The 43,230-nt window shown below is 65.1% G+C and carries 42 protein-coding genes and 2 tRNA genes (1 of these 44 cut by a window edge); 27 read left to right on the top strand and 17 right to left on the bottom strand.

The features are described from left to right. Together AC1DT6_RS08575 and AC1DT6_RS08580 are read left to right on the top strand one after the other, a co-directional pair. On the top strand, positions 1-287 hold the 3' end of the coding sequence (locus AC1DT6_RS08575) for a methyl-accepting chemotaxis protein (protein ID WP_441632563.1). The gene continues 1,258 nt to the left of window position 1, outside the view; only the last 287 of its 1,545 coding nucleotides appear in the window; the start codon falls outside the window, past its left edge; the stop codon is at positions 285-287. Between the two features lie 492 nt (positions 288-779). After that, entirely contained in the window at positions 780-2,018 is a 1,239-nt protein-coding gene (locus AC1DT6_RS08580) for a cation:proton antiporter domain-containing protein (protein ID WP_441632565.1), read from the top strand. A gap of 18 nt (positions 2,019-2,036) precedes the next feature. Here AC1DT6_RS08580 and AC1DT6_RS08585 read toward each other — a convergent pair whose 3' ends face one another. Beyond that, complete coding sequence (locus tag AC1DT6_RS08585; RefSeq protein WP_441632567.1) at positions 2,037-2,939, bottom strand: LysR family transcriptional regulator; 903 nt, start codon at positions 2,937-2,939, stop codon at positions 2,037-2,039. 125 nt (positions 2,940-3,064) lie between these two features. On the opposite strand from AC1DT6_RS08585, the gene AC1DT6_RS08590 reads away from it, so the two are divergent. After that, positions 3,065-4,156, top strand: coding sequence for a YeiH family protein (locus tag AC1DT6_RS08590; protein WP_441632569.1), 1,092 nt, complete (start codon positions 3,065-3,067; stop codon positions 4,154-4,156). Positions 4,157-4,212: 56 nt separating this feature from the next. Here the strand turns inward: AC1DT6_RS08590 and AC1DT6_RS08595 are convergent. Continuing rightward, positions 4,213-4,299: transfer RNA gene (locus AC1DT6_RS08595), tRNA-Leu, on the bottom strand. Between the two features lie 218 nt (positions 4,300-4,517). On the opposite strand from AC1DT6_RS08595, the gene AC1DT6_RS08600 reads away from it, so the two are divergent. From AC1DT6_RS08600 to AC1DT6_RS08610, 3 genes are all read left to right on the top strand, one after another. Beyond that, complete coding sequence (locus AC1DT6_RS08600) at positions 4,518-4,862, top strand: hypothetical protein (RefSeq protein WP_441632571.1); 345 nt, start codon at positions 4,518-4,520, stop codon at positions 4,860-4,862. Between the two features lie 280 nt (positions 4,863-5,142). Continuing rightward, positions 5,143-5,400: a hypothetical protein gene (locus tag AC1DT6_RS08605; protein ID WP_276287391.1), complete on the top strand. Its 258-nt coding sequence runs from the start codon at positions 5,143-5,145 to the stop codon at positions 5,398-5,400. A 195-nt stretch (positions 5,401-5,595) separates the two neighbouring features. Continuing rightward, complete coding sequence (locus tag AC1DT6_RS08610) at positions 5,596-6,003, top strand: heme-binding protein (protein ID WP_276287392.1); 408 nt, start codon at positions 5,596-5,598, stop codon at positions 6,001-6,003. Positions 6,004-6,258: 255 nt separating this feature from the next. Here AC1DT6_RS08610 and AC1DT6_RS08615 read toward each other — a convergent pair whose 3' ends face one another. The 4 genes from AC1DT6_RS08615 to AC1DT6_RS08630 all read right to left on the bottom strand — a co-directional run bounded on the left by AC1DT6_RS08615 (position 6,259) and on the right by AC1DT6_RS08630 (position 8,716). Next, entirely contained in the window at positions 6,259-6,591 is a 333-nt protein-coding gene (locus AC1DT6_RS08615) for a hemin uptake protein HemP (protein WP_441632573.1), read from the bottom strand. A 267-nt stretch (positions 6,592-6,858) separates the two neighbouring features. Further along, positions 6,859-7,272: an ExbD/TolR family protein gene (locus AC1DT6_RS08620; protein WP_441632575.1), complete on the bottom strand. Its 414-nt coding sequence runs from the start codon at positions 7,270-7,272 to the stop codon at positions 6,859-6,861. Between the two features lie 29 nt (positions 7,273-7,301). Then, positions 7,302-8,030, bottom strand: a complete 729-nt coding sequence (locus AC1DT6_RS08625) for a MotA/TolQ/ExbB proton channel family protein (protein WP_441632576.1) — start codon at positions 8,028-8,030, stop codon at positions 7,302-7,304. 29 nt (positions 8,031-8,059) lie between these two features. Continuing rightward, a complete protein-coding gene (locus AC1DT6_RS08630) occupies positions 8,060-8,716 on the bottom strand; it encodes an energy transducer TonB (protein ID WP_441632578.1) in 657 nt (218 codons plus the stop codon). Between the two features lie 431 nt (positions 8,717-9,147). Here AC1DT6_RS08630 and AC1DT6_RS08635 point away from each other — a divergent pair, with 431 nt between their 5' ends. Further along, a complete protein-coding gene (locus AC1DT6_RS08635) occupies positions 9,148-11,448 on the top strand; it encodes an AAA family ATPase (RefSeq protein ID WP_441632580.1) in 2,301 nt (766 codons plus the stop codon). 21 nt (positions 11,449-11,469) lie between these two features. Here AC1DT6_RS08635 and murI read toward each other — a convergent pair whose 3' ends face one another. The 3 genes from murI to AC1DT6_RS08650 form a co-directional block, all read right to left on the bottom strand. Further along, positions 11,470-12,282 (bottom strand): glutamate racemase, encoded by an 813-nt coding sequence (gene murI / locus AC1DT6_RS08640; RefSeq protein WP_477114632.1) that lies wholly within the window; start codon positions 12,280-12,282, stop codon positions 11,470-11,472. Positions 12,283-12,402: 120 nt separating this feature from the next. Further along, positions 12,403-13,926, bottom strand: a complete 1,524-nt coding sequence (locus tag AC1DT6_RS08645; protein WP_276287777.1) for a fumarate hydratase — start codon at positions 13,924-13,926, stop codon at positions 12,403-12,405. A 151-nt stretch (positions 13,927-14,077) separates the two neighbouring features. Beyond that, a complete protein-coding gene (locus tag AC1DT6_RS08650; RefSeq protein ID WP_441632585.1) occupies positions 14,078-15,004 on the bottom strand; it encodes a DMT family transporter in 927 nt (308 codons plus the stop codon). A 393-nt stretch (positions 15,005-15,397) separates the two neighbouring features. Between AC1DT6_RS08650 and acs the strand changes: the two genes are divergently transcribed. The 4 genes from acs to AC1DT6_RS08670 all read left to right on the top strand — a co-directional run bounded on the left by acs (position 15,398) and on the right by AC1DT6_RS08670 (position 20,638). Beyond that, positions 15,398-17,380: an acetate--CoA ligase gene (gene acs / locus AC1DT6_RS08655; RefSeq protein WP_045235550.1), complete on the top strand. Its 1,983-nt coding sequence runs from the start codon at positions 15,398-15,400 to the stop codon at positions 17,378-17,380. 87 nt (positions 17,381-17,467) lie between these two features. Next, complete coding sequence (locus AC1DT6_RS08660) at positions 17,468-19,519, top strand: sodium:solute symporter family protein (RefSeq protein ID WP_441632589.1); 2,052 nt, start codon at positions 17,468-17,470, stop codon at positions 19,517-19,519. Between the two features lie 62 nt (positions 19,520-19,581). Further along, positions 19,582-19,672 (top strand) — tRNA-Ser (locus AC1DT6_RS08665). Positions 19,673-20,257: 585 nt separating this feature from the next. Beyond that, positions 20,258-20,638 (top strand): DUF5594 family protein, encoded by a 381-nt coding sequence (locus tag AC1DT6_RS08670; protein ID WP_441632591.1) that lies wholly within the window; start codon positions 20,258-20,260, stop codon positions 20,636-20,638. Between the two features lie 36 nt (positions 20,639-20,674). Here AC1DT6_RS08670 and AC1DT6_RS08675 read toward each other — a convergent pair whose 3' ends face one another. Next, positions 20,675-21,487, bottom strand: a complete 813-nt coding sequence (locus tag AC1DT6_RS08675; protein WP_441632593.1) for an IclR family transcriptional regulator — start codon at positions 21,485-21,487, stop codon at positions 20,675-20,677. Continuing rightward, entirely contained in the window at positions 21,487-22,269 is a 783-nt protein-coding gene (locus AC1DT6_RS08680) for an IclR family transcriptional regulator (protein WP_441632595.1), read from the bottom strand. Before AC1DT6_RS08680 ends, AC1DT6_RS08675 begins: the two co-directional genes overlap by 1 nt. 199 nt (positions 22,270-22,468) lie before the next feature. On the opposite strand from AC1DT6_RS08680, the gene AC1DT6_RS08685 reads away from it, so the two are divergent. From AC1DT6_RS08685 to AC1DT6_RS08710, 6 genes are all read left to right on the top strand, one after another. Continuing rightward, positions 22,469-23,635, top strand: coding sequence for an acyl-CoA dehydrogenase family protein (locus AC1DT6_RS08685; protein WP_441632597.1), 1,167 nt, complete (start codon positions 22,469-22,471; stop codon positions 23,633-23,635). Between the two features lie 73 nt (positions 23,636-23,708). Beyond that, entirely contained in the window at positions 23,709-24,686 is a 978-nt protein-coding gene (locus tag AC1DT6_RS08690; RefSeq protein ID WP_441632599.1) for a Bug family tripartite tricarboxylate transporter substrate binding protein, read from the top strand. A 161-nt stretch (positions 24,687-24,847) separates the two neighbouring features. Continuing rightward, on the top strand, positions 24,848-26,089 hold the full coding sequence (locus tag AC1DT6_RS08695) for a CaiB/BaiF CoA transferase family protein (protein ID WP_441632601.1): 1,242 nt from the start codon (positions 24,848-24,850) through the stop codon (positions 26,087-26,089). 101 nt (positions 26,090-26,190) lie between these two features. Further along, complete coding sequence (locus AC1DT6_RS08700) at positions 26,191-26,394, top strand: hypothetical protein (protein WP_276289354.1); 204 nt, start codon at positions 26,191-26,193, stop codon at positions 26,392-26,394. A gap of 87 nt (positions 26,395-26,481) precedes the next feature. Next, entirely contained in the window at positions 26,482-26,697 is a 216-nt protein-coding gene (locus AC1DT6_RS08705) for a hypothetical protein (RefSeq protein WP_276289355.1), read from the top strand. A 124-nt stretch (positions 26,698-26,821) separates the two neighbouring features. Continuing rightward, on the top strand, positions 26,822-27,106 hold the full coding sequence (locus tag AC1DT6_RS08710; protein WP_045235542.1) for a hypothetical protein: 285 nt from the start codon (positions 26,822-26,824) through the stop codon (positions 27,104-27,106). Between the two features lie 102 nt (positions 27,107-27,208). Here the strand turns inward: AC1DT6_RS08710 and AC1DT6_RS08715 are convergent, their stop codons facing one another. Further along, a complete protein-coding gene (locus AC1DT6_RS08715) occupies positions 27,209-28,480 on the bottom strand; it encodes a serine hydrolase domain-containing protein (RefSeq protein WP_441632604.1) in 1,272 nt (423 codons plus the stop codon). A gap of 181 nt (positions 28,481-28,661) precedes the next feature. On the opposite strand from AC1DT6_RS08715, the gene AC1DT6_RS08720 reads away from it, so the two are divergent. Further along, positions 28,662-28,889 (top strand): hypothetical protein, encoded by a 228-nt coding sequence (locus tag AC1DT6_RS08720; protein ID WP_276289358.1) that lies wholly within the window; start codon positions 28,662-28,664, stop codon positions 28,887-28,889. Positions 28,890-29,027: 138 nt separating this feature from the next. Then, positions 29,028-29,312, top strand: a complete 285-nt coding sequence (locus AC1DT6_RS08725; protein WP_045235539.1) for a hypothetical protein — start codon at positions 29,028-29,030, stop codon at positions 29,310-29,312. A gap of 535 nt (positions 29,313-29,847) precedes the next feature. On the opposite strand, the gene AC1DT6_RS08730 is transcribed toward AC1DT6_RS08725, so the two are convergent. The 4 genes from AC1DT6_RS08730 to glpK all read right to left on the bottom strand — a co-directional run bounded on the left by AC1DT6_RS08730 (position 29,848) and on the right by glpK (position 34,025). Continuing rightward, complete coding sequence (locus AC1DT6_RS08730; protein WP_477114633.1) at positions 29,848-30,234, bottom strand: hypothetical protein; 387 nt, start codon at positions 30,232-30,234, stop codon at positions 29,848-29,850. Positions 30,235-30,308: 74 nt separating this feature from the next. Then, positions 30,309-30,683: an MliC family protein gene (locus tag AC1DT6_RS08735; protein ID WP_441632609.1), complete on the bottom strand. Its 375-nt coding sequence runs from the start codon at positions 30,681-30,683 to the stop codon at positions 30,309-30,311. Positions 30,684-30,761: 78 nt separating this feature from the next. Further along, on the bottom strand, positions 30,762-32,366 hold the full coding sequence (locus tag AC1DT6_RS08740; RefSeq protein ID WP_441632611.1) for a glycerol-3-phosphate dehydrogenase/oxidase: 1,605 nt from the start codon (positions 32,364-32,366) through the stop codon (positions 30,762-30,764). Positions 32,367-32,462: 96 nt separating this feature from the next. Then, positions 32,463-34,025 (bottom strand): glycerol kinase GlpK, encoded by a 1,563-nt coding sequence (gene glpK / locus AC1DT6_RS08745; RefSeq protein ID WP_441632613.1) that lies wholly within the window; start codon positions 34,023-34,025, stop codon positions 32,463-32,465. 57 nt (positions 34,026-34,082) lie between these two features. Here glpK and AC1DT6_RS08750 point away from each other — a divergent pair, with 57 nt between their 5' ends. Next, positions 34,083-34,958: an NUDIX hydrolase gene (locus AC1DT6_RS08750; RefSeq protein WP_441632615.1), complete on the top strand. Its 876-nt coding sequence runs from the start codon at positions 34,083-34,085 to the stop codon at positions 34,956-34,958. A gap of 29 nt (positions 34,959-34,987) precedes the next feature. Further along, a complete protein-coding gene (gene purU, locus AC1DT6_RS08755) occupies positions 34,988-35,854 on the top strand; it encodes a formyltetrahydrofolate deformylase (RefSeq protein WP_045235622.1) in 867 nt (288 codons plus the stop codon). 73 nt (positions 35,855-35,927) lie between these two features. Here the strand turns inward: purU and AC1DT6_RS08760 are convergent, their stop codons facing one another. Next, a complete protein-coding gene (locus tag AC1DT6_RS08760) occupies positions 35,928-36,695 on the bottom strand; it encodes a DeoR/GlpR family DNA-binding transcription regulator (RefSeq protein WP_441632617.1) in 768 nt (255 codons plus the stop codon). A 158-nt stretch (positions 36,696-36,853) separates the two neighbouring features. Between AC1DT6_RS08760 and AC1DT6_RS08765 the strand changes: the two genes are divergently transcribed. The 6 genes from AC1DT6_RS08765 to AC1DT6_RS08790 all read left to right on the top strand — a co-directional run bounded on the left by AC1DT6_RS08765 (position 36,854) and on the right by AC1DT6_RS08790 (position 42,968). Next, a complete protein-coding gene (locus AC1DT6_RS08765) occupies positions 36,854-37,954 on the top strand; it encodes an ABC transporter ATP-binding protein (RefSeq protein ID WP_441632619.1) in 1,101 nt (366 codons plus the stop codon). A 1-nt stretch (position 37,955) separates the two neighbouring features. Next, positions 37,956-39,062: an ABC transporter ATP-binding protein gene (locus tag AC1DT6_RS08770; protein ID WP_441632621.1), complete on the top strand. Its 1,107-nt coding sequence runs from the start codon at positions 37,956-37,958 to the stop codon at positions 39,060-39,062. Between the two features lie 5 nt (positions 39,063-39,067). Beyond that, positions 39,068-39,952: a carbohydrate ABC transporter permease gene (locus AC1DT6_RS08775; protein WP_156176916.1), complete on the top strand. Its 885-nt coding sequence runs from the start codon at positions 39,068-39,070 to the stop codon at positions 39,950-39,952. After that, the gene (locus AC1DT6_RS08780; protein WP_276289910.1) at positions 39,945-40,766 is read left to right on the top strand and encodes a carbohydrate ABC transporter permease; all 822 of its coding nucleotides are present in this window, start codon (positions 39,945-39,947) and stop codon (positions 40,764-40,766) included. The genes AC1DT6_RS08775 and AC1DT6_RS08780 overlap by 8 nt, the downstream gene beginning before the upstream one ends. A gap of 12 nt (positions 40,767-40,778) precedes the next feature. Then, a complete protein-coding gene (locus AC1DT6_RS08785) occupies positions 40,779-41,087 on the top strand; it encodes a DUF2160 domain-containing protein (protein ID WP_045235528.1) in 309 nt (102 codons plus the stop codon). 150 nt (positions 41,088-41,237) lie between these two features. Further along, positions 41,238-42,968, top strand: a complete 1,731-nt coding sequence (locus tag AC1DT6_RS08790; RefSeq protein ID WP_045235621.1) for an ABC transporter substrate-binding protein — start codon at positions 41,238-41,240, stop codon at positions 42,966-42,968. Positions 42,969-43,230 lie beyond the last annotated feature (262 nt).

The raw sequence follows: 43,230 nt of genomic DNA on the forward strand, positions 1-43,230 counted from the left end.
ACACGGTAAGCACCGGCTCGGCGCAGGCGGAAGATGCCGGGCGAACCATGAATGAGATCCGCGTGGCCGTGAAAAGAGTGTCGGACATCATCGGCGAGATTGCCGCGGCTTCCAGCGAACAGAGCACCGGGATCGAGCAGGTCAACCAGGCTGTCGGGCAGATGGACCAGGTGACGCAGCAGAACGCCGCCCTGGTGGAGCAGGCGGCCGCGGCTGCGCAGTCGCTGGATGAGCAGGCCCACAAGCTGCGCGATACGGTGGCGACGTTCCGGCTGGCTGCTAACTAGCAAAGGGAGGGCCAGGCCCGGTGGTGCCGGACGCCATGTCCGGCCGGTTTCCGGGCCTGGCACGCGGTCCCGCTGACTTCCTTCCGGGTGGTGACCACAGCGGACCGCACCTTCGACACGAGTCCATTCGGTGCCGTGTTCATAAGCCGGAACATTAAAGGGCCACATCCGGCCCGATTCCCCGCTTTGCCGCAGTGATGATCGTGTTACATTCCATATCGTAGTCTTCGCGGGGCGTTCGGGGGATATCTGGCCTGAACTGTGCGCCATTGTCCGGATGGACCACTGCCACGCGATTGCCCCCGGGCCCTGTAAGACTCCCGTTCCCGTTTTCCCTCAATCAGCGCGGTACCTCCTGGCCACTGCGCGGCGCTCGACGCCGCAAGGAAGGCAAGGGGTTGCTTTGTGGTCCCCGCCGGGCTCTTGCCGGGGAGGGCGGGCGAGGTCATCCAGTCAACGCCGTCATGGCCACCTACGAGGAACCCAGAACGCATGCATCACGCTACCCCGCTCATCAGCACCATCGTCGGCGGCCTCGTCCTGGCGTTTATTCTTGGCGCGCTGGCCAACCGGCTCAAGCTGCCACCGCTGATCGGCTACCTGTGCGCGGGGATCGTGGTTGGACCGCATACACCGGGCTATACCGCTGACCAGGCGCTGGCTCCCCAGCTGGCGGAGCTAGGGGTGATCCTGCTGATGTTCGGCGTTGGGCTGCATTTTTCCCTCAAGGACCTGATGGCGGTGAAGAAGATCGCCATTCCTGGCGCTGTGGTGCAGATCGCCATCGCCACCATGCTTGGCATGTGCGCGGCCTGGGGCTTTGGGTGGGAGTGGGGGCCTGGCCTGGTCTTTGGGCTGGCGCTTTCAGTGGCGAGCACCGTGGTGCTGCTCAAGGCGCTGCAGGAGCGCGAACTGGTTGAGTCGCCGCAGGGCCGGATTGCGGTCGGGTGGCTGATCGTGGAAGACCTGGCCATGGTGCTGACGCTGGTTCTGCTGCCGGCACTCGCAGGATTGCTGATGCCGTCTGGCGATGTGGCGGGCCAGGATGCCGCCGTGCCAGGCTCGGGCGAGATCTTGTTCACCGTGCTTGCCACCCTGGGCAAGGTGGCCGCCTTCGTCGCCGTCATGCTGGTGATCGGCCGACGCTTTATTCCGTGGATGCTGGAACGCATCGTCTGGACCGGCAGCCGTGAACTGTTCCGGCTCGCGGTGCTGGCTACCGCGCTTGGCGTGGCCTTCGGCGCCTATTCACTGTTTGGCGTGTCGTTCGCGCTTGGCGCGTTCTTTGCCGGCATGGTGCTGGCGGAGTCCGAGTTCAGCCATCGCGCGGCCGAGGAGTCGCTGCCGCTGCGCGATGCGTTCTCGGTGCTGTTCTTCGTTTCGGTCGGCATGTTGTTCAACCCCATGGTGCTGATCACCGATCCCTGGGGCGTACTGGCCACGCTGTTTATCATCGTGGTGGGTAAATCGCTCGCCGCGCTTTGCATCGTGCGGGTGTTCGGGCATTCCACCCGCACCGGCATGACCATCGCGGTCAGCCTGGCTCAGATCGGCGAGTTCTCCTTTATCCTTGCCGGCCTTGGCGTCTACCTGAAGATCCTGCCCGAGCGCGGGCAGGCGCTCATCCTGGCTGGCGCGCTGCTGTCCATCGTGCTCAATCCATTGTTGTTCCACCTGCTCGACCGCTACAACGCCAGGCAAGCGGGCGAGGGTGATCCGCAGGCGGCCTGAGCGCGGGAGCGCGGCCGTTCAGTGGCCGCCGGCAGCGTCGCAGCGGAGATACTCGGTGAAGGCCAGCAGGCCCTGCGTCGGGTATTTGTCCTGGTGGACCACCAGATGCAACGGTCTCACTACCTCGGGCAAGCCTTCGCGCAGCGCTACCAGGGTACCCCGCTGCAATTCGTCCTCCACGACTTGCAGTGACAGGCAGCTCACACCATAGCCGCTCATCACGGCGCGTTTGATGGCCTCGGAATTGCCCAGTTCCAGGGCAAAACGCAGTTCGCCCAAGAGCGGGGCCAGGCGTTGCTCGATGATCTCRCGTGTCCCCGAGCCGGGTTCGCGCACAATCCAGTCCGCATCGCGCAAGGCTTCAAGGTCGCCCTGCCGGCTTGCCAGCGGGTGTGCGGGACTGACCACTACCACCATCACATCGTCGCGCCAATGGGCGCTGCGCAAGTCTCGCTCGTGGCAGGTGCCTTCGATCAGCCCGATATCCGCTTCGAACTGGAGCAGCGCCTGCAGCACTTCGCGGGTGTTGCCGATGCGCATGTCGAGCGCGCAAGGCCCRCTCTGCGCGTGCCGAAAGCCCGCGAGCAAGCCGGGCAGGATATAGCTGCCGATGGTATTGCTGGCGGCAATGCGCAGTTGTACGCCGGGCTGGACGGTGAAGCGCTCGAGTTCATGGGCCTGATCCAGCAGCGAAAGCGCACGTGGGAAAAACAGGCGGCCGGTCTCATTGATGCTGAGGCGGCGCGCAACCCGGTCAAACAATGCGCCGCCCAGCGCGCTCTCCAGATCTGCCAGTGCCGCGCTCACGGCGGATTGAGACATCGCCAGCGCGTCGGCCGCCGCGACAGTGCTGCCGTGCTGCGCAACCGCGACAAAGACGGAGAGCTGGCGCAGGGTCAGGCGGAGAGGGCGCTGGTTCATATCTGAAATTCAGGTAACGTATAGCGATATTACCTGTTTTACAGGTTTTCGCCAGCTAAGTAGGCTTGGGACATGCTTAATTCGCGCCCCGAAGCCCTCCGGCTGCAGGGGTAAGGGATCCCGCCATGTCCACCACCTCTTCGACCGCAGTTGCCAGTCTTGGCGCCCAGCCGCCATCATGGCCGACAAGGATCCTGACCCTGGTGCCGTTGGGTTTCATCGCCTGGCTGGCCATGGTCTTCTCGGCCCACCCGGCCTTCTCGCACCTCGGCTTGAGCGCGCTGACGCTAGCCATGTTTGCCGGCATGGTGGCCGGAAATACCTTGCCGCAACGCTGGCTGACCCCGCTGGGGCCCGGCATGCAACTGGCGCGACAGCAGTTGCTGCGGCTCGGCGTGGCGCTGTACGGCCTGCGGCTGACCTTCGGCGCCATCGCCGACCTTGGCCTTGCCGGCGTGCTGGTACCTTTGGCCATGCTGGTGTCGACCATGCTGTTGGGCGTCTGGATCGGTTCCGCGCTGCTTGGACTGACCCGCCGGGAAGCGATCCTAGTCAGCGCGGGCAGCGCGGTCTGTGGAGCCGCTGCGGCCATCGCGGTCGCGTCGGTCGTGCGCACCGACGACCGTCAGACGGCTGTCGCCGTGGCCACCGTGGTGTTGTTTGGCACGGCGGGCATGCTGCTGTATCCCTATCTGTTTGAACTGGCCACGCAGCACTGGCACCTGGCAATCAGTGAGCGCACGTTCGGTATCTATACTGGCGCCACCCTGCACGAGGTGGCTCAGGTAATCGCGTCGGGCAAGATGGTCAGCGATGCCACCGCGGACGCCGCGGTAGTCACGAAGATGGTGCGCGTACTGGCGCTGGGGCCGTTGCTGCTGGTGCTCGCGCTGTGGCCGAAGGGTGCCCCCGGGGCCGAGGGTGAAAGGGCAACCGGCGCGCGGCCTTGGGGCGCGATCCTGAAGGCCGTGCCATGGTTCGCCGTGGGCTTCGTGGCGGTCATGGCGGTGCATTCCGCCGGCCTTGTGCCCGAGGACTGGAAGCCCACCCTGCTGGCGTTCGATAACTGGCTGCTCGCTTGCGCGATGCTGGCGATTGGCCTGCACACCCGCATCGGCACCTTGCTGCGCGCCGGACGCAAGCCACTTGTGCTGGCTGGCCTGCTGTTTGTATTTCTGGTGGTGGGAGGGGCGCTGCTGTGCGCGGTGGTGGCCTGATCGGGCCAATGGCGTCGCGGGTTGGATGCGTTGGGCTGGCCTGGCGAGGTGGATGCTGGTGCGGCCGACGGGGGTCGAACCCGTAAGCCCGTAAAGGCGGCAGATTTTAAGTCTGCTGAGTCTACCAATTTCTCCACGGCCGCACGGCAAGCCCGATATTGTGGTCGGTTGGGCGCGGTGATGCAAGCTCCGCGCGGGTGTCTGCCGGGATTGGTGCCAAGTGCAGGGGCGGAACGCGGCTAAGTGTCCTAAGTGTCTATTGTTACGCCTGGTAACAATGTAGCGTCCTCGGTTTCACCTGGAAATTTCCAGGATCCTACAATACGCCTTATCGAATAACGACTTGCAAGAGGCAAGGATCATGAAACGTTGGTTGCTCGCAGGACTCGCTTTGCTTGGAGCGCTGGCATCGGGTGCGGCAATGGCTCACGTGAGCGTTGGCGTGGCGATCGGTGTGCCCGGCGTGGTCGTGGGTGGCCCGGCTTATTATCCGCCGCCTGCCTATGTCGCCGGGCCGCCCGTGGTCATGGCACCGGCGCCGGTCTACTACGGACCGCCCCCGGTCGTGGTGCGTCCGGCCCCCGTCTATTACGGCCCTGGCCCTGCCTACTACGGTCCGCGCTACTATGGCCGAGGCTATTACGGACGAGGCTACTATGGCCCACCGGGGCATGGGCATGGGCATGACCACCGCCACTGGCGATAAGCATGAATGACCTGCGCCACGCAGGTTGTTAAAAGGGGCCCTCCGGGGCCCTTTTGTATTTCGGGTGCAGCTTGGAAAGGCAAACTGGGCGCGGCTAGACGGCTAAGGTTCCATAGTCGGGAGTGGGGTCAAAAAATTTGAAGAGTCAGATCAAACCGTTGCTCATATCTTTATTAGGGTTTCCACCTATACTGCTGCTGTGACACCGTGATGAAAAGATTCCGCAAGCTATCGCATCCGGTGCCCTTCCAGCCAGCACGATTCCCAAGAGGACCCGCCCATGAAAATCAAGAACACCCTGGTGGCGATTGCAGCACTGACCGCCCTCACCGCACTCTCCGCATCCGCTTTTGCCGCAGGCGTCAACAAGCGTGACCCGTACACCGATGGCGCCAAGATTGGCAAGGTCGATGCCTACACCGATGGCGCCAAGATGGGCAAGGTCGATCCTTTCACCGACGGCGCTCGCAAGGTGGATCCGTTCACCGACGGCGCCAAGGTAGGCGATCGCCGCGACCAGTTCAGCGACGGAGCCTGAGTTCGTGGGACGCAAGTCCGTGGCGCCTGAGGGCCACGGCAGTCCGCACACGGCAACCGTAGTAATGCAAAAGACCCGCCAGGCGCGGGTCTTTTGCTTTTTACGGGCTTGGCGCGGACCGCCGGGCCCATGGTCATGCCAAGGGCCGTGGCGCTATACTTCCGGCTCATTGAAACGATTTTCGAGGAGAGTGGTATGCAGCAAAAAACCGTGCTGACGGCAGATGATGTGAAGAAGGTGCTGGCCGCAGCCGAGCTCGAGGCCAAGAATCACCACTGGGCGGTGTCGATCGCCATCGTGGACGACGGCGGCCACCTGCTGGCGCTGCAACGCCTGGATGGCGCTGCGCCGATCTCGAGCTATATCGCTACCGAGAAGGCACGTACGTCGTCGCTGGGCCGTCGCGAGTCGAAGGTCTACGAAGACATGATCAACAACGGCCGCCACTCGTTCATGACCGCGCCTGTGATGCAAGGCATGCTGGAGGGTGGTGTGCCTATCGTGGTTAATGACCAGGTCGTGGGTGCGGTTGGCGTGTCGGGCGTGAAGTCGACCGAAGACGCGCAGATCGCGCGCGCGGGTATCGCCGCCCTGGGCGTCTGAGACTCGTCTGCGAGCCAGAGCAGAGTGTAGTGCCGACAGTGAGCCAGGCTCACTGTCGCGGCATCCGCCTCTCGTTGCGGACGAAAGTCCTTGTCTTTCCCGATGCTGAAGCCTGTCGACGGGTTTCGCTGCCAGGCGCCGGTTCCGGTAGCCAGACTCCCCTCATCGCATCATTCCATCGTCGCATCGTCTACCTGCTGCATGGCCGTTGCCAGGGCGGCTGGGAACGCTTGCGCAGGGCGCGTCGCCGTGCGACTACTTGGTCAGAATCAGCTTGCCGTAACGGGTGATGCGCAGCGTGTAGACCTCGCCGTTATGCAGGATGGGCAGCAGGTTGTTACCGCGCATCAGCGTCTCCAGTGGCACCGCATCGCCCGCCGGCGCCGCGGAGAGGCTATCGCGCACCAGGGCTTCGAGCCGGGCGGGCAGGCCGGCTACGGCAGATTTCATCGATTCGATCGCCGCGCTGGCCGGGTTCTCGCGGCGCGCTTGTGCAGGCTTGCTGGGGGTGACTTCAACCCGGCGCAGGGAAAGGCGGCGGCGGGTGACTTCATGCGGTTGCGACAGCGGCAGGGTCAGGGTGCTCATCGGTGGGCTCCGGTCCGGTGGTCCGTGGTGTCAACGCGGGACTGCGTATTGCCACGACCGGGTTCAAGGTCGCTCAATCTTAAATGAGAATTGTTATCATTACAATAGAGATTTTTGATTGCGGATGGCCTCGGCCGAACCTGCATTCCGGCGCCGCTATAAGTGGCATAAGGCGCATTTTCCAGGCAAACAAAAAGGGCACTTCATGGAGTGCCCTTTTTGTGCCTGTTGCGCTGCCGCTCCAGCGGATGCGGCGCGTTCAAGCCGTCAGTGCTTGGGTTCGGTGATGAACCCGATCTTGCCGAGTCCGCCGTGCTGCGCGGCGGCCATGACTTCCGCCACGCGCTCGTAGCGCACATCGCGATCGGCGCGCAGGTGCAGCTCCGGCTGCGGCTGCTGCTGCGCGGCCTGGGCGATGTTGGCCTCAAGCGTCGGCTCGTCTACTTCCGCCTGGTTCCAGAAGACCTTGCCGTTGGCATCGATTGACAGGTTGATGTTCTGCGGCTTGGGATCGTTGGGCGTGTTGGTCGCCCGCGGGAGGTCGATCTTGACCGCGTGGTTGATCACGGGAATGGTGATGATGAAGATGATCAGCAGCACCAGCATGACGTCGACCAGCGGCGTCATGTTGATTTCGCTCATTACTTCGTCATCGTCCGAATCGAGGGTGCCGAATGCCATGATGACTTCCTTGTTGCCTTGCTACGGCCTTACTGGTTCTTGACTGCGAGGCGCACGCTATTGTCGTCGGGGCGGGCGCTGGTCGGACGCACACGGGCACCGGTGACGAAATAGGCGTGCAGGTCGTGGGCGAAGCGATTGAGCTTCGAGATCACGCCCTTGTTGCCGCGGGTCAGTGCGTTGTAGCCGAGCACGGCGGGGATCGCAACGGCCAGGCCGAAGGCGGTCATGATCAGTGCCTCGCCCACCGGGCCCGCCACCTTGTCGATGGTCGGCACGCCGGAGGCGCCGATGTTGATCAGCGCGTGATAGATGCCCCACACGGTGCCGAACAGGCCAACGAACGGGGCCGTGGAACCGACCGAAGCCAGCACAGCCAGGCCCGATTGCATGCGCGCGACGGCGTCGTCGATGGCGCTCTTGAGCGAGCGGGTGATCCAGTCCGAGATGTCCATCACATCGTGCAACTGGGGCTGGCTGGCGCGGTGGTGCTGCGCGGCCTCCTTGCCGGTCATGGCGAGCGAACGGAATGGGTTGGCGTCGCTGCTGCCGAGCGTTTCGAGGGCGTGATCGAAATCGTCGGAGTGCCAGAATTGCTTTTCGGCGCCGTGCGCCATTTTCTTCAGCCGGAAGAGATCCCACGCCTTCGTGAGAATCACGATCCACGAAGCCAGCGACATGATGAGCAGAATGATGGCGGTGGCACGCATGACGAAATCGCCTTGCGTCCAGAGGTGGGAGAGTCCGAGGTCCTGCATGTTGGTTCCTGGTGAGGTCGGTATTGAAATCAGTTGAGTTCGAACCCGATCGGCTGCTGGGCGGTAACCGCCACGGCACGACCGTTGTCCAGATATGGCTTGCAGCGCATGCGTTGCACCGCGTCCACGGCAGCCTGGTCCAGGCGGGAAGATCCGCTTGAGCTCACGACAGCAGTCTTGACCACCTTGCCGGTCTCGTCCGTGGTCAGACGAACCACGGCCTTGCCGGTTTCACCCATGCGGCGCGATTGCGACGGATAGGTGGGTTGCGGCGGGCTGCACTGGATTTCGCCGATGCCAACCGCGCGTGGCGCCGCCGACACCGGAGCGGGAGGCTCGGGGGCGGGCGCCGGAGGGGCCGGGGGGGCAGGTGGCGCGGGCGGCGCTTCCACGGCATTGGGTGTCGGCGGCAGCGAAGCCACCGGCGTCGGCGTGGGGCGCGGTTGCGGCGGAGTGGGCTTGGGCGTGGTGACCTTCACTTGCTTGGGTGGGGTCTCCGGCTTGGGCTTGGGTGTTTCGACGGCAGGTTTCTGAGGCGGCTCGAGCGGGATGATGCGGGCGACGATTTCCGGAGAGATCACGGCCTCCGTGATTTTACGGCCCAGCCCGCTCTGGATCAGGTAAAGCAGTCCGGCGTGGAACAGCAGGACGGCGAGCGTGATCTTGAAAAAACGTTGATCGAACATGAGAAAACAGCAGATGTCGGCGAATTGGCGCGGCGCCGGCTTTATTAGCGATAGGGCCTATTTGCGATAGAACAGGATCAGCGAGATGCCACAACCGACCAGCAAGCTAAGCAGCAATTCCATGATAAACGCTCCTTCAACAGTGATGCCGGTGGGAGCGCCGCTCTTGAGGCAGCGTGTCAGGCGATGAGTATAAACGATAATGATTCTTATTTGTTGGCGTTTTTGTGCATCGCATTCTTGCGCTGCCGCGCAGCCGTCTTTATACGCCGATTTGGCCGTGCACTACCGGCGCCGCGACAAAATGCGTGTTCTCGTACGGCACAGGGTTGCCGGCAATGCCCGATCTGCCACAAAGCGCGCTAGCATAGGAAAAGAAGAGCAATTCGCCGCGCCGGTGACGGCGCTCCCCCGTGCGAGAGGACCAGGCCATGGACTTCACCCGTTTCGCCGAAGACGACCGCTCGACACTCCTGCGCGCCGCTGCCGGCGCGCCGTGTACTTCCGCGCTTGACTGGATGTGTGCCCAGTTCGCCTTGCGTGTCGTGTGCTCGCTGGGACCAAGATTCAACCTGCGCAGCAATATCAACGACATCCTGACTGTCAGCGCCCAGGAGATGGTGTGGCCTTATGGCGTGGTGCTGCGCGTGCAGCGTTTCCTCGCCGCGCGCTGCGCCGACATGCCTGCCTGGAAGGGCGCTGCGCGCCTGACGCCGGAAGAGTTCCTGGAGCGGCACGGACAATGGAACAGCGCCTTTGATGAAAGCGCGCTGTTTTATTACCTGGACGAGTACGTCAAGCACCACGCCAAGGATATGTTTGCCGTTTTCGACGCGTCGGCGGCGGCGCTGGCCGCGCGGCTGGACGGCGAGCGCGTGCTGCTGGTACGCAATATCGACATGCTCAGCCATGTGCTGGATTTGCCCGAGCACGAGCGCAAGCTGCTGCTCTACGCGGCGCTGGCCAAATACAAGCGCGATCTGCGCGCCGTGATGGTGGATTGCAAGGTGGCGCACAGCCAGGAGGCTTTCCAGATCCTGGCGGGACTGACCGGTGCCAGCCCTGCCGCGGTGGCCGCTTCGCTGCGGCCTGGTTCGCGCCTGGAGACGCTCAACCTGATYGAGCAGCCACTGCCCGAGAACAGTGTGACCGATCTCGGCGACCTCATGCGTTTGTCGGATCGCTTGTTGCACGTGCTGCTCGGCAATTACGCCAATGAAGCCGAGATGATGGCGGTGTTCACGCGTCCGGCGGCCGCGCCCACGCTCGGCACCGGCGACTATCCGCACGTCGAGACCGATGCGCGCTACCTCTCCGCCTTGCTCGCGAACGCCACGCGGCAGCACGCCTGCGGCGTGAACGTGCTGATCTACGGCCCGCCGGGCACCGGCAAGACCGAGTTCGCGCGGCTGCTCGCGCGCGAGGCAGGGTGTGAGCTGTATGAAGTGGACTGCCTGGACCGTGACGGCAACAGCCTGTCGGGCAAGGACCGTTACCGCTCGCTGCAGGTGTCGCAGGCATTCCTGCGTGGCCGTCCGCGCACGGCACTGCTGTTCGACGAAGTCGAGGATGTGTTCCCGGGCAGCGCGCGCGAGCTGACCAGCCTGTTCGGCCAGGAGGACACGCGTGGCTCCGTGAACGGCAAGGCGTGGGTCAACCAGACCCTGGAGCAAAATCCGGTGCCGGTGATCTGGATCTCCAACTCGATTCGCCAGATCGATCCGGCTTACCTGCGCCGCTTCCAGTTTCATCTGGAGCTGAAGATCCCGCCGCCGCTGGTGCGCGAGAACATTATCCGCAAGCACCTCGGCACGCTGGACGTGAGCGATGCCTTTATCGCTTCGCTGGCGGCGCGCAAGACCCTGACGCCGGCACAGGTGCAGTCGGCGGCGCGCTTCGTGCAACTGGCGGGGCCCGGCGTTGCCGAACCGGTGGAGGCGCTGATACTGCGGCAACTGGACCACGCCGACCGCGCCATGGGTTTGCGCCCGGAAGTGGAAGGGCGCCCGGTGGTGACGCACTATCGCCTGGATTACCTCAACCTGGAGACGCGCTACGAAGTCGGCAAGATCGTGCAGGCGCTCAAGGCCAGGCAGCGCGGCACGTTGTGCTTCTACGGACCGCCGGGCACGGGCAAGACCGCGCTTGCGGAGCATATCGCGGCCGCGCTTGAACAGCCGCTGATGATCCGGCGCGCCTCCGACCTGATGAGTAAATACGTGGGGGAAACCGAGCAGCAGATCGCCGCGATGTTCGCTCGTGCCGAGGAGGACGGCGCGGTGCTGCTGCTGGATGAGGCCGACAGCTTCATGCAAAGCCGGCAAAACGCGGTGCGCAACTACGAGGTGTCGGAGGTCAACGAGATGCTGCAGGGCATGGAACGCTTCAACGGCATCTTCGTCTGCACGACCAACCTGTTCGAGCGCATCGACGAGGCGGCGCTGCGGCGTTTCTCGTTCAAGATCCGCTTCCTGCCGCTCAAGGCGGACCAGCGTACCGCGATGTTCATCGAGGAGGCGCTCGATACCGATGCCGGCCGCCTGGACCCGGCCATGCGCGCGGAGCTCGCGAAGATGGATTGCCTGACGCCGGGCGACTTCGCCACGGTAAAGCGTCAGTGCGTGTTGCTCGGGGAAACGTTGACCCCCGATGAATTCCTGGCGCAGTTGCGCCAGGAACATGCGGTCAAGCCCGATGTGCGGCAGCGCCGGCCGCTGGGCTTCCTGCAGTAGCCGGATGGGACGGCGCGGGCCTCAGTCGACTGCGGGCGCGGGCTCGATCACCAGCGTTTCCGCCAGCGTGTCCACATGCAGCAGCGCCGCTGCCATGGCGCGCAGGTGGGCGGCGTCCTTGGTGGAGGTATAGCGGTCGACGGGCACGGCACCGGCATCGGCGGTCATGCCGTGCTCGGCCAACTTGCGGCGCAGTTGCCGTGCGATGGCGTCGCCGGTATCGACCAGCGTCAGGCGGTCTCCCACCAGTTCGCGCACGGTGTCGGACAGGAAGGGGTAGTGGGTACAGCCGAGCACCAGCGTATCGGCGCCGGCCTCGAGCATCGGCGACAGGTAGGCGGTCAGTTTCTCGCGCACGGCCGGCCCGTCCACATTGCCTTGCTCGATCAGCGGCACCAGCCCGACACCGGCCTCGCAGAGGAACCGGCTCTCGCCTTCCAGTGAGGCGAGCAGGCGGCCGAACTTCGCGCTTTTCAAGGTGTTGCCCGTGGCCAGCACGCCAACGACTTTGCTGCGGCTCGCGGCGRCAGCCGGTTTCAGGCCGGGTTCGACGCCGATGATGGGCAGCGTCAGCCGTTCGCGCAGCGTGTGGATCGCGTGCATGGTGGCGGTGTTGCAGGCGATCACCAGCGCTTTGCAGCCCTGCGACACCAGCCATTCGCAAACCTGCAGCGTGCGCGCTTCGACAAAACGCTCGGGCTTTTCGCCATAGGGCGCGTACTTCGAGTCGGCCACGTAGATCAGCGATTCATGCGGCAGCAGGGCGCGGATCTCGCGCAATACCGACAGGCCGCCGAGGCCGGAATCGAAAATGCCGATGGGTGCGTTGTTCACGGGAAGGGAAGAAGGCAAATCAGGCAATCAAGAAGTCAGGTAGCAAAAAGCCGGGTCGGATGACCCGGCTTTCGCTGACAGCATGGCTATCACGGCGAGGCTTGAATGACAACGCCGGATTTACAGCGCCGCCACCGGGATCTTGCCGATCTTGGCCTGCCATTCGGCGGGGCCGGTCTTGTGCACCGAAGTGCCTGCGCTGTCCACGGCCACCGTCACGGGCATGTCCTTGACGTCGAACTCGTAGATGGCTTCCATGCCGAGGTCTTCGAAGCCGACCACCTTGGCCTCCTTGATGGCCTTTGCCACCAGGTAGGCTGCGCCGCCGACCGCCATCAGGTAGGCCGACTTGTGCTTCTTGATGGCCTCGATCGCCACCGGGCCGCGCTCGGCCTTGCCGATCATCGAGATCAGGCCGGTTTCGGCCAGCATCATCTCGGTGAACTTGTCCATGCGGGTAGCGGTGGTGGGGCCTGCCGGGCCAACGGCTTCGTCGCGCACCGGGTCGACCGGACCCACGTAGTAGATCACGCGGTTCTTGAAGTCCACCGGCAGCTTTTCGCCCTTGGCCAGCATGTCGGCGATGCGCTTGTGGGCAGCGTCGCGGCCAGTCAGCATCTTGCCGTTGAGCAGCAGGGTCTGGCCCGGCTTCCACGAAGCGACTTCTTCCGGCGTCAGCGTGTTCAGGTCCACGCGCTTGGAAGTCTCGGTGTTCGGTGCCCACTCGACCTTCGGCCAGGCCGACAGGTCAGGCGCTTCGAGCTTGGCCGGGCCGCTGCCGTCCAGCGTGAAGTGCACGTGGCGGGTAGCCGCGCAGTTCGGGATCATCGCCACCGGCTTGGAAGCCGCGTGGGTCGGATAGCCCATGATCTTGACGTCCAGCACGGTGGCCAGGCCGCCCAGGCCTTGTGCGCCGATGCCCAGCGCATTGACCTTCTCGTACAGTTCGACGCGCAGTTCCTCGATCCAGTCCTGCGGGCCGCGGGCGATCACGTCCTGGATGTCGATCGGGTCCATCAGCGATTCCTTGGCCATGACCATGGCCTTCTCGGCGGTGCCACCGATGCCGATGCCCAGCATGCCCGGCGGGCACCAGCCGGCGCCCATGGTCGGCACGGTCTTGAGCACCCAGTCGACGATGGAGTCGGACGGGTTGAGCATGACGAACTTCGACTTGTTCTCCGAGCCGCCGCCCTTGGCCGCCACCTGGATGTCCACCGTGTTGCCCGGCACCACTTCATAGTGGATCACGGCGGGGGTGTTGTCCTTGGTGTTCTTGCGGCCGCCTTCGGGCGGGTTCACGATGGATGCGCGCAGCACGTTGTCCGGGTTGGTGTAGCCGCGGCGCACGCCTTCATTGATCATGTCCGACAGCCCCATGGTGGCGCCGTCCCAGCGCACGTCCATGCCCACCTTGACGAAGATCGTCACGATGCCGGTGTCCTGGCAGATCGGGCGCTTGCCTTCGGCGCACATGCGGCTGTTGGTCAGGATCTGCGCGATCGCATCCTTGGCCGCGGGACTCTGCTCCAGCTCATAGGCGCGGCCCAGGCTGGTGATGTAGTCCATCGGGTGGTAGTAGCTGATGTATTGCAGGGAGTCGGCGACGCTCTGGATGAGGTCTTCTTGTCTGATGACAGTCATTTTATGGGGAGGACAATCGAGGGGAAATTCAACCCGGAATCATACACCGAGGAGGGGGGGCCGCGCCGGGGCTGCATGCGCGTGTCGACATTGTCTCGGGTGATGCCGGGTGCACGCCGCGCGGCGAAAGCGGCACCCTGCGAGGCTGGTCTCAGTGCCGCGCCTCGTCCCGGTCCGCACGCCAGGCCCGGCGGGCCAGCGGCCCGGGCCAGCTTGCCAGCGCGATGCCGGCCAGCACGCAGCCAAGCGCCACGCCGTGCGGCCAGCCCGGCTTTTCCCCGAGGAAGACGATGCCGTACGTGGCGGCCGCGATCGGCAGCACCGCGGTGAACACGCCGGCCAGTTGCGCAGGCACGTGGCGCACGCCTTTCATCCACAGCCAGAACGAGAAGATGCTGGCCGACAGTGCGTACCACAGCAACATCAGCCAGATGGTCGTCGGGGCCGAGGCCATATCGAAACTCAGCAGCGGCACCAGCCCCAGCGGCAGCATCAGCAGCCCGCCGATCAGGTGCGTATAGGCGCAGATCTCGATGGCGGCCAGGGTTTGCGCGAGGCGCCGCGAGAGGATCACGTAGATCGACTCGCAGATCACCGCGCCCATGATCATCAGGTTGCCGACCAGGGCGTTCTCGCCGCCGCTGCCGCCACCGTGATCCGTGCCCCGCGCCACGTTCAATACCGCGATGCCGGCCACCGCAAGCAGCACAGAGAACACCGTGCGCCGCGACAGCCGCTCGCGCAGGATCAGCCAGGAGAGCAGGGCCACCGTGGCCGGGATGGTACTGGTGATCACGCCGGCGGCCATGGCGCTGGTCAGGCGCACGCCGCCCAGCATCAGCAGCGTGAACAGAAACGTCCCGAAGAAGGCTTGCAGGAAGAGATTGAGCCACTCGCCGCGCGACACTGCGCGCATGCGCGACGGACGGTACCAGGGCGCCAGGCAGACAATGGCGATGGCGAAGCGCAGCAGCGCGAACAGCAGGATCGGCACGTAAGCCACGATGGCCTTGCCCAATCCGACATTGCTGCCGACAAGGGCCATGGCGGCAATCAGGAAGAGGGCGTGGATGGGCACGAGGTTTGGGGTGGAACTGCGCTTCTACGGTGATTTGGGGTGCGCCCCCCGATGGATCGCGATGGCGCGCATGGGAGAGGGCGATCCGGTAGCCGTGCACATGGCGTGCAAGGCGCATCCCTGCAAGCGGAGTCCGCAATGCCGCAGCGCCATGTTCGGAATAGGACTCGCGGCATTATAGCTGTGCTAGCCTAATGGAGAGGGCTGCACTTCCTTGCCCGCAGGTCTTGTCACGTACCGCGCCGGAATACCCGGCGGCGATCCATGTTGCGATGCAGCAGGCGGCACATCGGTGCGGACAGGCGCGCGGGCCGCTTTTGCAGCGTCAGGTTTAAGTAAGCCGTCGAGCGTAACTTGCAGCCAGGCTGCCACGCTATATCAGGAGACAAACAAATGTCCGCCATCGAGTCGGTGATGCAGGAGCATCGCATTTTCAATCCCCCCGAATCCTTCGCCAAGCAAGCCGCGATCCCCAGCATGGAGGCTTACCAGGCGCTATGCGATGAAGCCGACCGCGACTACGAGGGGTTCTGGGCGCGCCACGCCCGCGAGCAACTGCATTGGACCAAACCCTTCACCAAGGTGCTCGACGAGAGCAATGCACCGTTCTACAAGTGGTTCGAGGACGGCGAGCTCAATGCCTCCTATAACTGCCTGGACCGCAATCTGGATAACGGCAATGCGGAGAAGGCGGCCATCGTCTTCGAGGCCGACGACGGCACCGTCAGCAAGGTGACGTACCGCGAGCTGCATGCCAAGGTCTGCCAGTTCGCCAACGGTCTGAAAGCGCTCGGCGTCAGGAAAGGCGACCGCGTCGTCATCTACATACCTATGTCCATCGAGGGCGTGGTGGCGATGCAGGCCTGCGCCCGCCTTGGGGCGACCCATTCCGTGGTGTTCGGCGGCTTCTCCGCCAAGTCGCTGCAGGAGCGGCTGGTCGACGTGGGCGCGGTGGCACTGATTACCGCCGACGAGCAGATGCGCGGCGGCAAGGCGCTGCCGCTCAAGGCCATCGCTGACGAAGCACTGGCGCTGGGCGGCTGCGAAGCCGTGAAGAATGTGATCGTGTACCGCCGCACAGGTGGCAAGGTCAACTGGAACGAAGGCCGCGACCGCTGGATGGACGAAGTCGCAGCCGGCCAGCCGGAGACCTGCGAAGCGGAACCCGTCAGCGCCGAGCATCCGCTGTTCGTGCTCTATACGTCTGGCTCCACCGGCAAGCCCAAGGGCGTGCAGCACAGCACCGGCGGCTACCTGCTGTGGGCGCTGATGACGATGAAGTGGAGCTTCGACATCAAGCCCGACGACATGTTCTGGTGTACCGCCGATATCGGCTGGGTCACCGGGCACACCTATATCGCCTACGGTCCGTTGGCCGCCGGCGCTACCCAGGTGGTGTTCGAAGGCGTGCCCACCTATCCCAACGCCGGCCGCTTCTGGGAGATGATCGCGCGCCACAAGGTCAGCATCTTCTACACCGCGCCGACCGCGATCCGCTCGCTGATCAAGGCCGCCGAGGCCGACGAGAAGATCCATCCCAGGCAATACGATCTGTCCAGCCTGCGCCTGCTGGGCACGGTGGGCGAACCCATCAACCCCGAAGCCTGGATGTGGTACTACCGCAATATCGGCGGCGAGCGCTGCCCGATCGTCGATACCTTCTGGCAGACCGAGACCGGTGGCCACATGATCACGCCGCTGCCGGGCGCCACGCCGCTGGTGCCGGGTTCCTGCACCTTGCCGCTGCCAGGCATCATCGCGGCAATCGTCGATGAAACCGGGCAGGACGTACCCAATGGCAGTGGCGGCATCCTGGTGGTCAAGCGCCCGTGGCCTTCGATGATCCGTACCATCTGGGGCGACCCGGAACGCTTCAAGAAGAGCTACTTCCCGGAAGAACTCGGTGGCAAGCTTTATCTCGCCGGCGACGGTTCGATCCGCGACAAGGATACCGGCTACTTCACCATCATGGGCCGCATCGACGACGTGCTCAATGTCTCGGGTCACCGCATGGGCACGATGGAGATCGAGTCCGCGCTGGTGTCCAACCCGATCGTGGCCGAAGCCGCGGTGGTTGGCCGTCCGGACGACATGACCGGCGAGGCCATCTGCGCCTTCGTGGTGCTCAAGCGTTCCCGTCCGAACGAGGAAGAGGCCAAGCAGATCGCCGCCGAGTTGCGCAACTGGGTGGGCAAGGAGATCGGCCCGATCGCCAAGCCCAAGGACATCCGCTTCGGCGATAACCTGCCCAAGACGCGCTCCGGCAAGATCATGCGGCGCCTGTTGCGCTCGCTCGCGAAGAACGAAGAAATCACCCAGGACACGTCCACCCTGGAAAACCCCGCCATCCTGGACCAGCTCAAGCAGGCACAATAACGGGGTTCCCGGCCAACCTGCCGGCGCGCCATGCGCGTGCCGGCAGGTTTCCTCCGCATCCACCCCGCCTGTTTAACCACTGCTCTCATGCCCGACGAACAGTCGCGCTTTCGCCGACGGCTGCTGCTGTACTACGGCTTGTTCACGATCGGCCTGTTTGTCTTTATCGGCATGATGGGCCTGCTGGAGCGCTCCAGCGGCGATGCACTCTGGCTCGGTTACGTCTTCCTGTTCGTCACCATCGCCATCTATGCGTGCATCGGGCTGATCTGCCGTACCTCTGACCTCAATGAATACTATGTAGCCGGACGGCGCGTCCCCGCGCTGTTCAACGGCATGGCGATCGCCGCCGACTGGATGAGCGCGGCGTCCTTCATCGGCCTGGCCGGCATCCTGTTCGCGTCGGGCTACGAAGGCCTGGCCTATGTGATGGGCTGGACCGGCGGCTATTGCCTGGTTGCCTTCCTGCTTGCGCCCTATCTGCGCAAGTATGGCGGCTACACCATCCCCGACTTCCTGGCCGCGCGCTATGGCAACGGCAAGCCCGGCGGCAACATGCCGGTGCGCGCGATCGCCGTGATGGCGGCGTCGCTGTGTTCCTTCGTCTACCTGGTAGCGCAGATCCAGGGGGTAGGGCTGATCGTCACCCGCTTTATCGGCGTGGAGTTTGCCGTCGGTGTGTTCTTCGGCCTGGCGGGGATACTGGTCTGCTCATTCCTCGGCGGCATGCGCGCGGTGACGTGGACCCAGGTCGCGCAATACATCATGCTGATCGTGGCCTTCCTGGTGACGGTCTCGATGATTGCCTGGAAGCATCATCACGAAGTGCTGCCGCAATTGAGCTACGGCACGCTGCTGCAGCAGATCGACACACGCGAGCGCAGCATAGAGCGCGACCCGGCCGAGCAGGCCGTGCGCGAACACTATCGCCAGCAGGCCATCCAGATGCAGGAGCGCATCGCCAGGTTGCCGCAATCGTTCGACGACGAACGCAACGCGTTGTCCGCGCGCCTGCAGGAACTGCGCTTGCGCAACGCGCCGCTGCGCGAGATCAAGACGGTCGAGCGCGAACGGATCGAATTTCCGCGCGATGTCGCCACAGCCCATCAGCAATGGAACCAGCAGCGCGAGGAGGCCCTGGCGCGCAGCCAACCCTCCATTCCGTCGACCGAACCGTACCCGTCGCCCTCGGAGGAAGAGCGCAAGACCAAGCGGCTGAATTTCGTGTTGCTGGTGTTCTGCCTGATGCTTGGCACGGCCAGCCTGCCGCATATCCTGACCCGGCTCTACACCACGCCTTCAGTGAAGGAGTCTCGCAACTCGGTGGCCTGGGCAGTGTTTTTCATCGCGCTGCTGTACGTCTCCGCGCCGGCGCTCGCGGCGCTGGTCAAGTACGAATTCTTCCAGCACCTGGTTGGCACGCCGTACGCGGAGTTGCCGCAGTGGGTGGTGCAGTGGCGCAAGGTCGACCCGCCCGTCTTCGGTATTCGCGATGTCAATGGCGACGGCATCGTGCAGTGGGCGGAGATCCTGATCCAGCCGGACATGATCGTGCTGGCCGCGCCGGAGATCGCCGGCTTGCCCTATGTGGTCTCGGGGCTGGTTGCCGCCGGTGCGCTGGCGGCGGCGTTGTCCACCGCGGACGGCCTGCTGCTCACCATCGCCAATGCGCTCTCGCACGACGTTTTCTATCACATGATCGACCGCACCGCGAGCCACCAGCGCCGCGTCACCACCGCCAAGATCGTGCTGCTCGGGGTGGCGCTGTTTGCCTCCTACGTCACGTCGCTGCGGCCCGGCAATATCCTTTTCCTGGTCGGCGCGGCATTCTCGCTGGCGGCCTCCAGTTTCTTCCCGGTGCTGGTGCTGGCGATCTTCTGGCGCCGCACCACAGCCGCGGGGGCGGTCGCCGGGATGGTGGCGGGGCTGAGCGTGTCGATCTACTATATTTTCGTCAACTATCCGTTCTTTACCCGGATGACGGGCATCTTCGGCAACCGCTGGTTCGGCGTGGACCCGATCGCCTCCGGCGCATTCGGCGTGCCAGCCGGGTTTGCCGTGGCGATCCTGGTCAGCCTCCTGACACCACGCAACGCCCCGGTGATCGACCGGCTGGTGACGTACCTGCGGCGTGGTTAGGCCGGCGGAGCAGGAAACACTAGATTTTCCGGATAACCCTCTGATATACTCGTGGACTTGCTGGAGAGATGGATGAGCGGTTTAAGTCGCACGCCTGGAAAGCGTGTATAGGTTAATAGCCTATCCGGGGTTCGAATCCCCGTCTCTCCGCCACTTATACTGTAAGGCTTTGCGGGTTAGCGCTTCTTAACCCGTGGGTCATGGATCAAGGGCTGGGTCATTGGAAACGATGGCCCAGCCCTTTTTCTTTGTCTGTCTGCGGCGTTGCAATGCGTTCGGGTTTGCGCCGGTAGCTCCGCTTCGTTGTGCTCCGCCGGCCAGCGAAAGCGGGGCCTGGGTCTGCAGTCCGTTCCCAAGGTTCGCTCCGGGCAATAAAAAAGCACCTCGTGGAGGTGCTTGTTGTTTCCCGCAACTGCGGGGGGATCCGAACCGGGTCGGCAAACTCACTGGGATCCGGTTCGGACTTGCATGCCTATCTGGCACGCTTGATCTCACTGCCATATTGGCCAGGGGGATCATTCTGCCGCTTACCTTCGCATTGCTACTGCGTGTCTCAGCCGGCAGGTTTTCAGTATAGGTCAGCAAATGGCGGGGTCAACCTGCTTTTGCGCGATAGCATCCCGGGCGCTTGTGCTCCCTGGCGCACGCGGCGATCGTCTGGAAATCGACTCGCAATCCCGGCGCCGCCGGGGCGAACGCCCCGTGCTACGATCCTCAAAAACCGGGAAGAGACATTCAGTGAGCCATGACATCGCACCGCGTTTCAACGCGGAGTTTGCCCCGCGAATCGCCGAGACGATAGCGAATCTGTTCAAGCAGCGTATCCGCGTGGAGGTCATACCAGACGAGACGTCCGACTGCCCCGCGCGGGTCCATCTCTGCGGCGAACCGTTCGATGAACCGCGGCGGTTCGCGCACCAGTTGAACGTCTACCTGTCGTGGGACAGTCTCGAGGTCGAGGCGTTGTTCGCTGCCGGCGGCGCGGAGAAGTTCGAGCACTATCTCGCGGCCCTGGCGGGCAAGATGCGCGCGTGGCAGACGCCGCGGCAGATCGATTTCGGGACGCGTTCGCAAGCGGATCCCACGGTGCTGCTTGGTGGGCTCGATTTCGAGCATTGAGTCCGGTGTCCGGCATCCTGTATCGAACCCGCGCACTCACCGCATCCCCAGCAAGTCCTCCACGCTACGCACCAGGGTCAGCAGCCCCGGTGCGACTTCGCGTTCGCGCATGGCAAACGACCCTGCCTGTGCCGACACGCCACAGTTGAAGACCAGCCATTGGGAATCCACCGGCCTGAATAACGGCACCGCAAAGGCATACACATCGCCGCGCCATTCACCGCGATTCACGCAGTAGCCCTTGGCTTCGAAGTCCTGGCGCAAGTTCGCTAGCTGTGGATGGAATCGAATGAAGGCTTCCGGGTCTTGCAGGCGCAGGCGGTTGAGCACGCTGTCGCGCTCCGCCGCGGGCGCCTTGCACAACCAGGCTTTGCCGATGGCCGTGGTGAGCATTGGCAGCGCTGCGCCAATGTCCGGCGTGACGACAAGACTGTCGGTGGAGCGGGCGGTTTCGACATAGATCATCTGCGTGCGGTCACGCATGCCGAGCGAGACCGCGCCGCCAATGCGATCAGCGAGTTCCTTCATCAGCGGCCGCGCGAGCTGGCGGATATGCATGCTGGCCAGCAGCGGATAGCCGAGCGAGAGCACCGGCGCGCCCAGCCGGTACTTGGCCTGGGTGGCGTCACGGCGCAGGTAGCCGAGCACGGTCAGCGTGTGCGTGAGCCTGGCCACGGCCGATCGCGACTGGCCGGTGCGTTGCGCGAAATCCTTGTTGCCGAGCAGGGACTCGCCGGCACGGTAGGACAGCAGGATATCGATGCCGTGCGCTAGCGTGGTGGCGAACTGGCGGTCGGCGGCATTGTCCTGGTCCGCTGCGGGTGCAATCTGGGAAGGCGTCGCTGCCATCACGATGTCCCCAGTTCCTTTTCCACGCGCCGGACCAGCCGCAGCAGGCGCGGCCCCATCTCGCGTTCGAGCTTGCGCGGTGTCATCCTGGCGCCGGGCACGCCGCAATTGAAGACCAGCGTCTCGCCATCGATTTCGGCGCGCATCGGCACGGCCACTGCATGCACGTCGCGCTGCCATTCCCCGCGCGAGAGGCAGAATCCGAGCGTGGCAAGATCATGCGCCGCGGCGTCCAGCGCGGGCGCGTGAGCCTGCCATTGCCCTGCATCGGCCACGCGTAGTGCCGCCAGCACCGGCTCCCGTTCCACCGGGGACGCCTGGCACAGCCATGCCCGCCCCATGGCGGTGGCGAGCATGGGCAGGGATGCGCCGATATCGGGCCGGAAGGCGATGGCGTCGTGGCCGCGGCTGGTTTCCACATAGACCATCTGCAGCCGGTCGCGCAGGCCCAGCGAGACCGAGCCGCCGACCTGGTCGGCGAGTGCCTTCATCAGCGGCCGCGCGAGCTGCCTGACCTTGAGGCTGGCCAGCAGCGGGTAGCCCAGCGAGAGCGCGGTGGAACCCAGCCGGTAGCGGCGCAGCTCCGTGTCGTAGAGCAGCAACCCGCGTGCCGCCAGCGTGTAGGTCAGGCGGCTGATCGTGGCCTTGGACAGCCCGGTGCGTTCCACCAGTTGCTTGTTGCTCATGACCGGCTCGCCCACTCGGAAGCACTCCAGCAGCGCCAGRCCGTGGGCCAGCGTGGTGGCGAAGGCGGGGTCGGGGTGATGGGGACGGGGCGGCATGATTTGGGGGGGCGGAAACGGCGGAGGGCGCGGGCAGGCCGCATGGGCGTGGCATGCATCCATCATAGCCATTGATGCGCCCGGCGCGCATGGCCTGCGTTCAAGATAGCAAAACATCGATCCGCTTTCCAGGCACGGATTGCTACGCTGGTTTGCATGCGGCCGATCCCGGCGGCAATGACCGGATGGAGCAAGACAGATGATCAGGGAACCGGATGCCTTCCAAGCCTTCCTGGCCGAATTGCGGCGTTTCGTGCGCGAGCGGCTGGTGCCGCGTGAGGCCGAAGTCGCCAGGCTGGACGATGTGCCCGAGCCGCTGGTGCGGGAAATGGCCGGGATGGGCCTGTTCGGATTTTCGATTCCCGAGGAGTACGGCGGCGCCGGCATGACGACCGAGGAGCTGGTGCTGGCGGCGCTGGAGCTGTCGCAATGCTCGGTGGCCTTCCGTGCGCGGGTGGGCACCAATACCGGCATTGGCTCCGAGGCGCTGGTGGCGGACGGCACGGCGGCGCAGAAGCGCCGCTACCTGCCTTTGCTGGCCAGCGGGGAGCTGACCGGCTCCTTCGCGCTGACCGAGCCGGAGGCCGGCTCGGACGCCACGGCGCTGACGACTTCCGCGCGGCGCGAAGGCGATCATTACGTGATCAACGGCACCAAGTGTTTCATCACCAATGCGCCCATCGCCGGCTTGTTCACGGTCATGGCGCGCACCGATCCCGCGCGCGCCGGCGCGGCCGGCATCTCGGCGTTCATCGTCGAACGCGGCACGCCGGGACTGAGTACCGGGCAGCCCTACCGCAAGATGGGGCAGGAGGGCTCGCCGGTGTCCGAAGTGCATTTCAGCGACTGCCGCGTGCCGGCCTCCAACCTCATCGGCGGCGAGGAAGGGCAGGGCTTTCGCACCGCGATGAAGGTGCTCAACAAGCAGCGCATCCACCTGGCCGCGCTGTGCACCGGGCCGGCCATCCGCATGCTCGACGAGGCGATCCGGTTCGTTGCCGGGCGCCAGCAGTTCGGCCAGCCGCTGGCGGAATTCCAGCTGGTGCAGGCGATGATTGCCGACTGCCAGACCGAGATCCACGCGGCGCGCGCGCTGATCATGGAAACGGCGCGTCAGCGCGATCGCGGCGAGGACGTCACCATGCAGGCTTCGATCTGCAAGTACTTCGCTTCCGAGATGTGCGGGCGCGTGGCCGACCGCTGCGTGCAGATGTTTGGCGGCTACGGTTATATCGCCGATTTCGGCATCGAACGCTTCTATCGCGACGTGCGCCTGTTCCGGCTGTACGAAGGCACCAGCCAGATCCACCAACTCAATATCGCCAAACGCACGCTCGCGCTGGCTGCTGCCGCGAGCGCGTCGTAATCGTTCGGTTTCGTCAAGAAAGAGCAGCCGCCGGCGGTCGCGCCAGGTGGCGTCATACCGTCAAGGAGACACCATGTTGAAAACCATGCTTGCGGCAGGCGCTGTCCTGCTGGCCACGCTTGGACTCGTGCAACCCGCGCTGGCCGAGGCGGCTTATCCCGCTAAGGTGATCCGGCTGGTCGTGCCGTTCCCGCCGGGCGGCTCCACCGATACGCTCGCGCGCTTGCTGGCCGAACAGTTGAAGGAGGAACTCGGGCAGTCCGTGGTCGTGGAGAACAAGGCCGGCGCGGGCGGCAATATCGGCGGCGATGCGGTGGCCAAGGCAGCGCCCGACGGCTACACGCTGCTGCTCGCTGCGGCGGGGGCCACCGTCATCAACCCCAGCCTTTACCCTCGCATGTCCTATGACCCGGTGCGCGATCTGGCGCCAGTCACGATGCTCGCGCGCGAACACAACCTGATGGTGGTCAACCCTTCGATTCCGGCGCTCAATCTCAAGGAGTTCATCGCCTACGCCAAGACCAGGCCCGGAACGCTCAGCTTTGGCTCGCCCGGAAACGGCTCGCCGGCGCAGCTTGCGGGCGAGTTGCTGAACCAGTCCGCGGGCATCAAGCTGCAGCACGTGCCGTACAAGGGCAGCGGCCCTGCGGTGGCCGACCTGATCGCCGGGCACATTACGATGATGATCGACAACATGCCCGCGCTGTTGCCGTATGTCCAGTCGGGCCGCCTGCGTGCCCTGGCGGTGGCGAGCGACAAACGCGCCAGTGCGCTCCCCGATGTGCCGACGATGGAGGAGGCCGGCCTGAAGGGCTACGTGGTGACGGCATGGAAGGGGCTGATGGCTCCGGCCGGCACGCCGCGCCCGATCATTGCCAGGCTGCATGACGCGACCGCAAAGATCCTGGCCAGGCCGCAGATGCGCAAGCGCCTGGTGGACCTGGGCGCGGAACCGGTCGGCAATACGCCCGAACAGTTCGCCGCGCAGATCCGTAGCGATACGGCATGGTGGGCTGCGCTGGTGAAGTCGACCGGCACCACGCTCGACTAAGCAGATATGCAGCAGGTATGCATAGCCAAGTTCAGGGTCCGGCCATGGCGGCCATGACGAAAACGCCCAGCGTTACGCCGCGCAATGCGATAGGTCCGGGCAGCGCTTGTGCGAGCTCCTGCTATTGCCCACCACACAAGACTCGTTCCCCCGACTCCATCATGAACCACACAGATCAAGACGCGGCTGCCGCGCATCAAGGCGGGCCGCTGGCCGGCGTGCGCATCCTCGACATGGCCACGGTTGTGGCCGCCCCGTTTGCCAGCACGCTGTGCGCCGACATGGGCGCGGAAGTCGTCAAGCTCGAGTTGCCCGACGGCACCGATCCGCTGCGTGGGCTGGCGCCGGTCAAGGATAAGCTGCCGCTTTACTGGAAGGTCACCAATCGCGGCAAGCGCGGCATCACGCTCGACGTGCGCAAACCGGAGGGCCGCGCACTGTTTCTCAAGATGCTGCCGCAGTTCGACGTGCTGGTGGAGAACTTCCGTACCGGCACGCTGGATCGCTGGGGCCTGGATGCCGGGACGCTGCACGCCGCCAACCCGCGCTTGACGATCCTGCGCCTGACCGGCTTCGGGCAGACCGGGCCGTATGCTGGTCGCGCGGGTTTTGCGCGCGTGTTCGAAGCGATGAGCGGCTTCACCAACCTGGTGGGCGATCCCTGCGGCCCGCCGTTGCACATGAACTATCCGATGGGCGATATGGTGGCGGGGCTGTTCGGTGCGTTTTCGATTGCGGCCGCCGTGGCCGACAGCCGGCGCGCGCAGGATCGTGGCAATGGCGTGCACGGCCGCGAGATCGACCTGTCGGCGACTGAGGCATTGTTCCGTTTGCTGGAGCCGCTCGCCGTGGAGTACGAGCAACTGGGGCAGGTGCGCCAGCGCGCCGGCAATCGTGCCACCTACACCGCGCCGTCCAATATGTACGCCACGGCGGATGGCCACTGGGTTTCGCTGGTAGCCTCGTCGGACCCGATCTTCCGCCGCCTTTGCCATGCCATCGGCGAGGCCGGCATGGCGGACGACCCGCGCTATGCCAGCAACCCGGAGCGCGTGCGCCATCTGGATGCGCTCGATGCCGTCATCAAGACATGGTTCGCCACGCATGACTACGCGGCAGTGGCGCAGGCGCTCGGCGCGCGCGAGATCCCGTTCAGCAAGATATTCACCATCGCCGATATCATGCGGGATCCGCATTTCCAGGCACGCGGCGCGATCGTCCGCTTGCCCGATCCCGATCTCGGCTCGATTCCCGCGCCTTGCATGGTGCCGCGGTTTTCCGGCCACCAGCCGCCGGCGCCCCGCAGCGGCCCGGCGGTGGGCGAGCACAACGACGCCTTCTACGGCGAACTGGGCCTGACGGCGGCCGATCTGGAGACGCTGCGCGGACAGCAAGTGGTCTGAGCGCGCCGTGAGCGTCGCGTGTCCCGGCCGAGGAGGCGTTGCAGCCGCCTCATGCGCAACTCGTGCTAAAGTGCCCTGATGCGATCCTCCGGAGGAGCATCATGGCTAAGGATTCCACGCCGCACCTGCAGGCTATTGTCCAGACAGCCCCCCAGGCGGGGCGCTATGTATGGGTAATCACCCTGGTCGATTTCTCTGCGCAGTTGCTCAAGCGCACCATTGTTTCGGACGATACCTTCACCACATCGGATGCTGCGCGCGTAGCCGGCGACGCGCAGCTCAAGGCGATGGCGGCGGATAGATAGCCGCACGGTATTGGCGATGCGGTTCCTCGCACTGGCGGTGCGAGGCCGGCACGCGGGGACGAAGTGCACGCGCAAGGCGCGGGAGCGATGATGAGCATGTGCGAGGCCTGTGCGCAGATCCAGCCTGGCTCGATCGGCGGCACGGGGCATCCCCGGCTGCTATTGACGGACACGCAGCGCATCAAGCCGCGCGGCCAGCCCGCGATCACCTTTGCCACCTACACCTGTGCCGATTGCGGTTGCCGCTGGCGGCACGAGAGCGACAAGAACGGCAAGGGGCCTGGCTGGTCGATACAGACCTGAAGGCAACCTGAAGGCAGCATGAAGGTATTGTCGCCATCGCCCGGGAACAGGGCGAGGCGAATCCGCTGCGGTGCGGCGCCGGCAGGCCGCATTCGCCATTCAACCATCACTAGGGGAGCGCAAGTTGGACACTGGACCATTTACCCGCTACAAGGGTTTCGATCTCTATCCGCTGATCTATCGCCACCAGGCTGAGCGCACCTGGCCAGAGCGCCGGCCGGATCGCAGTTTCAATGCTTCCGTGGTTATCTGCCGCGAAGGACATGAGCCGGGCACCGAGCGTTCGCGCGTGTTCCGGCTTGCCGCGGCGCCCTGGGACAATATCGGCACCGCGCGCCGCGGCGCGGTGAAGTTCGGCGAGGACATCATCAACGGCCTGGTGCCGGGCGAGTCCGTCAGCGCGCTGTAGGGGGGGAGGCCGGCTGGCGCCGGCGCTCCAATGCGGCGGCAGGCGGCCGCGTCGCCATGCCATCGCTACCGGCGCGTGCGCGCCGGTCCTGTCATCCGCGCATCACGGCGTCATGGCGCTATACACCTTGTTCCGGAACCAGGCGCGGTAGTACTCACGCTGCCCGGGCGCCTGCATCATCCAGATCGCCACGGTCTTCTCCTTCGGGTCGACCCAGAAGTAGGTGCCCCCGACTCCGCCCCAGTAGTAGTCGCCAACCGACCCCGGCGTGGCTGCCTCGCCAGTGCCCGTGCGCGTGCCGAAACCGAGGCCGAAGCCATAGCCCGGACCCGGCAGGTAGGCCGGGCCGCGCGCCAGCGAAGGCCCGGCAATCGTGCCGAGGTGGTCGGCAGTCATATAGGCGACCGTCTTCGGCGAGAGCAGGCGCACGCCGTCGATTTCGCCGCCGTTGAGCAGCATCTGGGCAAAGCGGAAGTAATCCGCCGCGGTCGACACCAGCCCGCCGCCACCCGATTCGAGTTTCGGCGCGTGGCGCACATCGATCAGCCCGACCGGTACCTTGCTGTCGGGGTCGATGGCAAAGGGCTCGGCGATGCGGGCCTGCTGGGCCTGCGGAACCCAGAAGCCAGTGTCCTTCATCTGCAAGGGCGTGAAGATGCGCTGCTGCAGATGCGCCGCCAGGGTCTGGCCCGACACGCGTTCCAGCAAGGCGCCCAGCACATCGGTGGAGCGGCTGTACTCCCAGGTGGTGCCCGGCTGAAACTGCAGCGGCACCTTGGCGAGACGGCTAATGAATTCCGTATTGCTTTGCTCTGTGGCATCCACGTCCAGGCGCTTGTATTCCTCCTTGACCAGCGACTTGCCGAACACGCCATAGGTCAGCCCCGACGTATGGCGCATCAGGTCCTGCACTGTCATCTCGCGCTGGGCTGGCACCAGTTCCAGCACGGGCTTGCCGGCGGCGTCGGTCTTCTCCACGCCGACCCGCAGGCCCTTGAGTTCGGGCAGGTACCTGGAGACCGGATCGGCAAGCTGCAGGCGTCCGTCCTCGACCATCATCATCACGGCCACCGAGACGATTGGCTTGCTCATCGAATAGATGCGGAAGATCGAGTCGGACCGCATCGGTACCTTGCCGGCCGCATCCTGCCAGCCGATGGACTGCGTATCGACGATTTTGCCGTTGCGTGCGAGCAGGTACACGGCGCCGGGAATACGGCCCTGCGCGACATCGGCACGCACGCGTGTGCTCATGGCGTCCAGTTGCGCGGTGGAAAAACGGGTCGTGAGCGGGGCGGCGCTCTGCGTCGACTCCGGGGCCGCGCAAGCGGCCAGCAACGCGACCGCAAGCACTGGCAATGTGCTACGTATCATTTGTCTCATCCTTTGTCTTATCGTTGTTTTGGCAATGTCTTATCGATGTTGCATCGATAGCGGCTCGATTCCGGCAAAAGCCACGCGATCATCGCATGCATGATCGTGCGCGTGTATCGAGGCTCACCCGGATCAGGCCTCGCGCCATGCTACGATCCCGACAAATTATTCGGAGGTGAAGATGTCCAAGCACGTGTTCACTCGCGGCCAGTATCTGGCAATCCTCAATGAAAGCCTGAAGAACGATCCGAGGTGGCAGCCCGGCATGGCGTTTGTCTTTCATCCGCCCGGCGCTGACGAAGCCAGTGCGACCGGCGTCGGCTGTACCGGCCCGGACGAGGCGCTTCCCGTCTACGCGGAGATCGAGCGTGTGGCGGCGGAGTTGATCGAGGTGAGGGAGGCGGAATAGGCGCGGTCCGAGGTAGTCTCGGGACGTGGGGCGCGGGTGCCGGGCGTGCGCGCGCTGTGCAGCGCGCGCAATACAAAGCGGGACCTGCCGCCGACCTGCGTACAATACCGCCCCAGACAGACTCTAGCGGAACATGCCGTGAAAAAGACCGACCTCGAAAAGAACAAAGCACTGAAGCTGGCCAACAGCCTGAAGCTGTCCGCCGCCCTCCGCGCCGGGCGCGATACCGGCCCGGCCAAGGTCGATCGCCGCGAACAGCGCCGGCTCGACCAGGAACAAGGCCTGGTGCCGTTTGCCTGCAAGCTCGACGCTGAACTGGTCAAGCGCCTGCAGGCGCTGGCTCCGGCGCATGCCGGTGGCATGAGCGGCCTGCTCAAGGAAGCGCTGGAACGCGGCCTGCCCGCGCAGGACGCGGCAGGCTGATATCCGCGTGGACGCGGTCTGGGATGAAACGCTGAAACATGTGCGCCTTCATTCACAGGGTGGCGCGAAACGCTGAATGGTAAAAACAAAACGCCCGCTGGCATATCAGCGGGCGTTTTGCTATCCGGGGTCCGGGTTATGCGCCGGATCGGCAAGCTCGCAACTTAATGCACGAACAGCCAGATCAGCAGCAGCACGAAGGCCGGGACACCGAGCAACCAGGCGAGGATGTAGGGCATGATTTCCTTCCTTTCTTCCGTGTTTTCCATGGTTCCACTATAAGCAGGGCGGATCTGGCGCGGTGTCCGGCGGCTTCCCCTTGCGTTGTAGGATGCGGCTGACGAATGTAGGAACTCTGCGCATGCCAGGGGCAGCGGGTTTGCCGCGCAAGGGACGGCTCAGCCGGGAGCGGCGGGAAGGACGGGGGAGGGGAGTCGGGGGAATTCGGCTGCCCGGCGGAGACGCCAGGCGGGGCCTGGGGATAACGACCTGCCGGCCGTTATCCCTCGGTGTGGGCAAAGGGGTAAAGGGACGCTCAGTCCTCTTCGCCTTCCTCCGAATCGAGGAAATCGCGCCGTAACATCCAGTTTTCGATGGCTTCGTCGCAGATCTTCTTGAGTTTCTGCTTCTCCGGCACTTTGTCGAACAACTCAAAGTTCACCAGGGCGATGCCGGCGTCGGAGATGTAGAACAGGCGGCCCGGCTCGTCGTARTGCACGAKGCGSCCGTCGATGCCGGTTTCCTCGCTGTCGACCGGCATGTCTTCCAGTTCGACCACCCGGCACGTGAAGCGCGGCGCGCGGGTATGGGTCAGATATTCAAATTCGTCATGCATGACCTCGCCGCCCTTGGGCGTGAAGATCGCGAAGCCCCAGATAAAGCGGGGCATCGGCAGATCGGACAGATCATCAATCTCGTCCATGGTGTTCTCCCTGATTYGATAACCCGCATTATCGCTCGACCGGGGCGTCAGCACCAAAATGTTCTGGAGATGGTCTACTTGACCGCACGGCAGTTGGCGTAGACCGGCGGTGCGTTTTCGCCCTTGGTCAGGTCCTCCAGCATGCCTTCGTCGCCCTTGGTGATCCACAGGTGGGCACCATGCGCATAGCGGGCGCCAGAGCCGGTGAGCACGCTGACGAAGAGCAGCGGCTTGCCGTCCAGCCGCAGGATGGCGATCTGGTTGTCTGCGCTGTTGAAGTAGCGCGCCGTGAGCTGTTTGCCTTCGTCGCACTGGTAGCGCACGGTGCGGGCCGGGTCGAAGCGCACGCCGTCGATGCCGGGCCTGGCGAAGGCGGGGGCCGCGGCCAGGCAGATGGCGCCGGCGAGAGCGCAGTTGGCGGCGCGGCGCAGGAGCGAACGAAGGGACATGTGGTTTCCTTGTTGATCAGGTGCCGATGAAACAGGCCAGGGTGTGACGGCCGCGTTTCCCGTGGGGCGGCGTCGCCTTCAGGCCAGCATATAGCTGCTTGCGAGACCTCGGAAACTGTCCACCTCGGCGGATTGCCAGGCGGCGTCGTGACCAAGCTCCTCGGCCAGGATCTCGGCTACCCGGGGCGCTGCCGCGCTGGCGGCGCTGGCTTCCAGGAATAGTGCGCGATTGCGGCGCGCCAGCACGTCTTCGACCCGCCGCGCCAGCTCGAAGCGCGCGGCAAAGCGCACATGGGCGGCAGTGAGCCCGGAGCCGGGCACCAGCAATTCGTCGTTGCCCGGCAGCGCGCGCAGCATGCCGAGTTCGTTGCCGTAGTAGCGGTCGGGCGAACCGCTGCCGGACGGGGGCAGGTCGGCTGGCAAGCCTTGCGAGCCATGCAGCGGCAGTTCCGCGGTCACGCATGGCGCGGCCGGCAGCATCTGGCGCTGGATTGCCGTGCCCACCACGTCCTCGGCCATCTTGCGGTAGGTGGTCCATTTGCCGCCGGTGACGGTGATCAGGCCGGCCTTGGAGACCAGGATGGTGTGCTCGCGCGAGAGCGAGGCGGTGGAGGCTTCGCCGGTGGCCTTGACCAGCGGGCGCAGGCCGGCCCAGACGCTGGTCACGTCGGCGCGGGTGGGCGTGCGCGACAGGTAGCGCGCGGCGGTCTCCAGGATGAAGTCGACATCGTCGGCGCCGGCATGGGGCTCCAGCGGCAGGTCCTGGCGCGGGGTATCGGTGGTGCCGACGATGGTGTGGCCGTTCCAGGGCACCACGAACAGCACGCGGCCGTCGTCGGTCTTGGGGATCAGGATGGCGCGGTCGCCGGGCAGGAAGCTGCGCGGCAGCGTCAGATGCACGCCCTGGCTGGGCGCCACCATGCTGCGCGCGTTGCCGTCTTCCATCTGGCGGATGGCATCGACCCAGACGCCGGTGGCGTTGATCACACAGGGCGCCTTGAGGTCGAAGCTGGCGCCGCCCAGCACGTCCTGCACGGTGACGCCGTCAATCACGCCATTGCGCTGTGACAATCCGCTCACGCGCAGGTAGTTGATGGCCGTGCCGCCCACATCGAACAGCGTGCGCATCAGCGCGATGGCCAGGCGGGCGTCGTCGAACTGCCCGTCGAAGTACAGATTGCCGCCGCGCAGGGGCCGGCCCCCCACGTGCTCGGCCAGGGTCGGTGCCGCCGCCAGCGTCTCGCGGTGGTTCAGCCAGCGGCTGCCGGACAGGTTGAGTCCGCCGGCCAGCATGTCATAGAGCTTCAGGCCGATGCCGTAGAAGGGCTGGTCGAACAACTGGTAGGCAGGTACCACGAAGCCGAGCGGCCATACCAGATGGGGCGCGTTGCGGGCCAGCAGGCCGCGCTCGTGGAGCGCCTCGCGCACCAGGCTGATATTGCCCTGCGCGAGGTAGCGCACGCCGCCATGGACCAGCTTGGTGGCCTTGCTGGACGTGCCCTTGGCGAAGTCGGCGGCTTCCACCAGCAGCGTGCGGTAGCCGCGCGAGGCGGCATCCACCGCCGTGCCCAGGCCGGTGGCGCCGCCGCCGATGACGATCACATCCCACTTCGGCTCGCGCTCGAGGGTGGCGAGCAGGGCGGCGCGGTCTGGCGGCAGGATGGGAGTAGACAGTTTCTGCATGATTCCTTGTTTGATGCGAATGYTGATGGCGGGCGCTGATTGCGTTGCGCGGTTCCGCCGGTTATGCCGGTTGCGCGGGATGTGGCCCGCCCGCGCTCAGTTTGCCGATCGGGGCGGCGCGCTGTCCTCGCGGGCCCAGTCGCGCGCGCGTTCTACCGCGCGATGCCAGCGCCACAGCCGGTAAGCGCGCGCATCCGCGGACAGGTTGGGCTCGAAGCGGTGCTCCACCTGCCACTGGCTGGCGATCTCTTCCTCGCCGCTCCAGTAGCCGGTGGCCAGCCCCGCCAGGTAGGCGGCGCCGAGCGCCGTGGTCTCGGTCACGCGCGGGCGCACCACGGCCGTGCCGAGCAGGTCGGCCTGCATCTGCATCAGCAGATCGCTGCGCGAAGCGCCGCCGTCCACGCGCAGTTCGGCCAGCGAGATGCCGGCGTCCTTCTGCATGGCGTCCAGCACGTCCACGCTTTGCAGCGCGATCGATTCCAGCGCGGCGCGGGCGATGTGAGGGCGTCCGCTGCCGCGCGTGAGGCCCACCAGCGTGCCGCGCGCGAACGGGTCCCAGTGCGGCGCGCCCAGGCCGGCGAAGGCTGGCACCAGCACCACGCCGTCGGTGTCGTCGCACTGGCGCGCCAGCGGTTCGACTTCGGGTGCGCTGTTGATGATCTGCAAGCCGTCGCGCAGCCACTGGATGGTGGCGCCGCCCATGAATACGCCGCCCTCCAGGCAATATTGCGTGCGGCTGGCGGCCGGCGCCGTTCCGCCCAGTTGCCAGCCGATGGTGGTCAGCAACCGGTTGTGCGAAGTCACCGGCTGCGACCCCGTGTTCATCAGCAGGAAGCAGCCGGTGCCGTAGGTGTTCTTGGCCATGCCGGGCGCGTGGCAGGCCTGGCCGTAGGTGGCGGCCTGCTGGTCGCCGGCGATGCCGGCGATCGGGATCTCCGCGCCGAACAGCCTCAGTGCGGTGCGTGCCACCTCGCCGCTGGAAGGCACTACCTCGGGCAGCAGGCTGCGCGGGATATCAAGCAGGCCGAGCAGGGCGTCGTCCCACTGGAAGGTGTGGATGTTGAACAGCAGCGTGCGCGAGGCGTTGGATACATCGGTGACGTGGCGCTTGCCGTCCGTGAGCTGCCAGATCAGCCAGCTGTCGACCGTGCCGAAGGCCAGCTCACCGCGCTCGGCGCGTTCGCGCGCGCCTTCGGTGTTGTCCAGCATCCAGCGCAGCTTGGTGCCGGAAAAATAGGCGTCGAGGATCAGGCCGGTCTTGTCGCGGAACAGGTCGCCGTGGCCCTCGGCCTGCAGCGTCTCGCACATCGGCGCCGTGCGGCGATCCTGCCAGACCAGCGCGCGGCCGATCGGCTCGCCGGTCTGGCGGTCCCACAGCACGGTGGTCTCGCGCTGGTTGGTAATGCCGATGGCGCGAATCTGGCTGGCCGAGACGCCGGCATCGTTGAGCACCTCGTGCGCCACCGCCAGCTGCGATTGCCAGATCTCGTAGGGATCGTGCTCGACATGGCCAGGGTGCGGGTAATATTGCCGGAATTCGCGCTGCGCGACCCGCGCCACATTGCCGGCGTGATCGAACAGGATGGCGCGCGAGCTGCTGGTGCCCTGGTCGAGCGCCAGTATGAATTGCGGCAGGCCCGGCGGCTGAATTTGCGTCATGCGTTTTGTCCTGGAAATACTTTTACGGGCGTGCCTTGCCGGCCGCCGAGATCATTCATGTCCGATACCTTGCCCGACAGCCAAGTCCGCGATACCGGCGTTTCCGCCATTTCCCGCATTAGCGGATCGCTCGCCGCGCGCAGCCCCTTCGATGCCGAAGCCCATCTGCGGCTGACGGTGGCAGGGCGCCAGGTTGGCTGGCTGCCGCGCGCGCATGCCGGCATCCTGCGCGCGCAGGAGGCAGTGCCGGGCGTGCTGGGCGATTCGCAAGACGGCAGCGTGGCGCTGCTGCCGTCTTGCGGCGACTTTGCGGCGCGCAGCGCCACGCTGGCGGTGCTGGCGCGCTGGCTGGCGGATACCGGCCATGTGCGTGGCTGGCGCGACGAACTGTTCGCCGTCACGCCCGCGCTGGAGGCGCTGGCTTTTGCCACCATCGAACGCGCGGCGGCGCGTTTTCTCGGGCTGCTGACCTTCGCCTCGCACATGAATGGCGTGATTGCCGGCGAACGCGCCTTGTGGATTTCACGCCGCAGCGCGGCCAAGGCGGTCGATCCGGGGATGTGGGACAACCTGGTCGCAGGCGGCATGCCGCACGGCAGCGATCCGCTCGCCACGCTGGTGCGCGAGTGCGACGAGGAATCCGGCATCCCGCCGGCGCTGGCGCGGCGTGCCGAGTCGCACGGAGTGATCGAAGTCCTGCGCGAAATTCCCGAAGGCGTGCAGTGGGAAGCCGTATATGTGTACGACTTGCCGCTGCCGCCGGATTTCGTGCCGCATAACCGCGACGGCGAGGTGGCCGAGCACCGCCGTATCGAGCCGGAGGCATTGCTTGCTATCATGGCGGATGGCGCCATGACGGTCGATGCGACCCTGGTGACGCTGGATGCGCTCAACCGCCGCGGCTGGAGCGTGCCCGGCACCCCCCGCCCATGATCGGCGCGCACACGACAGAACAACACACGATGAGCAATACCGGATTCATTCTCACCATCTCCTGCCCGGACCAGCCGGGCATCGTCCATGCCGTCTCGGGCCTGCTGTTCCAGCACGGCTGCAATATCGTCGATTCCGACCAGTTCGGCGATGAGTTCACCGGCCGCTTCTTCATGCGGGTGCACTTCACGCCGGCCGCCGGCGGCCCCGACCTGCCCACGCTGAAGGCCGCCTTCGCGCCGGTCGGCGACCAGTTCGCCATGCAGTGGGACCTGTTCGACGCCAGCGTCAAGCCGCGCGTGATGATCATGGTGTCGAAGATCGGCCATTGCCTGAACGACCTGCTGTTCCGCGCCAAGGCCAGCGGCCTGCCGGTGGAGATCGCCGCCATCGTGTCGAACCACCGCGATTTCTACCAGCTGGCGGCGTCGTACGATATTCCGTTCTTCCACCTGCCGATGATGAACGCCTCGGCCGAGCAGAAGGCCGCGCAGGAAAACAAGGTGTTCGAGATCGTGCAGGAGCAGAACATCGACCTGGTGGTGCTGGCGCGCTACATGCAGGTGCTGTCCGACGACCTGTGCCGCAAGCTGGCCGGCCGCGCCATCAATATCCACCACTCTTTCCTGCCCAGCTTCAAGGGCGCCAAGCCTTACTACCAGGCGCACGACCGCGGCGTGAAGCTGATCGGCGCCACCGCCCACTACGTGACGGCCGCGCTGGACGAAGGCCCGATCATCGAGCAGGAAATCGAGCGCGTGGACCACAGCATGGATCCCGAGCAGCTCACGGCGGTGGGCCGCGACGTGGAATGCGTGGCCCTGGCGCGCGCCGTCAAATGGCATGCCGAGCACCGCATCCTGCTCAACGGCCACAAGACCGTCGTCTTCAAGTAAGCCCATCACCAGGTGCCCGGCGCCAGCCGCGCCGGCACCGCCTCGCCAGCCTGGACGCTGCCGGTCGGCGCGCTCACGCCTGCGCGACCACACAGCTCACTCCGCTTTCTTCCAGCATGCTCTCGAACGGCGGCTTCAGCGGCTGATCGGTGAAGAGCCGGTCGATCTCCGAGAGATGCGCCAGTTCCACCATGGCTTGCCGGTTGAACTTGCTGGCATCCGCCGCCAGCCAGACTTCGCGCGAATGCTCGATGATGGTCCGCGCCACCTTCACTTCGCGAAAATCGTAGTCGCGCAGCGTGCCATCGGCCTCGATGCCCGAAATGCCGATCAGGCCGATATCCACCTTGAACTGGCTGATGAACTCCACCGTGGCCTCGCCCACGATGCCGCGGTCGCGCGAGCGCAGCACCCCGCCGGCGACGATGACCTCGCAATCGGGGTTGTCGGCCAGGATGCTGGCCACGTTCAGGTTGTTGGTGATCACGCGCAGCCCGCGGTGATGCATCAGCTCGCGTGCGATTTCTTCCACCGTGGTGCCGATATTGAGGATCAGCGAGCAACCCTCGGGCACCGCGCTGGCCACGGTGCGCGCAATGCGCGCCTTGCCTTCGGCATTGAGCACCTGGCGCTGGCGATAGGCGATGTTCTCCACCGTCGAGCCCTCGACCCGCACGCCACCGTGAAAGCGCGCCAGCATGCCGCTTTCGGCCAGCATGTTGACGTCGCGGCGAACTGTCTGCAGGGTCACGCCGAACTTGCGCGCAAGTTCGTCGATGGAAGCGAAGCCCTGGTTGCGAACCTCTTCAAGCAGGGCGGTCTGGCGTGGATTTAGCGTCATGCCGGCATTCTAGTTCAAACACAAACGAAAACAAATGATGCAGTGCATGATTGTTTTATGTTCGTTTTTGAACTAAAACGAGCGGAAGCAAAGATTTGTGCGTCTGCGTCGATGCAGGTCCGGCGGCGCGGAACAGCATGTCGAACCCCGGAGACCCGATGCAGCTCAGATTGGAAGGCATCGCCCAGCAGGCAGGCTCGCAGGCGTATCTGTATCCCATGTCTTTGTCGCCCGTGCCGGGCGCGGTAACTATTCTGCTCGGTGCCACGCAGGCCGGCAAGACTTCATTGATGCGGGTCATGGCGGGGCTGGACCGGCCCAGCGCCGGCCGGGTAGAGGTGGACGGCGTGGACGTGACCGGCATGCCCGTACGGGAGCGCAATGTCTCCATGGTCTACCAGCAGTTCATCAACTACCCCTCGCTGAGCGTTTTCGACAATATCGCCTCGCCGCTCAAGCTGCGCCGCGCCAAGGACATCGATGGGCAGGTACGCGCGCTTGCCGCCCGGCTGCATATCGAGCACCTGCTCGACCGCCTTCCCGCGGAGCTCTCCGGCGGGCAGCAGCAACGCGTGGCGCTGGCGCGCGCGCTGGCCAAGGGCGCGCCGCTGATGCTGCTGGACGAGCCCCTGGTCAACCTGGACTACAAGCTGCGCGAAGAACTGCGCGAGGAGCTGACGCAGCTCTTCGCCCATGGCAATGCCACGGTGATCTACGCCACGACGGAGCCGTCGGAGGCATTGCTGCTGGGCGGCCACACCGCGGTGCTGGACGCGGGCGAACTGCTGCAGTACGGGCCGACGCCGGAAGTCTTCCACTATCCCGCCTCGCTGCGCGTGGCGCGCGCCTTCAGCGATCCTCCGATGAACCTGATGGCGGGCGAGATGCAGGCAGGCGCGCTCGCGCTGGCGGGCGGCATTACCCTCCCGCTGCCCGAAGCGGCGACCCACGCCGGCGCGGTGACGGTTGGCGTGCGGGCCGGTGCATTGCGGCTGGATGCCGTGCCCGGCTCCGTGCCGGTGGCCGGCCGCGTGGCGCTGGCGGAGCTGTCCGGATCGGATACCTTCGTGCATATGGACTCGCCGGTGGGCAACCTGGTGGCGCAGTTTCCCGGCGTGGTAGATCTGGAACTCGGGGCGCCGCTCACGCTGCATCTCGATCCCGCGCAGCTCTACCTGTTCGATGCCGGTGGCACGCGCATCCACGCGCCCAGGCGGCCGGGCAGGGTGGCGCCGGCGGCTGCCGAGCTGGGAGCCTGAGATGGCGCGCATCGACCTCGACCTGTCCCATTCCTACCGGCCCGAACCGCAATCGGACGAAGACTATGCGCTGCTGCCGTTGAAGTTCACCTTCAACGACGGCGGCGCCTACGCCTTGCTCGGGCCTTCCGGCTGCGGCAAGACCACCCTGCTCAATTGCATTTCCGGCCTGCAGCGGCCCTCGCACGGCACCGTCTCCTTCGATGGCCGCGAAGTGACCGCGGCCACCCCGCAGGCGCGCAATATCGCCCAGGTGTTCCAGTTCCCGGTGATCTACGACACCATGACGGTAGGCGAAAACCTGGCTTTTCCGCTGCGCAACCGCGGCGTGGCACCGGCGCAGGTGAAGGAGCGCGTTGGCCGCGTGGCCGAGATGCTCGACTTGTCCGCTGCGCTGGACCGCCGCGCGAGCGGCCTGGCGGCCGATGCCAAGCAGAAGATCTCGCTCGGGCGCGGGCTGGTGCGCCAGGACGTATCGGCCATCCTGTTCGACGAGCCGCTCACGGTGATCGATCCCCACCTCAAATGGCAGTTGCGCCGCAAGCTCAAGGAAATCCATCACGAGTTCCGGCTGACCCTGATCTACGTCACGCATGACCAGACCGAGGCGCTTACCTTTGCCGAGCAAGTGCTGGTGATGTCGCGGGGCAAGGCGGTGCAGGTGGGATCGGCCGAAGCCTTGTTCGAGCGGCCGGCGCATACCTTTGTCGGCAATTTCATCGGCTCGCCGGGCATGAATTTCCTGGCGGGCCAATGGCGCGACGGTGCCATCGAGATCGCCGGGCGGCGCTATTTCCCCGAACTGGTGCCGGCCACGGCCGCGGCACTGCAGGCGGCCGGCACGTTCCAGGTGGGCGTGCGCCCCGAGTACCTGCGGCTGGCCGCCAGCACCGATCCGCAGGCCGTGCCGGCGCGGGTGGAGCGCGCGCAGGACATCGGCACCTACTGGCTGGTCACCGCCAGCGTGCGGGATGCCTCCGGCCACGCTGCCACGGTGCGCGGGCGGCTCGGCAACGAAGCCGTGGCGCTGCAGGCGGGCGAGACCGTGTGGCTGTCCGTGTTCAACCGTCATACCTGTTACTACGTCAACGAGGAGCTGGTTGCATGAGCACGCTGAAGCCCGTCAACCAGAAGGCCTGGCTGCTGGTGATCCCGGTGGTGCTGTGCGTGGCGTTCTCCGCCATCCTGCCGCTGATGACCATTGTCAATTACTCGGTGCAGGACATCATCTCGCCCGAACGCCGCGTGTTCGTCGGCACCGAATGGTTCCGCACGGTGCTGCGCGACGGCGAGCTGCACGATGCGCTGCTGCGCCAGCTCGGCTTCTCGCTGGCGGTGCTGGTGGTGGAGATCCCGCTGGGCATCCTGCTGGCGCTGTCGATGCCGGCCAAAGGGGTGAAGGCATCGGCGGTGCTGGTGGTGATCGCGCTGTCGCTGCTGATCCCGTGGAATGTGGTTGGCACGATCTGGCAGATCTTCGGACGTACCGACATCGGCTTGCTGGGCGCTGCGCTCGCCGGGATGGGGTTCGACTACAACTACACCGGCAGCGCGGTGGACGCCTGGTTCACGGTGCTGGTGATGGATGTCTGGCACTGGACGCCGCTGGTGGCGCTGCTGTGCTATGCYGGCCTGCGCGCGATTCCCGATGCCTACTACCAGGCCGCGCAGATCGACGGCGCCTCGCGCCTGGCGGTGTTCCGCTACATCCAGCTGCCCAAGCTGCGCGGCGTGCTGATGATCGCGGTGCTGCTGCGTTTCATGGACAGCTTCATGATCTACACCGAGCCCTTCGTGCTGACCGGGGGCGGCCCCGGCAACGCCACCACCTTCCTGTCGCAATTCCTGACGCAGAAGGCCGTGGGCCAGTTCGATCTCGGGCCGGCCGCGGCGTTCTCCATCATCTACTTCCTGATCATCCTGCTCACGTGTTTCATCCTCTATAACTGGATGCAGCGCGCGGGCACCGCCGGCAGCGAGGACATGCCTCATGCGTGAAGCCAATCGGAACGCCACCTACTGGCGCGCGGTATTCCTGCTGGGGTACCTGGTGTTCGCCATCCTGCCGATCTACTGGATGCTGAACATGTCGTTCAAGTCCAACGAAGAGATCGTCTCCACGCTGTCGCTGTGGCCAAACGATTTCACGCTGGAGCACTACAAGACCATCTTCACCGACGCGTCCTGGTACTCGGGCTATATCAACTCGATGATCTACGTGGCGATGAACACGGTGATCTCGATCACCGTGGCGCTGCCCGCTGCCTATGCGTTTTCGCGATACCAGTTCATCGGCGACAAGCATGTGTTCTTCTGGCTGCTGACCAACCGCATGACGCCGCCGGCGGTGTTCCTCCTGCCGTTCTTCCAGCTCTATACGACGATCGGGCTGATGGATACGCACCTGGGCGTGGCGCTGGCCCACCTGGTGTTCAACGTGCCGCTGGCGGTGTGGATCCTGGAGGGCTTCATGTCGGGCGTGCCGCGCGAGATCGACGAGACCGCCTATGTGGATGGCTACTCCTTTCCGCGCTTCTTCATGACCATCTTCCTGCCGCTGATCAAGGCGGGCGTGGGCGTGGCCGCATTCTTCTGCTTCATGTTCAGCTGGGTGGAACTGCTGCTGGCGCGCACGCTGACATCGGTCAACGCCAAGCCCATCGTCGCCACCATGACGCGCACGGTGTCGGCCTCCGGCATGGACTGGGGCGTGCTGGCCGCGGCCGGGGTGCTGACCATCGTGCCCGGCGGCATCGTGATCTGGTTTGTGCGGCACTACATCGCGAAGGGCTTCGCGATGGGCCGCGTGTAAGGAGGAGAACGCATGTTCAGCTGGATGGTATGGACCACCCCGGTGGCCGTGTTCTTCGTCTGCATCGCGCTGATGCTGGTGGGCATGACGGTGTGGGAGACGCGCGCGCCCACCATGGAGCGCAAGGGCTTCCTGCCCATCGCTACCACCAGGGGCGACCGGTTGTTCATCGGACTGATGTGCGCCGCCTGGATCAACCTGGCCTGGGTGGGCCTGGGCGAGAAGATGATGGCGTGGTTTTCGCTGGCGGAGGAGCCTTCGATCTGGATCAGCCTGGTGATTTCGATGCTTGCGCTGGCATTGGTGATGCGCAAGGGCTGAGGCTCGCATGGTTCGCCGGCAACCCGGGCCGGCAAGAATAAAGCGACGGATTTTTCGTCAATGGGCATGGCGGCCTGCACCTTCCCCGGACCGCGTCCCAGACAAAGAGCAGGGAGGGGGATTCTCGAGGAGACGTTCATGAAGGTGCACGTGAAGTTGGGCATGACGGCGCTGGCCTGCGCGGCGGCGCTAGCCTGCGGCCACGCCGCGTGGGCGGGCGAGGCCGAGGCCAGGAAGTGGGTCGACAGCGAGTTCCAGCCGTCGACGCTCTCCAAGGACAAGCAGCTCGCCGAGATGAAGTGGTTCATGGACGCGGCCGCCAAGCTCAAGGCCAAGGGCGTCACGCAGATCAGCGTGGTTTCCGAGACCATCACCACCCACGAGTACGAATCCAAGACGCTGGCCAAGGCCTTCGAGGAAATCACCGGCATCCAGGTCAAGCACGACATCATCCAGGAAGGCGACGTGGTGGAGAAGCTGCAGACCTCCATGCAGTCGGGCAAGTCCATCTACGACGGCTGGATTTCCGACTCCGACCTGATCGGCACCCACTACCGCTATGGCGCCATCCTGCCGCTGACCGACTATATGGCCGGCGCCGGCAAGGAGTGGACCAATCCGGGGCTGGACGTGAAGGACTTCATCGGCACCAAGTTCACCACGGCGCCGGACGGCAAGCTCTACCAGTTGCCCGACCAGCAGTTCGCCAACCTGTACTGGTTCCGTGCCGACTGGTTCGCGCGCAAGGACCTGCAGGACAAGTTCAAGGCCAAGTACGGCTATGACCTGGGTGTGCCCACCAACTGGTCCGCGTACGAGGACATCGCCAATTTCTTCTCCAACGATGTCAAGGAACTCGACGGCAAGAAGGTCTTCGGCCATATGGATTACGGCAAGAAGGATCCGTCGCTCGGCTGGCGTTTCACCGACGCCTGGCTGTCGATGGCCGGTTCGGCCGACAAAGGCCTGCCCAACGGCATGCCGGTCGATGAGTGGGGCATCCGCGTGGGCGCCGACAAGTGCACGCCGGAGGGCGCTTCGGTATCGCGCGGCGGCGCCACCAACAGCCCGGCCGCGGTCTATGCGCTCACCAAGTACATCGACTGGATGAAGAAGTACGCGCCGCCGCAGGCCATGGGCATGACCTTCTCTGAAGCCGGCCCGGTGCCGGCGCAAGGGCAGGTGGCGCAGCAGATCTTCTGGTACACGGCGTTCACCGCCGATATGACCAAGAAGGGCCTGCCGGTGGTCAACGCCGATGGCACGCCCAAATGGCGCATGGCGCCGTCGCCCTATGGCCCGTACTGGAAGCAGGGCATGCAGAACGGCTACCAGGACGTAGGCTCCTGGACCTTCTTCAAGAACACCGATCCCAACCGTCTCGCGGCGGCGTGGCTCTACGCGCAGTTCGTGACCTCGAAGACSGTATCGCTGAAGAAGTCGCTCACCGGCCTGACCTTTATCCGCGACAGCGATATCCACCACGACTACCTCACCAAGAACGCGGCGCAGTACGGCGGCCTGATCGAGTTCTACCGCAGCCCGGCACGGGTCGCGTGGACGCCCACCGGGACCAACGTGCCTGACTATCCCAAGCTGGCGCAGTTGTGGTGGAAGAATGTGGCGACAGCCGTCACCGGAGAGAAGACGCCGCAGGCCGCCATGGACAACCTGGCCGAGGAAATGGACCAGGTGATGGGACGGTTGCAGCGCGCCGGCATGACGAACTGCGCGCCCAAGCTGAACCCCAAGAGCGATCCCGCCAAATGGCTGTCGGATGACCACGCGCCCTGGAAGAAGCTGGCCAACGAGAAGCCCAAGGGCGAGACCATCGCCTACGACAAGCTGCTGCAGGCCTGGAAGGAAGGGCGGGTGCGGTAAGACGATCCGGGTAGTGGTCGCCTGGCCCTGAAAGCGGCGGTGCAACGGTGACGTTGCGCCGCCGTTTTTCTGTCCTGAACGAAGTGCCGCCTCATCGACTTTCAGGAGCGTTGAAAAAACCCCTTGACTATCTATCTACCAGTAGATAATATTCAGGACATGGAAGCCACTGCTCCGCCCCAGCAAGAAAGCTGAAGCAGGAAAGAGGATCCAGCGCAACACCCGGGGAATCCCCGTTTTTTTGGGCCAACCAGTCTATCTA

It is taken from the genome of Cupriavidus sp. 01L45, from assembly GCF_056399885.1.

Bases quoted from the DNA above. Each gene is read 5' to 3' on its own strand.
- AC1DT6_RS08580 (WP_441632565.1), top strand. From the start codon at position 780: ATGCATCACGCTACCCCGCTCATCAGCACCATCGTCGGCGGCCTCGTC.
- AC1DT6_RS08590 (WP_441632569.1), top strand. From the start codon at position 3,065: ATGTCCACCACCTCTTCGACCGCAGTTGCCAGTCTTGGCGCCCAGCCG.
- AC1DT6_RS08600 (WP_441632571.1), top strand. From the start codon at position 4,518: ATGAAACGTTGGTTGCTCGCAGGACTCGCTTTGCTTGGAGCGCTGGCA.
- AC1DT6_RS08605 (WP_276287391.1), top strand. From the start codon at position 5,143: ATGAAAATCAAGAACACCCTGGTGGCGATTGCAGCACTGACCGCCCTC.
- AC1DT6_RS08610 (WP_276287392.1), top strand. From the start codon at position 5,596: ATGCAGCAAAAAACCGTGCTGACGGCAGATGATGTGAAGAAGGTGCTG.
- AC1DT6_RS08615 (WP_441632573.1), bottom strand. From the start codon at position 6,591: ATGAGCACCCTGACCCTGCCGCTGTCGCAACCGCATGAAGTCACCCGC.
- AC1DT6_RS08620 (WP_441632575.1), bottom strand. From the start codon at position 7,272: ATGGCATTCGGCACCCTCGATTCGGACGATGACGAAGTAATGAGCGAA.
- AC1DT6_RS08625 (WP_441632576.1), bottom strand. From the start codon at position 8,030: ATGCAGGACCTCGGACTCTCCCACCTCTGGACGCAAGGCGATTTCGTC.
- AC1DT6_RS08630 (WP_441632578.1), bottom strand. From the start codon at position 8,716: ATGTTCGATCAACGTTTTTTCAAGATCACGCTCGCCGTCCTGCTGTTC.
- AC1DT6_RS08645 (WP_276287777.1), bottom strand. From the start codon at position 13,926: ATGACTGTCATCAGACAAGAAGACCTCATCCAGAGCGTCGCCGACTCC.
- acs (WP_045235550.1), top strand. From the start codon at position 15,398: ATGTCCGCCATCGAGTCGGTGATGCAGGAGCATCGCATTTTCAATCCC.
- AC1DT6_RS08660 (WP_441632589.1), top strand. From the start codon at position 17,468: ATGCCCGACGAACAGTCGCGCTTTCGCCGACGGCTGCTGCTGTACTAC.
- AC1DT6_RS08675 (WP_441632593.1), bottom strand. From the start codon at position 21,487: ATGGCAGCGACGCCTTCCCAGATTGCACCCGCAGCGGACCAGGACAAT.
- AC1DT6_RS08685 (WP_441632597.1), top strand. From the start codon at position 22,469: ATGATCAGGGAACCGGATGCCTTCCAAGCCTTCCTGGCCGAATTGCGG.
- AC1DT6_RS08690 (WP_441632599.1), top strand. From the start codon at position 23,709: ATGTTGAAAACCATGCTTGCGGCAGGCGCTGTCCTGCTGGCCACGCTT.
- AC1DT6_RS08695 (WP_441632601.1), top strand. From the start codon at position 24,848: ATGAACCACACAGATCAAGACGCGGCTGCCGCGCATCAAGGCGGGCCG.
- AC1DT6_RS08700 (WP_276289354.1), top strand. From the start codon at position 26,191: ATGGCTAAGGATTCCACGCCGCACCTGCAGGCTATTGTCCAGACAGCC.
- AC1DT6_RS08705 (WP_276289355.1), top strand. From the start codon at position 26,482: ATGATGAGCATGTGCGAGGCCTGTGCGCAGATCCAGCCTGGCTCGATC.
- AC1DT6_RS08715 (WP_441632604.1), bottom strand. From the start codon at position 28,480: ATGATACGTAGCACATTGCCAGTGCTTGCGGTCGCGTTGCTGGCCGCT.
- AC1DT6_RS08720 (WP_276289358.1), top strand. From the start codon at position 28,662: ATGTCCAAGCACGTGTTCACTCGCGGCCAGTATCTGGCAATCCTCAAT.
- AC1DT6_RS08735 (WP_441632609.1), bottom strand. From the start codon at position 30,683: ATGTCCCTTCGTTCGCTCCTGCGCCGCGCCGCCAACTGCGCTCTCGCC.
- AC1DT6_RS08740 (WP_441632611.1), bottom strand. From the start codon at position 32,366: ATGCAGAAACTGTCTACTCCCATCCTGCCGCCAGACCGCGCCGCCCTG.
- glpK (WP_441632613.1), bottom strand. From the start codon at position 34,025: ATGACGCAAATTCAGCCGCCGGGCCTGCCGCAATTCATACTGGCGCTC.
- AC1DT6_RS08750 (WP_441632615.1), top strand. From the start codon at position 34,083: ATGTCCGATACCTTGCCCGACAGCCAAGTCCGCGATACCGGCGTTTCC.
- purU (WP_045235622.1), top strand. From the start codon at position 34,988: ATGAGCAATACCGGATTCATTCTCACCATCTCCTGCCCGGACCAGCCG.
- AC1DT6_RS08760 (WP_441632617.1), bottom strand. From the start codon at position 36,695: ATGACGCTAAATCCACGCCAGACCGCCCTGCTTGAAGAGGTTCGCAAC.
- AC1DT6_RS08765 (WP_441632619.1), top strand. From the start codon at position 36,854: ATGCAGCTCAGATTGGAAGGCATCGCCCAGCAGGCAGGCTCGCAGGCG.
- AC1DT6_RS08770 (WP_441632621.1), top strand. From the start codon at position 37,956: ATGGCGCGCATCGACCTCGACCTGTCCCATTCCTACCGGCCCGAACCG.
- AC1DT6_RS08780 (WP_276289910.1), top strand. From the start codon at position 39,945: ATGCGTGAAGCCAATCGGAACGCCACCTACTGGCGCGCGGTATTCCTG.
- AC1DT6_RS08785 (WP_045235528.1), top strand. From the start codon at position 40,779: ATGTTCAGCTGGATGGTATGGACCACCCCGGTGGCCGTGTTCTTCGTC.